Annotated in this window: 52 protein-coding genes (2 of these 52 cut by a window edge); 26 read left to right on the forward strand and 26 right to left on the reverse strand. The window is 60.7% G+C overall.

What is annotated here, in order from left to right:
* Nucleotides 1-644: the 3' end of a DUF4118 domain-containing protein gene (locus ACVWSC_RS09450; RefSeq protein WP_442113382.1), read on the forward strand. It extends 2017 nt beyond the left edge of the window; 644 of the gene's 2661 nt are visible here — the last part of the coding sequence; its start codon lies off the left edge, out of view; its stop codon occupies nt 642-644.
* On the forward strand, nt 641-1330 hold the full coding sequence (locus ACVWSC_RS09455) for a response regulator (RefSeq protein ID WP_442113383.1): 690 nt from the start codon (nt 641-643) through the stop codon (nt 1328-1330). Before ACVWSC_RS09450 ends, ACVWSC_RS09455 begins: the two co-directional genes overlap by 4 nt.
* Before the next feature lie 74 nt (nt 1331-1404).
* On the opposite strand, the gene ACVWSC_RS09460 is transcribed toward ACVWSC_RS09455, so the two are convergent.
* The 3 genes from ACVWSC_RS09460 to ACVWSC_RS09470 all read right to left on the reverse strand — a co-directional run bounded on the left by ACVWSC_RS09460 (nt 1405) and on the right by ACVWSC_RS09470 (nt 3720).
* Nucleotides 1405-2241, reverse strand: a complete 837-nt coding sequence (locus tag ACVWSC_RS09460) for an IS3 family transposase (RefSeq protein WP_442107850.1) — start codon at nt 2239-2241, stop codon at nt 1405-1407.
* Nucleotides 2238-2540, reverse strand: a complete 303-nt coding sequence (locus ACVWSC_RS09465) for a transposase (protein ID WP_442107852.1) — start codon at nt 2538-2540, stop codon at nt 2238-2240. Before ACVWSC_RS09465 ends, ACVWSC_RS09460 begins: the two co-directional genes overlap by 4 nt.
* Before the next feature lie 139 nt (nt 2541-2679).
* Complete coding sequence (locus tag ACVWSC_RS09470) at nt 2680-3720, reverse strand: patatin-like phospholipase family protein (protein WP_442113384.1); 1041 nt, start codon at nt 3718-3720, stop codon at nt 2680-2682.
* A gap of 157 nt (nt 3721-3877) precedes the next feature.
* On the opposite strand from ACVWSC_RS09470, the gene ACVWSC_RS09475 reads away from it, so the two are divergent.
* The 3 genes from ACVWSC_RS09475 to ACVWSC_RS09485 all read left to right on the forward strand — a co-directional run bounded on the left by ACVWSC_RS09475 (nt 3878) and on the right by ACVWSC_RS09485 (nt 5820).
* A complete protein-coding gene (locus ACVWSC_RS09475) occupies nt 3878-4156 on the forward strand; it encodes a hypothetical protein (RefSeq protein WP_442113385.1) in 279 nt (92 codons plus the stop codon).
* A gap of 14 nt (nt 4157-4170) precedes the next feature.
* Nucleotides 4171-4938 (forward strand): CHAD domain-containing protein, encoded by a 768-nt coding sequence (locus ACVWSC_RS09480; protein WP_442113386.1) that lies wholly within the window; start codon nt 4171-4173, stop codon nt 4936-4938.
* 81 nt (nt 4939-5019) lie between these two features.
* Nucleotides 5020-5820, forward strand: a complete 801-nt coding sequence (locus ACVWSC_RS09485; RefSeq protein ID WP_442113387.1) for an acyl-CoA thioesterase — start codon at nt 5020-5022, stop codon at nt 5818-5820.
* Between the two features lie 153 nt (nt 5821-5973).
* On the opposite strand, the gene ACVWSC_RS09490 is transcribed toward ACVWSC_RS09485, so the two are convergent.
* The 3 genes from ACVWSC_RS09490 to ACVWSC_RS09500 all read right to left on the reverse strand — a co-directional run bounded on the left by ACVWSC_RS09490 (nt 5974) and on the right by ACVWSC_RS09500 (nt 8783).
* On the reverse strand, nt 5974-6336 hold the full coding sequence (locus tag ACVWSC_RS09490) for an Mpo1-like protein (RefSeq protein ID WP_442113388.1): 363 nt from the start codon (nt 6334-6336) through the stop codon (nt 5974-5976).
* A 75-nt stretch (nt 6337-6411) separates the two neighbouring features.
* Entirely contained in the window at nt 6412-7890 is a 1479-nt protein-coding gene (locus ACVWSC_RS09495) for a methyl-accepting chemotaxis protein (RefSeq protein WP_442113389.1), read from the reverse strand.
* A gap of 86 nt (nt 7891-7976) precedes the next feature.
* Nucleotides 7977-8783, reverse strand: a complete 807-nt coding sequence (locus ACVWSC_RS09500; protein WP_442113390.1) for a TatD family hydrolase — start codon at nt 8781-8783, stop codon at nt 7977-7979.
* A gap of 158 nt (nt 8784-8941) precedes the next feature.
* Between ACVWSC_RS09500 and ACVWSC_RS09505 the strand changes: the two genes are divergently transcribed.
* A complete protein-coding gene (locus ACVWSC_RS09505) occupies nt 8942-10354 on the forward strand; it encodes an MltF family protein (protein ID WP_442114282.1) in 1413 nt (470 codons plus the stop codon).
* A gap of 196 nt (nt 10355-10550) precedes the next feature.
* The gene (locus ACVWSC_RS09510) at nt 10551-10859 is read left to right on the forward strand and encodes a hypothetical protein (RefSeq protein WP_442113391.1); all 309 of its coding nucleotides are present in this window, start codon (nt 10551-10553) and stop codon (nt 10857-10859) included.
* Between the two features lie 12 nt (nt 10860-10871).
* Here the strand turns inward: ACVWSC_RS09510 and ACVWSC_RS09515 are convergent, their stop codons facing one another.
* The 4 genes from ACVWSC_RS09515 to ACVWSC_RS09530 form a co-directional block, all read right to left on the reverse strand.
* The gene (locus ACVWSC_RS09515; RefSeq protein ID WP_442113392.1) at nt 10872-12089 is read right to left on the reverse strand and encodes a DUF3422 domain-containing protein; all 1218 of its coding nucleotides are present in this window, start codon (nt 12087-12089) and stop codon (nt 10872-10874) included.
* 145 nt (nt 12090-12234) lie between these two features.
* Entirely contained in the window at nt 12235-12729 is a 495-nt protein-coding gene (gene greB / locus ACVWSC_RS09520; RefSeq protein ID WP_442113393.1) for a transcription elongation factor GreB, read from the reverse strand.
* A gap of 79 nt (nt 12730-12808) precedes the next feature.
* Entirely contained in the window at nt 12809-15319 is a 2511-nt protein-coding gene (locus tag ACVWSC_RS09525; protein ID WP_442113394.1) for an ABC transporter permease, read from the reverse strand.
* Nucleotides 15319-16002: an ABC transporter ATP-binding protein gene (locus ACVWSC_RS09530; protein ID WP_442113395.1), complete on the reverse strand. Its 684-nt coding sequence runs from the start codon at nt 16000-16002 to the stop codon at nt 15319-15321. Before ACVWSC_RS09530 ends, ACVWSC_RS09525 begins: the two co-directional genes overlap by 1 nt.
* A gap of 10 nt (nt 16003-16012) precedes the next feature.
* On the opposite strand from ACVWSC_RS09530, the gene ACVWSC_RS09535 reads away from it, so the two are divergent.
* From ACVWSC_RS09535 to ACVWSC_RS09545, 3 genes are all read left to right on the forward strand, one after another.
* The gene (locus ACVWSC_RS09535) at nt 16013-16618 is read left to right on the forward strand and encodes an arylesterase (RefSeq protein ID WP_442113396.1); all 606 of its coding nucleotides are present in this window, start codon (nt 16013-16015) and stop codon (nt 16616-16618) included.
* Between the two features lie 56 nt (nt 16619-16674).
* On the forward strand, nt 16675-16956 hold the full coding sequence (locus ACVWSC_RS09540) for a hypothetical protein (RefSeq protein WP_442113397.1): 282 nt from the start codon (nt 16675-16677) through the stop codon (nt 16954-16956).
* A 121-nt stretch (nt 16957-17077) separates the two neighbouring features.
* On the forward strand, nt 17078-18049 hold the full coding sequence (locus tag ACVWSC_RS09545) for a L,D-transpeptidase family protein (protein WP_442113398.1): 972 nt from the start codon (nt 17078-17080) through the stop codon (nt 18047-18049).
* 266 nt (nt 18050-18315) lie between these two features.
* On the opposite strand, the gene oprI is transcribed toward ACVWSC_RS09545, so the two are convergent.
* Nucleotides 18316-18567, reverse strand: coding sequence for an outer membrane lipoprotei OprI (gene oprI, locus ACVWSC_RS09550; RefSeq protein WP_003259780.1), 252 nt, complete (start codon nt 18565-18567; stop codon nt 18316-18318).
* 508 nt (nt 18568-19075) lie between these two features.
* On the opposite strand from oprI, the gene ACVWSC_RS09555 reads away from it, so the two are divergent.
* Nucleotides 19076-19357 carry a GNAT family N-acetyltransferase gene (locus ACVWSC_RS09555; protein WP_028941432.1) on the forward strand — a complete coding sequence of 94 codons (282 nt, stop codon included), beginning with the start codon at nt 19076-19078 and terminating at the stop codon, nt 19355-19357.
* Between the two features lie 117 nt (nt 19358-19474).
* On the opposite strand, the gene ACVWSC_RS09560 is transcribed toward ACVWSC_RS09555, so the two are convergent.
* Nucleotides 19475-20551: a 3-deoxy-7-phosphoheptulonate synthase gene (locus ACVWSC_RS09560; RefSeq protein ID WP_442113399.1), complete on the reverse strand. Its 1077-nt coding sequence runs from the start codon at nt 20549-20551 to the stop codon at nt 19475-19477.
* A 169-nt stretch (nt 20552-20720) separates the two neighbouring features.
* Nucleotides 20721-21167, reverse strand: a complete 447-nt coding sequence (locus ACVWSC_RS09565) for a PilZ domain-containing protein (protein WP_442113400.1) — start codon at nt 21165-21167, stop codon at nt 20721-20723.
* A gap of 117 nt (nt 21168-21284) precedes the next feature.
* Here ACVWSC_RS09565 and ACVWSC_RS09570 point away from each other — a divergent pair, with 117 nt between their 5' ends.
* From ACVWSC_RS09570 to cysB, 4 genes are all read left to right on the forward strand, one after another.
* Complete coding sequence (locus ACVWSC_RS09570) at nt 21285-22241, forward strand: putative 2-dehydropantoate 2-reductase (protein ID WP_442113401.1); 957 nt, start codon at nt 21285-21287, stop codon at nt 22239-22241.
* The gene (locus ACVWSC_RS09575; RefSeq protein WP_442113402.1) at nt 22241-23149 is read left to right on the forward strand and encodes a 5'-nucleotidase; all 909 of its coding nucleotides are present in this window, start codon (nt 22241-22243) and stop codon (nt 23147-23149) included. The genes ACVWSC_RS09570 and ACVWSC_RS09575 overlap by 1 nt, the downstream gene beginning before the upstream one ends.
* Nucleotides 23150-23242: 93 nt before the next feature.
* Entirely contained in the window at nt 23243-23740 is a 498-nt protein-coding gene (locus ACVWSC_RS09580; RefSeq protein ID WP_442113403.1) for a universal stress protein, read from the forward strand.
* 124 nt (nt 23741-23864) lie between these two features.
* Nucleotides 23865-24839, forward strand: coding sequence for an HTH-type transcriptional regulator CysB (gene cysB, locus ACVWSC_RS09585; protein ID WP_442113404.1), 975 nt, complete (start codon nt 23865-23867; stop codon nt 24837-24839).
* 57 nt (nt 24840-24896) lie between these two features.
* Here the strand turns inward: cysB and ACVWSC_RS09590 are convergent, their stop codons facing one another.
* Nucleotides 24897-25631: a phosphoadenylyl-sulfate reductase gene (locus ACVWSC_RS09590; protein ID WP_128324564.1), complete on the reverse strand. Its 735-nt coding sequence runs from the start codon at nt 25629-25631 to the stop codon at nt 24897-24899.
* A gap of 127 nt (nt 25632-25758) precedes the next feature.
* Between ACVWSC_RS09590 and thrH the strand changes: the two genes are divergently transcribed.
* Entirely contained in the window at nt 25759-26376 is a 618-nt protein-coding gene (thrH, locus tag ACVWSC_RS09595; RefSeq protein WP_274113395.1) for a bifunctional phosphoserine phosphatase/homoserine phosphotransferase ThrH, read from the forward strand.
* 66 nt (nt 26377-26442) lie between these two features.
* Here thrH and pabB read toward each other — a convergent pair whose 3' ends face one another.
* The 4 genes from pabB to rloA all read right to left on the reverse strand — a co-directional run bounded on the left by pabB (nt 26443) and on the right by rloA (nt 30972).
* A complete protein-coding gene (pabB, locus tag ACVWSC_RS09600; protein ID WP_442113405.1) occupies nt 26443-27786 on the reverse strand; it encodes an aminodeoxychorismate synthase component I in 1344 nt (447 codons plus the stop codon).
* A 128-nt stretch (nt 27787-27914) separates the two neighbouring features.
* Nucleotides 27915-28898, reverse strand: coding sequence for an alpha-L-glutamate ligase-like protein (locus ACVWSC_RS09605; RefSeq protein ID WP_442113406.1), 984 nt, complete (start codon nt 28896-28898; stop codon nt 27915-27917).
* Complete coding sequence (rloB, locus tag ACVWSC_RS09610) at nt 28898-30430, reverse strand: osmotic stress tolerance membrane protein RloB (RefSeq protein ID WP_442113407.1); 1533 nt, start codon at nt 30428-30430, stop codon at nt 28898-28900. The genes ACVWSC_RS09605 and rloB overlap by 1 nt, the downstream gene beginning before the upstream one ends.
* Nucleotides 30431-30435: 5 nt before the next feature.
* The gene (gene rloA, locus ACVWSC_RS09615) at nt 30436-30972 is read right to left on the reverse strand and encodes a retropepsin-like aspartic peptidase RloA (protein ID WP_442113408.1); all 537 of its coding nucleotides are present in this window, start codon (nt 30970-30972) and stop codon (nt 30436-30438) included.
* 292 nt (nt 30973-31264) lie between these two features.
* Between rloA and ACVWSC_RS09620 the strand changes: the two genes are divergently transcribed.
* The 5 genes from ACVWSC_RS09620 to prpF all read left to right on the forward strand — a co-directional run bounded on the left by ACVWSC_RS09620 (nt 31265) and on the right by prpF (nt 38088).
* Nucleotides 31265-31975 (forward strand): GntR family transcriptional regulator, encoded by a 711-nt coding sequence (locus ACVWSC_RS09620; RefSeq protein WP_133211770.1) that lies wholly within the window; start codon nt 31265-31267, stop codon nt 31973-31975.
* A complete protein-coding gene (prpB, locus tag ACVWSC_RS09625; RefSeq protein WP_442113409.1) occupies nt 31972-32862 on the forward strand; it encodes a methylisocitrate lyase in 891 nt (296 codons plus the stop codon). Before ACVWSC_RS09620 ends, prpB begins: the two co-directional genes overlap by 4 nt.
* A gap of 81 nt (nt 32863-32943) precedes the next feature.
* Entirely contained in the window at nt 32944-34071 is a 1128-nt protein-coding gene (prpC, locus tag ACVWSC_RS09630) for a bifunctional 2-methylcitrate synthase/citrate synthase (protein WP_442113410.1), read from the forward strand.
* A gap of 142 nt (nt 34072-34213) precedes the next feature.
* Entirely contained in the window at nt 34214-36802 is a 2589-nt protein-coding gene (gene acnD, locus ACVWSC_RS09635) for a Fe/S-dependent 2-methylisocitrate dehydratase AcnD (RefSeq protein WP_442113411.1), read from the forward strand.
* Nucleotides 36803-36897: 95 nt separating this feature from the next.
* On the forward strand, nt 36898-38088 hold the full coding sequence (gene prpF, locus ACVWSC_RS09640; protein WP_442113412.1) for a 2-methylaconitate cis-trans isomerase PrpF: 1191 nt from the start codon (nt 36898-36900) through the stop codon (nt 38086-38088).
* 153 nt (nt 38089-38241) lie between these two features.
* Here the strand turns inward: prpF and acnB are convergent, their stop codons facing one another.
* Entirely contained in the window at nt 38242-40851 is a 2610-nt protein-coding gene (acnB, locus tag ACVWSC_RS09645; protein WP_442114283.1) for a bifunctional aconitate hydratase 2/2-methylisocitrate dehydratase, read from the reverse strand.
* Between the two features lie 406 nt (nt 40852-41257).
* Here acnB and ACVWSC_RS09650 point away from each other — a divergent pair, with 406 nt between their 5' ends.
* Entirely contained in the window at nt 41258-41725 is a 468-nt protein-coding gene (locus ACVWSC_RS09650; RefSeq protein WP_442113413.1) for a DUF1289 domain-containing protein, read from the forward strand.
* A 67-nt stretch (nt 41726-41792) separates the two neighbouring features.
* On the opposite strand, the gene ACVWSC_RS09655 is transcribed toward ACVWSC_RS09650, so the two are convergent.
* Nucleotides 41793-42656, reverse strand: coding sequence for a universal stress protein (locus ACVWSC_RS09655; RefSeq protein WP_442113414.1), 864 nt, complete (start codon nt 42654-42656; stop codon nt 41793-41795).
* 158 nt (nt 42657-42814) lie between these two features.
* Between ACVWSC_RS09655 and ACVWSC_RS09660 the strand changes: the two genes are divergently transcribed.
* Nucleotides 42815-43420 carry a MiaE family protein gene (locus ACVWSC_RS09660; RefSeq protein WP_442113415.1) on the forward strand — a complete coding sequence of 202 codons (606 nt, stop codon included), beginning with the start codon at nt 42815-42817 and terminating at the stop codon, nt 43418-43420.
* A gap of 124 nt (nt 43421-43544) precedes the next feature.
* Here the strand turns inward: ACVWSC_RS09660 and ACVWSC_RS09665 are convergent, their stop codons facing one another.
* From ACVWSC_RS09665 to ACVWSC_RS09685, 5 genes are read right to left on the reverse strand one after another with little or no spacing between them, the layout of a single operon-like run.
* Nucleotides 43545-44735 carry a hypothetical protein gene (locus ACVWSC_RS09665; RefSeq protein WP_442113416.1) on the reverse strand — a complete coding sequence of 397 codons (1191 nt, stop codon included), beginning with the start codon at nt 44733-44735 and terminating at the stop codon, nt 43545-43547.
* Nucleotides 44728-45930 carry a hypothetical protein gene (locus ACVWSC_RS09670; protein WP_442113417.1) on the reverse strand — a complete coding sequence of 401 codons (1203 nt, stop codon included), beginning with the start codon at nt 45928-45930 and terminating at the stop codon, nt 44728-44730. The genes ACVWSC_RS09665 and ACVWSC_RS09670 overlap by 8 nt, the downstream gene beginning before the upstream one ends.
* Complete coding sequence (locus ACVWSC_RS09675; protein ID WP_442113418.1) at nt 45923-49375, reverse strand: toxin VasX; 3453 nt, start codon at nt 49373-49375, stop codon at nt 45923-45925. Before ACVWSC_RS09675 ends, ACVWSC_RS09670 begins: the two co-directional genes overlap by 8 nt.
* Nucleotides 49372-50238 (reverse strand): DUF4123 domain-containing protein, encoded by an 867-nt coding sequence (locus tag ACVWSC_RS09680; RefSeq protein ID WP_442113419.1) that lies wholly within the window; start codon nt 50236-50238, stop codon nt 49372-49374. Before ACVWSC_RS09680 ends, ACVWSC_RS09675 begins: the two co-directional genes overlap by 4 nt.
* Nucleotides 50231-52249, reverse strand: coding sequence for a type VI secretion system Vgr family protein (locus ACVWSC_RS09685; RefSeq protein ID WP_442113420.1), 2019 nt, complete (start codon nt 52247-52249; stop codon nt 50231-50233). The genes ACVWSC_RS09680 and ACVWSC_RS09685 overlap by 8 nt, the downstream gene beginning before the upstream one ends.
* A gap of 281 nt (nt 52250-52530) precedes the next feature.
* Here ACVWSC_RS09685 and ACVWSC_RS09690 point away from each other — a divergent pair, with 281 nt between their 5' ends.
* The 3 genes from ACVWSC_RS09690 to ACVWSC_RS09700 are packed head-to-tail and all read left to right on the forward strand — an operon-like array spanning nt 52531 to nt 55723.
* On the forward strand, nt 52531-53004 hold the full coding sequence (locus ACVWSC_RS09690; RefSeq protein WP_442113421.1) for a MarR family winged helix-turn-helix transcriptional regulator: 474 nt from the start codon (nt 52531-52533) through the stop codon (nt 53002-53004).
* Complete coding sequence (locus ACVWSC_RS09695; protein ID WP_442113422.1) at nt 53001-54197, forward strand: HlyD family secretion protein; 1197 nt, start codon at nt 53001-53003, stop codon at nt 54195-54197. Before ACVWSC_RS09690 ends, ACVWSC_RS09695 begins: the two co-directional genes overlap by 4 nt.
* Nucleotides 54194-55723, forward strand: a complete 1530-nt coding sequence (locus ACVWSC_RS09700; RefSeq protein ID WP_442113423.1) for a DHA2 family efflux MFS transporter permease subunit — start codon at nt 54194-54196, stop codon at nt 55721-55723. Before ACVWSC_RS09695 ends, ACVWSC_RS09700 begins: the two co-directional genes overlap by 4 nt.
* An 84-nt stretch (nt 55724-55807) precedes the next feature.
* Here ACVWSC_RS09700 and ACVWSC_RS09705 read toward each other — a convergent pair whose 3' ends face one another.
* A protein-coding gene (locus ACVWSC_RS09705; protein ID WP_442113424.1) for a UDP-2,3-diacylglucosamine diphosphatase crosses the window boundary here: on the reverse strand, nt 55808-55828 show its end. 702 nt of this gene lie beyond the right edge of the window; 21 of the gene's 723 nt are visible here — the last part of the coding sequence; the start codon falls outside the window, past its right edge; the stop codon is at nt 55808-55810.

A 55828-nucleotide genomic window follows, 5' to 3' on the forward strand; every position in this document is an offset into this window, starting at 1 on the left:
GCGGCAGTATCGACAGCCTGCTGGCGTTGGGTGAGGCGATCCCTCAGGCCGATCGCCAGGAGTTGCTCGAAGGCACACGCAACGAGGCCGAGCGCCTGGATCGCTATATTCAGAACCTGCTCGACATGACCCGTCTGGGGCATGGCGGCTTGAAGCTGGCACGTGACTGGGTAGCGCCCACCGACATCGTCGGCAGCGCGCTCAACCGCCTGCGGGTGCTTCTGGCCCCGCTGCAGGTCACCACCCAGGTGCCGGACGACTTGCCGTTGCTGTTTGTGCATGCCGCCTTGATCGAACAGGCGCTGGTCAATGTGTTGGAGAACGCTGCGCGTTTTTCACCGGCCAACGGGCGCTTGCAGTTGCAGGTCACGGCAGACGCTGAATACTTGCGCTTCGCCGTCAGTGATGAAGGCCCGGGTATTCCCCCGGCCGACCGCGAGAAGATCTTCGACATGTTCTACACCGCCGCGCGCGGTGATCGCGGCGGGCAGGGCACAGGCCTTGGCCTGGCGATCTGCCAGGGCATGATCGGTGCCCACGGCGGGCATATTCAGGTGGGCGAGGGTATCGATGGTCACGGCACCTGCATCACACTATGCTTGCCGCTCCCGACCCAACCCGAGCCCGAAAGCGAAGCCCCATGAGCCAGATCGCAACCCTGCTGGTTATCGATGATGAACCACAGATCCGCAAGTTCCTGCGCATCAGCCTGAGCTCCCAGGGTTACAAGGTGCTGGAGGCGGCCACCGGTGGCGAAGGCCTGACTCAGGCGGCACTGGCCAAACCTGACCTGGTGGTGCTCGATCTGGGTTTACCCGACATGGACGGGCAGCAGGTGCTGCGCGAACTGCGCGAGTGGAGCACGGTGCCGGTGCTGGTGTTGTCGGTGCGTGCCAGCGAAATCCAGAAAGTCGAAGCGCTGGATAACGGTGCCAATGACTACGTGACCAAACCCTTCGGAATTCAGGAATTCCTCGCCCGGGTGCGGGCGTTGTTGCGTCAGGCGCCGCAGGCCACGGCAGAGGAAGTTGCGCCGAGCTTCGGGCCGTTGACGGTTGACCTGGCGTTTCGCAAAGTCACGCTAGACGGTGTCGAAGTGGCGCTGACCCGTAAGGAGTACGCACTGTTGGCCCAGTTGGCCAGTCATCCTGGGCGGGTGATTACCCAGCAGCAACTGCTCAAGGACATCTGGGGGCCGACCCATGTCGATGACACCCACTACTTGCGCATTGTTGTCGCCCATGTCCGACAGAAGTTGGGTGATGACCCGACGGCGCCGCGTTTTATCGTGACCGAACCAGGGGTGGGGTATCGCCTGGTAGGCCCATGATCACGGGACGGTGGGAACGGCCTCGGTGGGAGCGGGCTTGAACTGGTCAAGTAATCCTGGACACCCGTTAAGGTTTACGCCGCCAGCTTCTCTGCCTCGACCGGCGACCGGTATCCGTTGTAGCTGTGAGGCCTAGTGGTGTTGTAGCGGGTGATAAAGCGCTGCACATCCATTCGGGCCTCATGCTCCGAGTCGTAGCCATCTTCGGGTACCCACTCAGATTTCAGGCTTCCAAAAAACCGCTCCATCGGGGCGTTGTCCCAGCACTCGCCTTTACGGCTCATGCTCTGCCGGTGCCCATGCTCGCGCAGCTCATTTCTGAACTTGTGGCTGGTGTACTGACAGCCTTGGTCAGAGTGAAATAGCACACCCTTGGGGCGTCCGCGCAGCTCGGTTGCCATGCGTAAGGCCGCGCAGGTCAGTTCAGCATCCGAGATCATCGAGAACGACCAGCCGACAATCCGCCGTGCAAACAAGTCCAAGACAGCCGCGAAGTACAGCCAGCGCTTACCAGCCTTGATGTACGTTACATCTCCGCACCAGACCTCATTTGTCGCCCGCACATCGAATTGCCGTTTGAGCTCGTGCGGTGCGGTCAGGGCTTCAACGCCTGAAGATTTGTATTTGTGGCGTCTGCGTTGACGGCTGCTGATCCCAGCTTCTTGCATCAGGCGGCGCGCCTTGAAGCGGCCGACTGGGTGTCCACTGGCTTGCAGCATCTTGGCCAAGGTGCGCGAACCTGCCGCCCCTCTCGACTCACGATGATGTCTGATCAACTGGGCCTTGAGTTTTTCCCGTCCGGGGTAACGCCGGTCCTTACGCTGGCGCCAGCAGTAGAAACTGCTGCGGCTGACCCCAAGCACCCGACAACACTCATTAACGCCGTATTGCTCACCCAGCTCATCGATCAACGCGAGTGATCTTTGGCGTCCAAAAGCAGGAGAGCGCTGGCCTTTTTTAGGATTTCGATATCCCGGTCTTTCTGCTTGAGCAGGGCTTTGAGCCGTTGGATTTCCTGCTGGTCTGCCGTTATTGCCTTGGCACCCACAGGGGTTAAGCCTTGACGCTCCTGGCGCAGTTGATCGACCCAACGACGCAACGCTGTAGGGCCAATGCCTAAACTGGCACAGACCTGTGGAACTGATTGGCCTTCGTCCAGCACCATGCTGGCCGCCTGTAGCTTGAAGTCACTCGAGTAAGAATTACGCATATCCAAACACCTCAGGTTTGGGCGCCATCATAGCGCCCGATTGAGGTGTCCAGGATCATTAGGCCAGTTCAGCTTGCCCCGCGATGCGATATGGCTGGCAAACCGCAATCGCGGGGCAAGCCCGCTCCTACCGGTGCGTTTACCGCCGCTCCGCCTCATAGTTCTCCAGGGTATCGCGCGCAATCTCCCGCCCCAGGGCGATCAGTTCCGGCGCTTTGTAGAACTCGAAAAACCGGCACACCCGCTTGGGTACGTTGATCAGAATATCCGGCGGGTAACCGGCAATCTTGTACTGCGCCAGCGAGGTCTGCATGACCTCGAAACTCTGGTTGATCAAGTCCAGCAGTGATGCCGGCCCGACGTTGTCGATAATGAACGAGCCCGCCGCCGACTTGGGCGCACCATCGGTTTCCGGGGCGGCTGCCGGTTGCTGGGCCTCGGGGTCGGCGGCATCGCTGAGCCAGGGGTTGGGAATGTGCGCGGCCTGAGGTTGCAGGTCCTGCTCGATGCGCAACAGCTGTTCAGCCTGTTTACGCCGGAACGGCAAGTGCGATCCCAAGGAACTGATCAGGTTGTCAAAGCGCAGCTTGAAGGCGGCCGGACGTTCGATCACCGGCAGTTGGTACTGCTTCTGGTTGGTCGAGTTGAGGTTCACGGCAATGATCAGGTCGCAATGGCTGGAAACCACCGGAATGATCGGCAACGGATTGAGAATGCCGCCATCGACTAGCATGCGGTTGCCTTGCACTACCGGGGTGAACAGGCTGGGAATGGCGGCCGAGGCGCGCATGGCCTGGTGCAGGCAACCCTCCTGAAACCAGATCTCCTGTTGGTTGGTCAGGTCGGCCGCCACGGCCGTGTAGGGGATGCGCAGTTCTTCGATGTTCACGTCACCAACGATCTTGCGGATCTGCCCGAAGACTTTTTCGCCGCGGATCGCGCCCAATCGGAAACTCACATCCACCAGGCGCAACACATCCAGGTAGTCGAGGCTCTCGATCCAGTTGCGGTACTCCTCAAGCTTGCCCGCGGCATAGATGCCGCCAATGACTGCGCCCATGGAGCACCCGGCAATGCAGGAAATCTCATAGCCACGTCGCTCCAGTTCTTCGATCACACCAATGTGCGCATACCCACGGGCTCCGCCCGAGCCCAGTACCAATGCCACGCGTTTACTCATAATGGCTCCCGCTTGCCGTGCGTCGATGGTCTAACAATGCGCCTATTCGTGTCTGTGCTTCAATCGTCATACGCGCTGCGCTACGCTTTGCAGGGCACTTTTCTTCTTTGTAGTCGTCGAACACGCCACGTTGAATATTTCTTTTGAGGGAACACCGATGAAAGCCTGGATTTGCCTGCCTCTGATTGCTCTGGTACTGACCGGTTGTGCTGGCAAGACAGCCTATCGCGACAGCTGCGCCAACCAGCTAGACGCGGCCTGGAAGGAGCTTGATCTGGCCAAGGCCGAAGGCTTTGCCGGTACAGTCAGTTACTCTAAGGCGCTGTCGTTGTTGACCGGGGCCAAGACCCAGCAACAATTCGAAGCCTTTGAAGGATGCAGCAGCAAAGCTGAGAAAGCGCGTTTCTACATTCGTGAGTCGCGCGCTGGCCGCTGACACAGGAGAACACCATGGCGGTAATGCTTGATCATGTGATTGCCCAGGTGCTGGCTGTGCAGGTGCGCCTGCTTGCCTGCCAGGCGCGGCTGGCAGCCGATACCGACAGCGAGGCGTTGCATGATCTGCGAATTGCCACGCGGCGCCTGCGCAGTTTGCTGCGGCCGCTGCATGAGCTGCCCGGGGTCGACCAGCTTGACGGTGCGGCGCAAGCCTTGGGCAACCTGACCACACCGCTGCGCGACCGCGAGGTACTCGCCGCGCAGTTGCTTGAGCGTGAGCAATTTGCCGCCGCGCAGGTGCGCCTGGCGCATCGTGCGCAGACCTTTGCCAGTGTCGCCCAGAGTGCTGAACTGGGGCGCCTGTTGGCGATTGCCGATGCATTCCCGATGTTTTTACGCGCGGCCCAGCGCGAAGGCTTGATCCAGGGTTTGCACCAGCGCCTCGACAAGCGCCTGGAAAAACAATGGAAAAAGCTGCGCCAGGCCCTACAGGATCCCGCCCATGACCGTCATCGCCTACGCCTGCTGATCAAGCGTGTGCGCTACGCCGCCGAAGCCTATCCGCAGCTGGAGCATGCCGGGCGGCGAATGCAGCGGGTGCTCAAACGCGCCCAGGGCGATCTGGGCGACTGGCATGACCGCCTACAGTGGCTGCTGGCGGCCGAGCAGCAGCCTGATTTGCAGCCGTGTGTAGCGGTTTGGCAAACCCAACTGCAGGCAGCTGAACAGCACGCCGACGCAACCCTGGAGCGCTTGCAGGCGCTGTTGGCGCAGCGATAGGCCGCAGATATGGCCGAAATGCGGGCTGTGGCTGCAGCCTGTGCTGGTTAAGATCGGTTTTTTCCCATGGATGAGACCGGCATGAATTTCTCGCAATTGCTCAAGACCGCGCGCCTGCATCCCCAGGCGGTGTCGATTCCTGCCACTTGGGTGCAGGGGCGGGCCTGTTTCGGTGGCCTGATGGCGGCCTTGCTGTATGAAGCGATGCTCGCCAAAACCTCGCCCGGTCGCCCGGTGCGTTCCCTGTCGATCACCTTCGTCGGCCCGGCCGAGCCAGAGGTGCCGATCAGCTTCGAAGTGGAACTGTTGCGCGAAGGTAAAGCGGTCACCTCGCTGTTGGGCCGCGCAGTACAAAATGGCCAGGTCGTCACCCTGATGCAGGGCAGCTTTGGGGGTGGGCGCAGCTCGATGGTCGAGGTGCCAGCCTTGCCCACCGTGGAAATGAAAGATCTGCAGGCATCTGCCCCTGAGCTGCCTCACATCAAAGGGATGACCCCGGAGTTCATGCAGCACTTCGCCTTGCGTTGGGCGATCGGTGGCTTGCCGTTCAGCAACAACCAGTCGCGCAGCATGGGCGGCTGGGTTCGCCTGCGCGACGAGGGGGGTGACGAAACCTTGAGTGAAGCGCACCTGCTGGCCTTGGTTGATGCCTGGCCGCCGTCGCTGATGCCGTTCCTCAACAAGCCCGCTGCAGGCAGCACCCTGACCTGGACCATCGAGTTCCCGCAGCCGGTGCCTAGCCTGACCACGCTGGACTGGTGCAAATACTGTGTGCACACCGAGCATGCCCGCGATGGTTACGGCCATGCGTCAGCGGCGTTGTGGACTGCTCAGGGTGAGTTGCTGGCCATCAGTCGTCAGACGGTGACCGTTTTCGCTTAGGCTCTGTTTGGAAAGCCTTGATACTCGGTGATGCTGCGTTGAAAACAGCCTCGGAATGCTCATTTACAACCCGTAAAGTCGAGCGCGACTCCGACCGTTCCTCGGCTGTTTTCGCCTTGCCTGACCTTCGTCTCAAAGCTTTTCATACAGACCCTAATGACGATGGCGGTCGCGCCAGGCACGCCACCAGGCACCGCTCAACACAAAGCGCGGAAAGGTAACGAACTGCTCGACCAGCAAGCGCCCGACGGCATCTTTGCGGTCGCTGAAGGGCTCGGGCTGTTCAGTCTCAAGACGGTGGCCCTGGCGTTGCAGGCCAAGGCCGGCAATCAGGGCGATGACGCCCACAGCCAGTTGGCCAAGGTCCAGTGAGAACAGCCCGGACAGCACCAGCAGCACGCCGAGGATGAACAGCGGTACGGCAATCAGGTGCAACACCAGGTTGGTCGGGTTGCGGTGATTGTGGTGGTAGCTACGCCATTGCCAGGCGTGCAAGTTGGGCAGGCGTTTGTTCATGGGCTATTCCTCAGGGCTCTGTCTGAAGAATAGTGCGGCCCCCGTTCGGGGGCCAATCAGCGCCGCCTATCGGGCTTATAGCTTGAGTTGGCCGATGGCCTTGCTCAATTCACCGGCCAGGGTGGCCAGCTCGTTGCTGGTGGTGGCCGAGTCAACGGTCTGCTGCACCGTCTCTTCGGTAACGTCGCGAATACTTACCACCGCGCGGTTCATTTCTTCCGCCACCTGGCTCTGCTGCTCGGCAGCAACAGCAATCTGTGTGTTGCTCTCACGCATCTGCGCCACCGCACTGGTGATCTCGGCCAGCGCCGCGCCGGCTTCCTGCGCCTGCTGGACGCAGTCGTCCGCCTTGAACGAGCTTTCCTGCATAAAGTCCACAGCATCGCGGGTGCCAGCCTGCAGCGCTGAAACCATGGTGGTGATTTCATCGGTGGAGGCTTGTACGCGCTTGGCCAGGTTGCGTACTTCATCGGCAACCACGGCAAATCCGCGCCCCAGGTCACCGGCACGCGCCGCTTCGATTGCAGCATTGAGCGCCAGCAGGTTGGTTTGTTCGGCGATGCTGTGGATCACGCCGACCACACCGTTGATTTTCTGGCTGTCTTCGGCCAGTTGGCGAATCATCTCGGCAGTCTGTTGCACGCCGCTGGACAGCCCGGAGATCGAGGTTTGCACGCGGCTGACCACTTCCTGCCCGCTGCCTGCCAGGGTATCGGCGGTTTGCGACAGGTCACGCGTGGCACCGGCATGCTGGGCAATGTGATAGACGGTGGCCGACATCTCGTTGATGGCGGTGGCGGCCTGGTCGGTTTCGCTTTGCTGACCGAGCATGCCGTGGCGCACGTCGTTCATGCTGGCGGCCAGGCGTGCGGCCCCGGAGTCGAGCTGGGCCGCGGTGCGCGCCACGGTGTTGACCACGCGGTGATAGGTGGTTTGCATGGCGTTGAAGGCGCTGGCCATCTGCCCGACTTCATCGCCGCACGACAACGGTACCCGCGCTGACAGATCGCCGGTCTTTTCCACATGCAGCATCACATCCTTGAGGGTGTTGAGCTGGCTGAGCAGGAAGCGGATCAGCAGCTGTGAGGCGCAGAGCATCGCCAGCATCAGAATCAGCACGCAGACAGCGTAGTTGGTGAAGCGATCGGTGAACACCTGCAGCAGGCTGGGGGAGGGGGCGAGCACGGCAATCTGTTGACCATCGCGGCTGATCACCTGGGCGCCACTGATCGGCTGGCTACCGGTCAGGGCCAGGCCATGCAATTCGACCCAGCCCTGGGCATTGGCCAGGGCCTGGAACTCTTCATCGGCATAGGCGGGCACTTGCCCAGGGGCGTAGTGCAGCCACAACGGGTTTTCCGGCACGACCTGGCCGCTGGGCCAGGCTTGCAGGAGCTGCGCTTCAGCCTGGGCCTTGACCTGGGCTTGCTCAGCCCGGGCCTGTTGCTCCAGGTGCACGGCATACAGCACCAGAAACAGCGTTGTGACAAAGGCCACCGCGTTGACGGCCCAGAATTTGTACTTCAGGGAGATATTGCTAAGCCAGGCACCCATGGAAGGTCTTCTCTGATTGAGCGGAAACATTGTTGGCAAGGTGCCATCATTGTGCCGGGCTGAGCATAGAGGTGCGTTGATATGCGTCAAATAATCGCGGGCAGGTCGAAGAACGCCCGCGCGCAGGCGGTGGTGTGCGCCGCCAACTGCTCGGGGCTTTCGCCACGGTGCAGGGCGACTTCACGCAGCACTTCGGTAAGGAACGCCGGTTCGTTGCGGCCACTCTTGGGTTTAGGCCGCAGGCTGCGCGGCAGCAGGTAGGGGGCATCGCTTTCCAGCATCAGACGGCCTTGGGGGATACTGCTCACCAGCGGGTGCAGGTGGGTGCCTCGACGCTCGTCGCAGATCCAGCCGGTGATGCCGATGTGCAGGTCCAGGTCCAGGTAACTGAACAGTGCCGCGCGCTCGCCGGTAAAACAGTGCACCACGGCGGCGGGCAGGCGGTCACGGAAGTCCTTGAGGATCGCCAGCAGCCGCTCGCTGGCATCACGTTCATGGAGAAACACCGGCATCTGCAGTTCCACGGCCAGCGCCAGTTGTTCCTCCAGGGCTTTTTCCTGTTGCGGGCGCGGCGAGAAGTCGCGGTTGAAGTCCAGTCCGCATTCGCCCACCGCACGCACCCGCGGCTGCTCCAGCAAGGCCCGTAGTTGGCGGGTGCTGGCGCTGCTCCAGTGGCTGGCGTCGTGGGGGTGAACACCGGCTGTGCTGAACAGTTTCTGGCCGCTTTCATCCAGTGCCAGGCACAGTTCCAGCGCCTGTTCGCTGCCCTCGAGGCTGGTGCCAGTGACCATCATTTGCCGTACGCCAGCCGCCTCGGCGCGCTCCAGAATCGCGTGGTGTTTATCGGCAAAACTTGGATTGGTCAGATTGACGCCGATGTCGATGAGTTGCATGGTGCTACCTCAGGCCGGTGGCCGGCCAGCATAGCAAAGCTCGCGGAATTTCGATAAATCGAAGAACTTCAATGAGTTGTCGTGGTCTTTTGCGGTCAATTGTCACGGAACGACCGCACACTATGGCGCCACCCACACACGCACGGACCTTTGAACGGATGACCCGAGCGCTGTTTTTGTTGATTGTGCTGAGCCTGGGGCTGCTTCACGCAGGCGCGGCCAGCGCGCGCCTGCCCGGGCCACAGCAAACGGTGTCGAAGACCCAGGTTCGCGACCTGGCGCAGATCCGTAGCAGTCGGGTGCTCAAGGTGCTGGTCAATCAGAGCCGCAACAGCTCCGGCGAGGTCAAGGGTGTGCCGGTGGGGGTCGAATACCATCGTTTGCGGGCGTTCGAACACTACCTCAATGGCCGCGCCCGAGACGGCCAGGAGATAAAGCTGAAAATAATTCCACGGGCCAAGGAGCAACTACTGGCCGCGTTGCAGCGCGGTGAAGCCGATCTGGTGGCACCGGGCGAATTGCTGGATCCCACCTCCACCCGTGGCCTGGTGGCCAGCGATCCGGTGGTCGATAACGTGCCGATGGTGCTGGTGGGGCGCAAAGGCGAACGTAGCTTGCAGCGCGTCGAGCAACTGGCCGGACGCACGCTGACCCTGACCAGCGCCAGTGCCGCGGGTGATTCGATCCATGAAATCAATCAGAAACTGGCGTTGCGCAAACTACCGCCAATTAAGGTCGAGTGGGTTGATCCGACCCTCGCCGTAGAGGATGTGCTGGAAATGGTTCAGGCCGGCATTTTTCACCTGACCGTTGTCGAGCAGCCCATTGCCCAGCGCTGGGCGCGGGTGATGCCCAAGCTGCGTATCGATAAAAACGTCCAGGTCGCCGCCCCCGACGCCATGCGTTGGTATGTGCGCCGCGATGCGGTGATGTTGCACGCCAGTGTTGACCGTTTCTTGCAGGGCTACCGGCCCCCGGAGAACCAGGACGCGGCCTTCGAGCGTATCTACCGGCGCTTGTACCGGGTGCACAATCCGTTGGCGCGTACTGATCGCAAGCGCCTGGAAGCCTTGCGCCCGGTGTTGCAGCGCCATGGCAGTGAACAGAATATCGATTGGCTGAACCTGGCGGCGGTAGCCTTCAAAGAGTCATCGCTCAATCCTGCGGCCCGAGGTGCCGGGGGAACCCATGGGTTGATGCAGATCACCCCCAGCGCCGCCCAGCGGGTAGGGGTGAGCAATATCAGCAATGTTGATGGCAATGTCCGCGCCAGTGCGCGTTACATGGCGATGATCCGTCGCAAGTTCTTCTCCAGCAACCAGCTCAATGAGCGTGAGCGCATGGCCTTTACCCTGGCCGCCTACAACCTCGGCCCGGAGCGGGTCCAAGCCATGCGCGCCGAAGCCCGACGACGAGGCCTGAACGGCAACCAGTGGTTCTTCCAGACCGAACGCATCGCCATGGAGCAGGTCGGCATGGGACCGGTCAGTTACGTCAACAGCGTCAACAAGTACTTCCTCGCCTTCGACCGCGCCCGCGCATCGCTTGAACCCCGCGATCAAAAACGATAAACCCCGTTGCCCCTACACATTCCTACAGTTGACAGCCCGCCCGCCGCTTCTCTAGGATGCTGACTTGCGCCGATTTAAACAGCTACTTGCGGGGCGCAGGAGAACCCGATGGGGTTCACCGAATACCGCTAAAACGCTGGTTCGGTGACGCCTCCCACCGCAGCCCAGCGGGATCTGCGAGGCGGAGAAATACTCCATGAGTTGTCCACGTACCAGTGTCTGCTTGACCCCTCTGCCTGCCAGCCAGGCCACTCGCGTGCCGCGTATTCTGCTGGGCGGCAGCCACCAGCCAACCCTCCTGCGTTACCTCGACGGCTGGCCGCGGCGCAAAGGCAGTGCGACTGCCTTTCTGATTCAGTTCGCCGACACCTGCGCCTCCCTCGACCAGTTCGCCAGCGACCGTTTTGACCTCGCCGTGATCCAGGCGCCCAGCGCCGCCGACGCCGCCGAAGTGATCGGGCACCTGACCCGCGTTGCGCGCCAGGGCTTGATCACCCGCGGTTGATCAGGGTTGGGCTCAATGTTCCTTGGCTTTTCTGATTCGTAGCAAAATCACCAACAGGATGAGCATCGCTACCGGCGCCATTGCCAGTAGCGCATCGCGCGCTGAAATCGGTGCGCCCAAGGTATGCAAACCGGCGTAGATCAGCTTGAACAGGCTCAGCAGGTAATAGGTGATGGCGATGATCGACAGGCCTTCCACCGCCCGCTGGATCTTGATCTGCGACTCGGCGCGGGCATTGAGGCTGCGCATGATCTCGGCGTTTTGCTCTTCCATCTCCACCTGCACCCGCGCTTGCAACAGGTCGCCGAGGTTGGCGACGCTTTCGGCCACTTGCTCAAGACGCTGCTCGGTGGCGGCGCAGAAGCGCACGGTGGGCTTGAAGCGGCGCTCAATGAAAATGCCCAGGCGCTGGTAATCGTCGACATGACTTTCGCGCAATTCGCCCAAGCGCTCGAACACCAGTTGTGCATAGGCCTGGGTTGCGCTGAAGCGATGACGACTCTTCACCGTGCTGCCTACCACTTGCCGTGACAGCTGGGCGATGTCTGCCAGCAAGGCCTTGGCATTGCCACCGTCACTGGCCACGTTGCGTTCCGACAGGCTGACCAGGCTGTGCTCGTAGTCATCCAGTTGACTGCTCAAGGCTTTGGCGGTGTCCAGACTCAACGAGGCCATCATCCGATAGGTCTCGATTTCCAAAAGGCGGCGGATCATGCGGCCCTGGCGATAGGCGTTGAGCCGGCGGTTAACGAACAGAAATCGGTTGGTACCGTCTTCGGTCAGACGAAAGTCGCTCCAGACCACCGCGTCGCCACCGCCAACGCAGGAACCGCTGGGGTCTTTGAAGGCGTAGCGGCTGAGGTCGAGCCCGGCTTCGTCACGCACGATCACCTGCACGGCATTGATGATCAGCGCCTGATAGGGCTCGATCGCCTGTGCCAGTGCCGGGGGCAGTGTGCCCCAGTTCAGGTCGCTGTGTTCGGCAGGCACCACCAGGGTCACGGTGAAGAATTCGGCGTGGCGCTCCCACTTGAACGGGTGGCCCTGTAGTTGAGTGACGCCCTGCGCCGCTTCGGATTCGACCGAGTCGGGGCTGCAGCGCTGCAGCAGGGCATTGCACTGCGCGGCAGTGCCGAGAAATGCCAGGTGATACACATGGGCGGGCTCGTCGAAGTACAGGGACGGGCGAGCATGCAGTTCGTTGTGCAGTGCTTTTCGTTGGGCATGCATGTAGGGTCAGGCCGTATTGTTGTGTTTGTCTGCTGTTCCAAGTGCCGGAGCACATAGTTGGGACGGGGCAGCGGCCAGGGCGAGTCACGCCTGCGGCGATTCGCCGCTGGGTGAGCGTACTGGCTGCAGCAAGCACATCAGCCGTTCAGGGGCTGTCAGGTGAACCGGGTGGGGTATAGCGGACACTGTTGATGTACCAGGTGGCCTCGCCGTTGGGCGTCTGCACCACCACCTCGTCATCTTTGCCTTTTTTCAGCAGGGCGCGGGCCATCGGCGAGTCGATGGAAATGTAGTCATTGCGCCCGTAGATCTCGTCGTAGCCGACAATCCTGAAGGTCTTCACTTCACCGTCGTCGTTCTCGACTTCAACCCAGGCGCCAAAGAACACCTTGCCTTCCTGTTCCGGCGAGTAGTCGACGACTTTTGCGTCTTCCAGGCGTTTACGCAGATAGCGCACGCGCCTGTCGATTTCGCGCAGCAGCTTTTTGTTGTACTGGTAATCGGCGTTTTCACTGCGATCACCCAGCGATGCCGCCCAGGCGACCTTGGCGGTGATTTCCGGGCGGTAGGTGCGCCAGAGATGATCCAGCTCGCTTTTCAGCGCGTCGTAACCTTCTCGGGTGATGATGTTTGTAGCCAAGCGTCGTCCTTCATCGGTCAGGTAGGGCGAGTGGTGTTCAGGCGCCTAACGATACCTCATATCCACCACACGCTTGTCATCAACCTTCACGCAGCACTTTCAGCGGGCTGGCATTCAGCGCCCGACGCGTGCCGTAGACGCCAGCGCCACCCACCAGCAAAGCGCCTATTACCGGCAGCAACAGCAACGAGGGATGCGGGCTCCAGCTCAGGTCGAAGGCGTAGCGGTACAACAGCAGGGTGATCAGTTCGCAGCCGATCGCTGCCAGCAAGCCGCTGGCGGCCCCGAGCAAGCCAAACTCGATGCGTCGGGCCTTGACCAGCAAGCCGCGTCCGGCACCCAGAGCCCTGAGCAGGGCGCCCTGGCGAATGCGTTCGTCGAGCGTGGCCTGCAGACCGGCAAACAGCACCGCCAGGCCCGCAGCCAGCACGAACAACAGCACATACTCCACCGCCAGCGTCACCTGGGCGAGAATGCTGCGCAGCTGCTCCAGTAGGGCATCGACCTGCAGGATGGTCACTGCCGGGAAAGCTCGCGACAGCGCCACCACTTGCTGGTCGTGGCCGGGGGCGAGGAAAAAACTGGTCAGGTAGGTGGTGGGCAGGTCTTGCAGGGTACCCGGCTGGAAAATCATGTAGAAGTTGGGTTGGAAGCTGTCCCAGTTGACCGTGCGCAGGCTGGTAACCACAGCCTGGCGTTGCTGGCCGCCGATATTGAACGTGAGCTGGTCGCCGAGCTTAAGCTTGAGGCTCTGCGCCAGTTCGGTCTCTACTGACACGCCGGGCAGGGTGTTGCCGGTCTCAGGGCTGGCTTGCCACCAGCGGCCTTCACTCAGGGCGTTACCCTGAGGCAGGTCGGCGGCCCAGGTCAGGCTCAGGTCGCGCTGCACGGCGCGGTCGCCAGTGGACTCCTTGCTGACGATTTGTTGCACGGGCTGATCGTTGATGGCCGTCAGGCGCCCTGGAATAACCGGGTAAAGCGGCGCTGCCTCGGCGGAGAACTCGCTCAGGCGCTCGGCGAAGGTGTTCTTGTCGTCGGGCAGGATGTTCAGGGCGAAGTAGTTCGGCGCATCCTTGGGCAACTGGTTCTGCCAGGTGTCGAGCAGTTCGGCGCGTAGCAGGGCAATCAGGGCCATCGCCAGCAGGATCAGGCCAAAGGCCAGGGATTGCCCGGCAGCCGCCAACGGATGACGCAACAGTTGGCCCAGGCCCAGGCGCCAGGCCAGGGGCGAGCCGGCCAGCAACTGCCGCAGGCTGCGCAGGCCGAGCAATAGCAGGCCGCCGAGCAGCACGGCTGCGACCAGGCCACCGCCGAGCAATGCGAAGGTCAGAAGCAGGTCCAGGCTCAAGCGCCACATGATCAGGCCGAGGGCGAGCAATGCTGCGCCGTACACCAGCCAACTGCTGGGCGGCACGGGCAGCAGGTCACGGCGCAGCACCCGCAGCGGCGGCACGCGACCCAGGGCTGCCAGGGGCGGCAGGGCAAAACCGGCCAGGGCCACCAGTCCGGTGGCGACGCCAGCCAATGCAGGGGCCAGGCCACCCGGGGGAATCTGTGCAGGCATCAGGCCTTGCAGTAGTTTGAACAGGCCCAGTTGCGCCAACCAGCCGAGCAGGGCGCCACTGACAGCGGCCAGGCTGCCGAGTATTGCCAGTTGCAGGCAGAACAGGCTCAGCGCCTGACGGCGCGACAGGCCCAGGCAACGTAACAGGGCGCTGGCATCGAAACGGCGGGTGGCAAAGCGGCTGGCCGACAACGCCACCGCGACGCCGGCCAGCAGTACCGCCACCAGGCTGGCCATGTTCAGGTAGCGCTCAGCCTTGCCCAAGGCGCCGCCAATCTGCCGGTTGCCATCGCGTGAGTCTTGCAGGCGCTGGTTGGGGGCCAGGCTTTTGCTGACGCTATCGCGGTAGCTGGCCAGCGCCTCGGGCTCGCCTCGCCACAGCTCGCGGTAGGTGACCCGGCTGCCGGGTTGCACTACGCCGGTGGCGTCGAGGTCGGCCAGGTTGATCAGTACCCGTGGTGTCAGGCTGTAGAAATTGCCCGCACGGTCGGGCTCATAGGTCAGTACCCGGCTCATGCGCAGGGTTTTCATACCGACATCGATGCTGTCGCCAATCTTCAGATTCAGCGCCGCCAGCAGGCGCGGTTCGACCCAGGCTTCACCCGCTGCCGGTCCGCCGCCAGGCGTCTCACTGGCATAGGGCTCGGCGGCGCTGCGCAGCTCGCCGCGCAACGGGTAAGCACTGTCGGCAGCCTTGATGCTGGAGAGCTGGATACCGTTGTCGGTGGCGATCACGCTGGAGAACTCGACCACCTGCGCGTGTAGCAGCCCGGCGGATTTGCCCCTGGCAATCTGTTCCGGTTGGGCAGGGGAGCTGCCTTGCAGCACCAGGTCGGCGCCGAGGAACTCGGTCGCGCGCAACAGCATGGCACCATTGAGGCGGGCGCCGAAATAACCGATGGCAGTGCTGGCGGCCACCGCTACCAACAGGGCGAAGAACAATACGCGCAGTTCACCGGCACGGGCGTCACGCAGTAACTGGCGCAGGGCCAGGGCGAACAGGCGGAAAAACGGCAGGCGGGCCATCAGGGCTCCAGTGGCGCGACCAGATGGCCGGCGTCCAGGCGGATCAGACGGCGGCAGCGCTGGGCCAGGCGTTCGTCATGGGTGACCAGCACCAGGGTGGTACCGCGTTCCTGGTTCAGTTCGAACAGCAGGTCGCTGATGCGTTCGCCGGTATGGCTGTCGAGGTTGCCGGTCGGTTCGTCGGCAAACAGCACTGCCGGTTCGGCGGCAAACGCCCGGGCAATGGCGACACGCTGCTGTTCACCACCGGACAATTGCCGGGGTGAATGGCTCAAGCGCTGGCCCAGGCCCACCCGCTCCAGCAAGCTGCGGGCGTGTTCGCGGGCGTCGCGGCGACCGTCTAGCTCCAGTGGCAGCATGACGTTTTCCAGGGCATTGAGGCTGTCGAGCAACTGGAACGACTGGAACACGAACCCAACGTGCTCGGCGCGCACCCGGGCGCGTTGGTCTTCGTCCAGCGGCCCCAGGTCGTGCCCGGCCAAAGTCACACTGCCGGCACTGGGCAAGTCGAGGCCGGCCAGCAGGCCGAGCAGTGTCGATTTTCCTGAGCCTGAAGCACCGACAATCGCCAGGCTGTCACCCTGTTTCAGTTCCAGTGAGAGTTCGTGCAGGATGGTCAGGTCGCCTTCCGCGCTGGGAACCACTTTGCTAAGGTTGCACGCAGTGAGAATGCTGGGGCCCATGGAGAATCCGATGCGAGTAGGGTTATTGAGTGTTGGCCTGGCCTTGATGGCGCTGGCCCAGAGTGCGGCAGCGGGTACCGTGTTGGTTGTCGGCGATAGTATCAGTGCCGGTTTCGGCATGGATAGCCAGGTGGGCTGGGTTGCCTTGCTCGAACAACGCCTTGAAACCGAGGGCATAGACGCCAAAGTGGTCAACGCCTCGATCAACGGCGACACCAGCGCAGGAGGCCAGGCGCGGCTGCCAGCGCTGCTTGCAGCGCACAAGCCAGCCCTGGTGGTGCTCGAATTGGGTGGCAATGATGGCCTGCGCGGGCAGGAACCCAAGCAATTGCAACAAAATCTTGCTTCGATGATCGACGACGCTCAGGCTGCCGGCGCCAAGGTGCTGTTGCTGGGCATGCGTTTGCCACCTAACTATGGCAAGCGCTACACCGATGCCTTTGCCCAGGTCTATGCCAATCTGCACAGTGAAAAGCAGGTACCACTGGTGCCGTTTTTCCTTGAAGGCGTGGGCGGGGTGCCCGAGCTGATGCAGGCCGATGGCATCCATCCAAGGCCGAGCGCCCAGCCGCGCTTGCTGGAAAATGCCTGGCCGCAGCTAAAACCGCTGCTTTGACGCTTTTATACTGACCGGCTTTCGGCTAATGTGGCGCCCCCGATTTGGAGCCCCCGATGCCGCGTCCCGCCTGGTCCCTGTTTGCCTATCAATTGATCGAGCCTGACGAACAGCTTGACCTGTTCGCCTGCCAGGAGATCCGCGTCCATCTTGTGGCCCGCCAGCTTGAGCTGGGAGGCTCGGCCGACCGCACCTTGTGTGGCACGCTGCTGCCTGCGCAGCCGCGCTGGTCGGCCGTCGAACGCGGCATTTACCGTGACCGGCGGCTGTGCTCGCTGTGCCGGGCGATTCTCGATGCTCAGCGCCGTGGCACCCGGCCGGTCTGGCCTGAGCTGTAACAGCTGGTAATAGCCTTTCATCCCTTAACCCGCCTTCAAACGCCCGGTTCACTCCCGATTGTGCTGGGGGCGGTGTACAATCGTCGTCTTGACCTCACTGAATTAGCGAAGGATTTCCCGGATGTTGCCGCGCTTTCCCGCCGTCACCCGTTGCCTGTCCCTGGCCGCCCTGCTGGCGGCAGGCCCTGCTGCTGCGCTGGAGTTTCCCCTGCCACCGCCTGGCGAAGACGTCATTGGCCAGGTCCAGGTGATCAAGGCCAAGTACGAAGATACCTTCGCCGATATCGGCACGGCCAACGACCTGGGCTACCTGGAAATGATCGCCGCCAACCCGGGTGTCGATCCCTGGTTGCCGGGAGCGGGTACCGAGATCATCCTTCCGACCCGTTTCATCCTGCCGCCGGGCCCGCGTGAAGGTATCGTCATCAACCTGGCCGAGTACCGCATGTACTACTACCCGAAAGGGCAGAACGTGGTGCACACCTACCCGCTGGGTATCGGCCGTGAAGGCTGGGGCTCGCCGATTGCCAACACCAAGGTAACGGCCAAGACGCCAAACCCGACCTGGACGCCACCGGCCTCGATCCGTAAGGAGCACGCCGCAGACGGTGACATCCTGCCTACCGTGGTGCCGGCAGGGCCGGATAACCCGCTTGGGCCGTTCAAGTTCACCCTGGGTGTGCCGGGTTACCTGATCCATGGTTCGAACAAGAAGTTCGGTATCGGTATGCGTACCAGCCACGGTTGCTTCCGCATGTTCAACAACAACGTACTGGAGCTGGCGAAAATGGCACCGGTCGGTGTTTCGGTGCGGATCATCAACGAGCCTTACAAGTTCGGCCTGAGTGCTGGCAAAGTCTACCTCGAGGCGCATACGCCGCTGGATGACAAAGGCGATCCGTCGGTGGTCGACAAGCACACGGCAGTGATCAACGCCTTGCTCAAGCGCGAAGACCTGGCGAACAACCTGCGCATGAACTGGGACATGGTGCGTGACGTGGTGGCCGCTGAAGACGGTATGCCGGTGGAAATCGCCGTGCCGACCAGCGGGCAGCAGCAACCGATGGTTTCAAGCGTACCGCTGGACCTGTAATAGCTCGTTGCTGGATTGCTGTAGTCGAGGCCTGCCATTGTGCAGGCCTTGTCGTTTCTGGCGATCACTTTCTTGCGGGCAATAAAAAAGATTCTTCGCGGGTTGTCGGCATGTATGGGCATATCCCGGTAGGAGCGGGCTTGCCCCGCGATTGCGGTTTATCAGGCACATCGCATCGCGGGGCAAGCCCGCTCCTACCCGTCAAACGCGCATAAAAAAGCCGACCCACAAGTGGGTCGGCTCCAAATAAAAATCCCGAGGGATAATTACTTACGGCTGGCTTTGTCCAGCATACGCAGAGCGCGCTCGTTAGCTTCGTCAGCGGTCTGTTGTGCTTTTTGAGCAGCAGCCAGAGCGTCGTCAGCTTTGCGGTAGGCTTCGTCAGCGCGAGCTTGTGCACGAGCAGCTGCGTCTTCAGTAGCGGTCAGACGAGCTTCGGTTTCTTTGGATACGCTGCTGCAACCGGTAGCCAGAACTGCGGCCAGAGCCAGAGCAGAAAATTTCAGAACGTTGTTCATCGTGTTCCCCTTCAAGGACTTTCTATTAAATAGCCATCTCTCAGCAAAGAGAAACTAGCCGGTGTACATAGTACCCATTACTTGTAGTAAGTAAACTGACAGAGCGCAAGAACTGCAAAAAAATACGCCTGTCCCGGGACCTACACAGCCTTTGTAAAAAAACTGTGAAGGCGCCGCCGCGGCGGCTGTATTCAAGTGTAGCAAGTGTGTTTTTTTGTTGAACTAACGGTGACTTAAAGTGTCATCGAACGTCATAGCACTACAACATCCGGCAACTGTTCTGGCCGCTGCGCGCGACCTGGATCGCTGACTGCAAGTGCACAAAAATTGCGACCAGACACCTTGAGCATCCGGGCGCTGGGCGCCTACTATTTGTACGTGCTGTTTAGCCATAGAACGACCAGGCTGTTCTTGCTGTCCAAACGGGCACGGGGTGGCGTAGAGGTTCCTTCGCCGGACAAACATCGGTAAGGTAAGGGTCTGATCAAAAGACCCGCGAGGAGTAGTGATGAGCGAGGCGTTGTCCATCCACCATGACCAGGCTGGTCATCAATTCGAGACCAGTGTGGACGGTCATCGTGCTTACCTGACCTACATGGACCTGGGTAAGCAAACCCTGGATATTTACCGCACTTTTGTTCCCAATGCATTGCGCGGGCGGGGTATTGCCGCAGCATTGACCGAGAAGGCGTTGCAGTACGCAGAAGACATGGGTTACACCGTGATTCCGTCATGCTCGTACGTGGAGCGCTACATGGAGCGCCAGCAGCGCCACTCCACCAAGGCCTGAGCATCACGATTTCTGGTAGGAGCGGGCTTGCCCCGCGAGATGATGTAACTGAAGTAGATCAGATCGCGGGGCAAGCCCGCTCCTACATCAAGCAAGCCTGCCCCGTGAATCTGCCCGTTAGCCGCGGTTGCGCTTGGGCAGTACGTCCTTGAGCTTGGCATGCATGCTGCGCAAGGTTTTTTCGGTGGCGTCCCAGTCGATGCAGGCGTCGGTGATCGAAACACCGTACTGCAGGTCGTTGAGGTCTTTCGGAATCGCCTGGCAGCCCCAGTTCAAGTGGCTTTCAACCATCAAGCCGATGATCGACTGGTTGCCTTCGAGGATCTGGTTGGCAACGTTCTCCATGACCAGTGGCTGCAGGGCCGGGTCCTTGTTGGAGTTGGCGTGGCTGCAGTCGACCATGATGTTCGGCTTGATCTTGGCCTTGGTCAGTGCCTGCTCGCACAGGGCGACGCTGACGGAGTCGTAGTTCGGTTTGCCGTTGCCACCGCGCAGCACAACGTGGCCGTAGGCGTTGCCTTTGGTGGTAACGATGGACACGCCGCCTTCCTGGTTGATACCGAGGAAGCGATGCGGGCTGGAAACCGACTGCAAGGCATTGATCGCAACCGTCAGGCCACCATCGGTACCGTTCTTGAAGCCGACCGCCGAAGACAGGCCCGACGCCATTTCACGGTGGGTCTGCGATTCAGTGGTACGTGCGCCAATGGCCGACCAGCTGATCAGATCTTGCAGGTACTGCGGAGAAATCGGGTCGAGCGCTTCGGTGGCCGTAGGCAGGCCCATTTCTGCCAGATCCAGCAGCAGTTGGCGGCCGATGTGCAGGCCGTCCTGAATCTTGAACGAGTCGTCCAGGTATGGGTCGTTGATCAGGCCTTTCCAGCCGACCGTGGTGCGTGGCTTCTCGAAGTACACGCGCATGACCAGGTACAGGGTGTCGGACACTTCGGCGGCGAGGGCTTTGAGGCGCTCGGCGTATTCATGGGCGGCTTTGATGTCATGGATCGAGCACGGACCAATCACCACGAACAGGCGGTGATCCTTGCCATCGAGGATATTGCGCACCACTTCGCGGCCCGCAGTCACGGTCTTGAGCGCAGTGGCGCTCAGGGGAATTTCCTTCTTGAGCTGATCGGGGGTGATCAAGGTCTCGTTGGAGGCAACGTTTAGGTCATCGATCGGTAAATCAGCCATCGTGTTACTCGTCAGGTCACGGGTGCCGGCCGCCAGCGATCCCCGTGCGGCGGAGCAGCAAGATTGAACGCAGCGGGGAGCGGAACCTTAGCGCGTTACACCGTTGTTCGACAATGGGTAGCACCTGCTTTCCTGCGGCTCAAAGCCCGTTGGCGCAGGGTTTTTGCCCCTAAATGAGAATCTGTCGGGTATGGCTGGCTTCAAGGTTGGCTTCGGAGAACTCTCCGGCGTGCAGGCTGACCCATTGCCGGGCGAGGGCATCGAGGTCGGGTGGGGAGGCTTCAGCCAGGGCTAGTTGCTGGTAAAGGTGCTGGATCTGGCAGATCTGCTCGCTCATTCTGGCGCCAAACAGCGCCTGTTCATCGATGAAGGCAATGCCGACCCGATAACCGTCTCGCTGTTTTTGGCACCAGGCGACATAGCCCGGGTAACGCGCCGATTCGCCAAGGGAGGGGATGATCATTTCGATGGCCATGCCGCGACGGTAGGCGCGAGGGTGGTTGCAGGCGATTCCGCCCAGGCTGATAGTGTGCAAACGCTGGCGGAACAAGCTGGGCGACGGACGAAGGGTCAGTTCGACCGGGATGTCGTCCGGGTGAGGCAGGTATCCGCGCATGATCGACTCCGTGTCGATTTTTTGACCTTGTTCGCCTCAGTATAGTGAGGCTGCGCAAAACGATTGTTTTATGTGTAAAAAAATTGAAGAAAAAACGTTAAGGGTTGAGGAAAGCAGATGAACACCAGCAGTCCGCGTATTGGCATCATCGGAACCGGCGCCATTGGCGGCTTCTACGGTCTGATGCTGGCCAGGGCAGGGTTCGACGTGCATTTCCTCTTGCGCAGCGAGTTCGAGGCAGTGAGCCGTCACGGTGTGCGGGTCGAGAGTGCGCTGCACGGCACGCTGCAGATGGCAGTCAATGCCTATGCTGATGTCGCCGATATGCCGCGCTGTGACTGGCTGCTGGTAGGCGCCAAGACCACCAGCAATGCGGAGCTGGCGCCGATTATCAATCAGGCGGCCGCCAGTCATTGCAAAGTGGTGTTGCTGCAAAATGGTCTGGGCGTCGAACAGCAATTGCGCCCGCAACTGGCCGACCATCTGCACCTGCTGGGCGGTTTATGCTTTATCTGCGTCAACCGCCAGGCGCCCGGTGTGATCCGGCATCAGGCGCTGGGCACCGTGAACCTGGGGTATGACAGTGGCCCGGCGCTGAACGCCGCCGAGCGTCAGCGCATCACAGAGGAGGGTGCGGCGTTGTTTCACGCCGCAGGTATCGACTCTCAGGCCATGGACAACCTTGAGCAAGCGCGCTGGCAAAAGCTGGTGTGGAATGTGCCGTATAACGGCTTGTCGGTGCTGCTCAAGGCCAGCACCACGCCATTGATGGCCGATCCGCACAGTCGGGCGTTGATTCAGGCGTTGATGGCGGAAGTGGTTGAGGGCGCGCGCAGCTGTGGCCATCAGTTGCCCCAGGGCTATGCTGAGCATCTGTTCGCAGTGACGGAAAAGATGCCGGACTACTGGCCGAGCATGTACCACGATTTTGCCTTGAAGCGGCCGCTTGAATTGGCGGCGATCTATGCCGAGCCGCTGGAGCAAGCGCGGCGGGCGGGGTGCAGCTTGCCGCGGATGGAGGCGCTGTATCAGGCGTTGGCGTTTGTTGATCGGCATAATGACAGGAACCGGTGATGAGCAAGAGTCTTGGCGATAAGTTGGTGGTTGCGATTTCTTCGCGAGCGCTGTTCGATCTGAGTGAAAGCCATCGTCTGTATCTGGCGCAGGGGGTCGAGGCTTACCGGCAGTGTCAGATCGAGCATGAGGATGAGGTGCTGGAGCCCGGCGATGCCTTTCCGTTGGTGGAGAAACTGTTGGGGCTCAATGCGCGTCTTGGCCAGCCTCGGGTCGAGGTGGTGCTGGTGTCGCGCAACAGTGCCGATACCGGCCTGCGGGTGTTCAACTCGATTGAGCATCACGGCCTGGGCATTTATCGCGCAGCCTTTGTCGGTGGGCGTAGCCCGTACCCTTATCTGGCAGCCTTTGGCTGTCATCTGTTCCTGTCTACCGATGCCGATGATGTGCGCAGTGCGCTTGATGCGGGCTTCGCGGCGGCAACCATCCTTTCCGGTGGGGCGCAACGCGCCGCCAGTGATGAACTGCGAATCGCCTTCGACGGTGATGCGGTGCTGTTCTCTGACGAGTCGGAGCGGGTTTATCAATTGGGTGGGCTGGAGGCGTTTCAGGCCAATGAGCGGCAGTCGGCCCGCGAGCCGTTGCGCGGCGGGCCGTTCAAGCCCTTCCTGGCCGCCCTGAACCAGTTGCAGAAGGAATTTCCGGAAGGCGCCTGCCCGATTCGCACGGCGCTGGTCACCGCACGTTCGGCACCCGCGCATGAGCGGGTGATTCGTACCCTGCGTGAATGGGACGTCCGCCTGGATGAGTCGCTGTTTCTGGGTGGCCTGGATAAGTCGGCCTTTCTTGAAGCCTTCGCGGCCGATGTGTTTTTCGATGACCAGGCCGGCCACTGTGAGCGGGCGCGCAGTGTGGTGGCAACCGGTCATGTGCCGCACGGCATCAGCAACGAACCGACCCTGGGCTAGGCCGCAGCTGCAGGGCGCCAGACGGAACTGCAGCTCATTGGCGCGCTGCTAAGCTGAAACTTGCTCTGCCCACGCGGCAGTCAAGGAGGTCGAATGATCCGTTCCATGCTGTATGCCACTGACCTCGGTGTATACGCGCCTTTTGTCATGCAACACGCGCTGGCATTGGCGCGAACCTTCAATGCAGAGCTGTATGTGATTCACGCCGTCGAACCCATGGGGCAATTCGCGGAGTCGCTGCTGCAAAGCTATCTGGACGAACGCACGCTGGACCAACTGCACAGTCAGGGGGTCAACAACGTCATGGCCAACATCGAGCAGCGGGTGCTCGACAACTTTCGTGATGAGTTGGGTGAGGAGGCGGACCTGGCGTTGATCAAAGCGGTACGAGTGCGTCAGGGCGATCCGGCGCAAGTGATTCTCGACCAGGCGCAGCGCCTGAGCGTCGATTTGTTGATCTTCGGTAGCCACAGCCAGGGGGCGGGCGTTGATATTCCTATCGGGCGCACGGCGGTGCGTCTGCTGCAGTTGTCGCCGGTGCCGGTGTACATGGTGCCGCTGGCTCAGCACCTGGGGCGGCGCAAGGCCTGACAAGGCGTTCTCGGTAGATTGCCACTAGACTGCTAAAATAGTTCTAGATTTATTCTTCAAACCACTAATATAGTTATAAATCGTCGCTGCTGCCGGTGACGCCCAGCTGATTTGAGGGATACCTATGAAGCTTCAACAATTGCGCTACATCTGGGAAGTGGCGCACCACGACCTCAACGTCTCCGCGACAGCGCAGAGTCTGTATACGTCCCAGCCGGGTATCAGTAAGCAGATCCGCTTGCTTGAGGACGAACTGGGCGTTGAAGTGTTCGCCCGCAGCGGCAAGCACCTGACCCGCGTGACGCCCGCCGGTGAGCGCATCATTACCACGGCCGGCGAAATTCTGCGCAAGGTCGAAAGCATCAAGCAGATTGCCCAGGAATTCTCCAACGAGAAAAAAGGCACGCTGTCGATTGCCACCACGCACACCCAGGCGCGCTATGCGCTGCCGCCAGTGATCAGCAACTTCATCAAGCAATACCCGGAAGTCGCGCTGCACATGCATCAGGGCTCGCCGATGCAAATCGCCGAAATGGCCGCCGACGGCACCGTGGATTTCGCCATTGCCACTGAGGCGCTGGAGCTGTTCGGTGACCTGGTGATGATGCCGTGCTATCGCTGGAACCGTTGTGTGGTGGTGCCGCAGGGTCACCCGCTGACCAAGCTGCCAAAGCTCACCCTGGAGGCCCTGGCTGAATACCCGATCGTAACCTACGTGTTTGGTTTCACCGGCCGCTCCAAGCTCGACGAGGCCTTCAATCATCGCGGCCTGACGCCGAAAGTGGTGTTCACCGCCGCCGACGCCGACGTGATCAAGACCTATGTGCGCCTTGGCCTGGGCGTCGGCATCGTCGCCAAGATGGCGGTTGATACCAAGCTCGACAATGACCTGGTGGTGCTCGATGCCAGCGAACTGTTCGAATCCAGCGTGACCAAGATCGGCTTCCGTCGTGGCACGTTCCTGCGTGGCTTCATGTGCGACTTCATCGAGAAGTTTGCACCGCACCTGACCCGTGAAGTGATGGCCAAGGCCATCCAGTGCCATAACAAGCAAGAGCTCGAAGAGCTGTTCGAAGGTGTCGAGTTACCGGTGCATTGATAGCGCTGACAGGCACAAAAAACCGGCCATCGAGCCGGTTTTTTTGTGCCTGGGCAATCAGCCCTTGGTGATCAGGTTGCCGGCGTGCAGGCCGCACTCCTTCTGGGTGGACTCTTCCCACCACCAGCGCCCCTCGCGCTCGTGCTGGTTCGGCAGCACAGGGCGGGTGCAGGGCTCGCAGCCGATGCTGATGAAGCCGCGTTCGTGCAGGCTGTTGTACGGCAGCTCGAGCATGCGGATATAGCCCCAGACTTCCTCGCTGCTCATCTGTGCCAGCGGGTTGAACTTGTACAGGGTGCGTTCCGGGGTCGAGAAGGCGCTGTCAATTTCCAGCGCGGCCACCTGGCTGCGGGTGCCCGGGCTCTGGTCGCGGCGCTGGCCGGTGGCCCAGGCGCTGACAGTGCTCAGCTTGCGGCGCAGGGGTTCGATCTTGCGGATGCCACAGCATTCGCCGTGGCCATCCTTGTAGAAGCTGAACAGGCCTTTCTCTTTGACGAAGGGGTCGAGTTTGCTGCGATCTGGGGAGAGGATTTCGATGGGCAGGTTGTACTGCTCGCGCACCTGATCGATGAAGCGATAGGTTTCCGGGTGCAGGCGACCGGTGTCGAGGCTGAACACCTTGACGTTCTTGTTCAGCTTCCAGGCCATGTCCACCAGCACCACGTCTTCGGCGCCGCTGAAGGAGATCCACAGGTCGTCGCCGAAGTGTTCGAAGGCGAGCTTGAGAATGTCTTGCGGGGACTTGTTGGCGTAGGTCGCAGCCAGGGCGGCGACGTCGAAGGGTTGGCTCATCAGGCGGCTTCCGGTCATTGAATGGCGCTTGGCGCTCGTAATACCGCGATCTTAACAAAAATTGCCGGCCTGGATGCCGCGCATGTAGAGTGCGGCTTCCCATTTTTTGTTGTTCGAGGAGTGTGCTGTGGAAATTGCCTGTCTCGACCTGGAAGGCGTACTGGTTCCGGAAATCTGGATCGCCTTTGCGGAAAAAACCGGAATCGAATCGCTGCGGGCCACCACGCGCGATATTCCTGATTACGATGTGCTGATGAAACAGCGCCTGCGCATTCTCGATGAGCATGGGCTGAAGCTTTCCGATATCCAGGCGGTGATCGCCACACTCAAGCCGCTGGACGGCGCCATTGAGTTCGTTGACTGGCTGCGTGAGCGTTTTCAGGTGGTGATTCTGTCTGACACCTTCTACGAATTCTCGCAGCCGCTGATGCGCCAGCTGGGCTTCCCGACCCTGCTGTGCCACCGCTTGATTACTGACGACACAGACCGGGTGACGGGCTACCAGTTGCGTCAGAAAGACCCCAAGCGTCAGTCGGTGCTGGCGTTCAAGAGCCTGTACTACCGGGTGATTGCCGCAGGTGACTCGTACAACGACACCACCATGCTTGGTGAAGCCGATGCCGGCATTTTGTTCCATGCGCCGGAGAACGTGATCCGCGAGTTTCCGCAGTTCCCGGCGGTGCATGACTTCGAGGCGTTGAAGAAAGAATTCATCAAGGCTTCGAATCGTTCGCTGAGCCTGTAAGGGCCTTGTCGCGGGGCAAGCCCGCTCCTACCTGGCGGTGGGAGCGGGCTTGCCCCGCGATGCAGTTCAAAGCCCTTGCAGCGTATCGAGCAGCACCTTGACCTTGGTAATCGATTCCTCGTACTCCGCCTGCCAGTCCGAGTCGGCCACCACCGCGCCGCCACCCCAGCAGCACACCTGACCGTCCTTCACCAGCAAACTGCGGATGGCGATGGAGCTGTCCATCTCACCGCGCACATCGATATACAACAATGAACCGCAATACAGCGCCCGGCGGCTGGGCTCCAGCTCGTCGATGATCTGCATGGCGCGAATCTTCGGTGCGCCGGTGATCGAGCCGCCGGGGAAGCTACCGGCGATCAGGTCGAGGGCGTCTTTATCGGCAGCCAGCTGCCCGGTGACGCTGCTCACCAAGTGGTGCACGTTGGGGTAGCTTTCCAGGCTGAACAGTTCAGGCACCTTGACCGAACCTATCTCGCAAGTGCGGCCCAGATCGTTGCGCAGCAAATCGACGATCATCAGGTTTTCCGCGCGATCCTTGCGGCTGGCCAGCAGTTCGGCACCGTTGCGCGCGTCTTGTTCGGCGTCGGCACTGCGAGGGCGTGTGCCCTTGATCGGGCGGGTTTCAACCCGGCCGTTGCTGACCTGAATAAAACGTTCCGGCGAAAAGCTCAGCAAGCAACTGCCGTCGGCCAGCGCCTGAAAGCCGGAGAAGGGTGTAGGGCAAGCCTGGCGCACCGCCTGGTAGGCATGCCACGGGTCACCCTCGCACGGGGCACGGAAGCGTTGGGTGAGGTTGATCTGATAGCAATCGCCAGCGTGAATATAGGCCTGCACTTTGTCGAAGGCCTGCCGGTATTCCTCGCGGCTGATATCACCCTGCATCGGCGCCAACAGCGAGAAGTGCGTGTTGCTGGCTGTCGCAGGGCTGTCGAATAGGTTGATCAGGCGCTGGCGCTCAGCATCGGCCAGGCTTGGGTGAAACAGCAGCTGACTGCGCTTTAGCTGGTGATCGCTGATCAGTGCCCAGGCATACAGCCCCAGGCTGGCGTCGGCCAGGCCCAGATCGTTAGCGGCCAGCGTCGGCAGTTGCTCAAGGCGGCGCCCGAAGTCGTAGCTCAGGTAGCCGATCAGGCCGCCGGCAAAGGGCAGTTCGATGCCGTCTGGCAGTTGCGCCGGCCCTAACTGCGCCAGGCTGCTGCGCAAGCGCTGAAGAAAGGCCGTGCCCGCTTCGCTGGCCTGTGGTGTCAGGGTGTGCAGCGGCCAGGCGCTGAGCAGGTCGAAACGTCCGCGCTCGGCGCTGGGGCGCGCACTGTCGAGCAACACGGCGCCGGGCGCCTGGCGAATGCGTTCAAAGTAGGCCGCAGGGTCGGCCAGGTAGGGCAGGGCGTGAAGCGTACAGGTCGGCATGCAAGTAACAGCTATGAATGCGGGGGAGGCGATTGTAGTCCCGTGTAGGACGTGCGCCTAGCGCTGACTGCGACCTGGGTGACCTTGCCGCCATCAGCCCGTGCAGGCTGAAGGCGGCAAGGCTGCAGTCAGGCGTTGGAAGGGACGTGCCCGAACAGTTCCTGAGCGAAGCGAACACGTTGTTCGGCAGTTTCCTGAATGCCGTCTTTGGCCAGCTGTTCCAGGTGCGCTTCGACGGCGTGGGTGCGTTTGGTCAGGCCGCAGTCGTTGGCGATCTGGATGTTCAGGCCGGGGCGGGCGTTGAGTTCGAGGATCAACGGGCCCTTGTCCTGGTCCAGGACCATGTCGACACCGATGTAGCCCAGGCCGCACAGCTCATAGCAGCCGGCCGCAAGCTTCATGAAACCATCCCAGTTCGGCAGTTGCACGCCGTCTACCGCGTTGGTGGTGTCGGGGTGTTTGCTGATGATGTTGTTCAGCCAGGTGCCGCGCAGGGTCACCCCGGTGGCCAGGTCGACACCGACACCGATGGCGCCTTGGTGCAGGTTGGCCTTGCCGCCGGACTGGCGGGTCGGCAGACGCAGCATGGCCATCACCGGGTAGCCCATCAGCACGATGATGCGGATGTCCGGCACGCCTTCATAGCTGATGCTTTTGAAGATCTGGTCGGGGGTTACCCGGTACTCGATCAGGGCGCGGTCGCGGTGACCGCCCAGGGAGTACAGGCCAGTAAGGATGCTGGAGATCTGGTGCTCGATTTCCTCGTGGCTGATGATCTTGCCCGAGACCGTGCGATAACGGTCTTCGAAGCGATCGGCAACCACCAGGATGCCGTCGCCGCCGGCACCCTGAGCGGGCTTGACGACGAAGTCGTTGCGCCCGCCGATGATCTCGGAAAGTTTGTCGATCTCTTTCTCGGTGGAGATGATCCCGTACATTTCCGGCACATGGATGCCGGCCTGGATCGCACGCTCCTTGGTGATGATCTTGTCATCGACAATCGGGTACAGGTGGCGCTTGTTGTACTTGAGGACGTAGTCCGCATTGCGCCGGTTGATACCCATGATGCCCCGGGCCTCCAGGGCTTTCCAGGTTTTCCAGAGACCAAACATCAAGCGTCAGCCTTCACGAAAGCTTTGAAACGCACCAGCTCCGTCAGGCGGTAGCCGCGGTAGCGACCCATCGCCAGCATGAAGCCCACCAGAATCAGCAGCACCGCCGGGAAGGTGAAGACGAAGTACACCAACTCCGGCACGCTCATCAGCAGGTGTGCCAGGGAGGCGGCGAACAGGGTGCCGATGGCGACTTTCATCGCATGGCCACCGCCGCGTTCTTCCCAGGTGATCGACAGGCGCTCGATGGTCATGGTCAGAATCACCATCGGGAACAGTGCCACCGACAGGCCGCGTTCCAGGCCCAGTTTATGGCTGAACAGGCTGATGGCGGCGATCAATACCACCACGAAGGTCAGGACCACCGACAGGCGCGGCAGCATCTGCAGCTTCAGGTGCTCAAGGTAGGAGCGTAGCGACAGCCCCAGCGCAGTGATCACCGTGAACAGGATGATGCCGAAGCCCAGTTGGGTTTCGCGGAAGGCCAGGGCGATCAGTACCGGGGTGAAGGTACCCAGGGTCTGCAGGCCGATCAGGTTGCGCAGCACCAGGATCACCAGTACGCCGATCGGGATCATTACCATGATCATGAAGGTCTGCTGGGTTTGCAGCGGCAGGCCGTACAGCGAATACTCGAGGAAGTCGGCATCGGTGTTTTCGTCGGTCAGCTTGGCCAGGCGGATGGCGTTCATCTCGCTGTTGTTCAGGCTGAAGCTGACGTTGGCTTTTTTGCCGCCATCGACGGTGATCAGGTTGTCATCACCGGTCCACCACAGCAGGCGGTCGGTCGGCAGGCCTTGTTCGCCGGTATCCGGGTTGAAGTACAGCCAGTCGGTGCCGTTGAAGCTGCGCAGCCACAGTTCAGGGGTTTGTGGCTGGTCGGCCACCAGGCGGATGGTGTGGACCTTTTCCACCGGCACGTGGGCGATCGACAGCAGCAGGTCGATGACCTTGGCCTTGTTCAGCGACGAGGTGTCACCGGCCAGCAATAGCTTGACGTTGTCGTCGTTGAGGTTGTTGACCCGCTTGATGGTTTCGCTGACGAACGTCTCGACGTCAGCCGAGTGTTGGCGGATCGGCGCCATCAGGGCTTCGGCGGCGATTTTCTCCGGGCCTTCCACAGCCAGGCTGTCACGGAAGGTCGGGCCCTTGATCTTGGCTTTTTCAGTGCTGTAGCGCTTGGTCAGGACCAGGCGGTAGTACAGGGTCTGGTTGCCGCTGGCGCGACGAGCCGACCAGGTCACCTTGCGGTTGCCGTCGACGCGGTTGACGCTGACCCCGTAGTTGTTGGAGATGAAGCTCTCATTGAGGCTGACATAGTCGCGGCTCAATGGCGGGACGAACATCTGGACCTTGACCGGGTCTTTGGGGTTGGCGACGAACTCGACCTTGGCGTCAATGTTCCACAGGTCGTCGGTCTCGTCTTCGGTCACCGGGATGCCGAGAAAGAAAATCTGGTACGCCGTGACAATGATGCCCAGAAGCACCAGTACGGTGATCAAGACTTTCAGGTGAAGGGTAAGAGAGCGCATCGGGATTACTCTGCGGTGGGAGCGTCAGGGGCGCAGGCAGGTTTGCCGGCCGCGTATTTAAGGCTTGGGTCGACCAGCGCATCAAAATGCTTGAGCGCTTCGGAGCCGATCAGCAGTGGGAACTGGAAGGCGCTACGGTCGGTCAGGTTTACTTCGATCACGCGGCGGGCCGTCCCCATGCAGATGTTCAGTTCAATCACCGGGCGGGCGGTATAGGCTTTGCCTTCGTCCGGGTTGTAATCGCCGGCGCGTCGTTTGATCTTGCTGACGCGGGCCAGAGGTCGTTCTATCGGATGCGCATGGGCGGCGTCAATTGCCAGGTAGAAGCGCACCCAGGATTCGCCATTGCGCTTGAAGCGCTTGATATCGCGAGCACTGAGCGAGGCGGTTTTAGCCCCGGTATCGAGCTTGGCGGCAACCTCCAGGTCGATATCGGCAAGGCGGGCGTATTCGTTAAGGCCGTACACGGTCTTTTCCGAAGCCTGGCCCAGGCCAGGTAACAGAAACAGGCTGAGCAACAATAGAAGGGGCGTAAGTCTCATAAATCCTGGCGCGGTGCTGTGCGATGTTCGGGTCAAGGCCACTGGCAATGCTGCGCAAGCTTCCTCGTTTATCTGTCGTCAGCACAAAGTGATGACAATCACACTGTTCATGCCCTGTGTGAGGCGCGGCATTCTATCACGCTGGTGTGATGGCGCCAGCGGCTGCACTCAGACAACAGCAACAGTGGTGAAGTTCGTTCTTAGACGATTGTCGACAATATTCATTTTGTCTTTGACTCTGCTTGTCAATTTGGCTAGTTTTGGCTTCATTGATTTGTGAGGTGTCGACAATATGCTGGACACAGCCCAAGCGCCTGGCGCAATTGCCGAAGATTCCGAAACCCTTTCGGAAAACGTCTTCCGGCGCATCCAGGCGGCCATCGTCAAAGGTGAAATCGCACCGGGCAGCAAGATCTCCGAGCCTGAGCTGGCGCGCACCTATGGCATCAGCCGCGGGCCGCTGCGCGAGGCTATCCACCGCCTGGAAGGCCAGCGCCTGCTGGTACGCGTGCCACATGTCGGCGCACGCGTGGTGTCGCTGAGCCATGCCGAGCTGATTGAACTGTACGAAATTCGTGAGTCCCTGGAAGGCATGGCCTGCCGCCTGGCTGCCGAGCGTATGAGCGTAGCCGAGATCGATGAGCTGCGCCGGGTGCTCGACACCCATGAGCGCGACGCCACGTTCCAGGCGGGGCTGGGCTACTACCAGCAGGAAGGCGACTACGATTTCCATTACCGCATTATTCAGGGCAGCGGCAACCGCACCCTGGTGCAAATGCTGTGCGGCGAGCTGTATCAACTGGTGCGCATGTACCGCATTCAGTTTTCCGCCACGCCCAACCGGCCGCACCAGGCGTTCGCTGAACACCACCGGATTCTCGATGCCATCGCCGACCGTGACGGTGAACTGGCCGAGCTCTTGATGCGTCGTCACATCGGCGCTTCCAAACGCAACATCGAGCGTCACTACCTGGACGCTAACAGCCCACGAGGTGAGTCATGAGTCAGAAAAGCAGTCCCGGCCAGCGTTTTCGTGATGCCGTCGCCGCCGAACACCCGCTGCAGGTCGTCGGTGCGATCAACGCCAACCATGCGTTGCTGGCCAAGCGTGCCGGTTTCAAGGCCATCTACCTGTCCGGTGGCGGTGTAGCGGCCGGCTCCCTCGGTCTGCCAGACCTGGGCATCAGCGGCCTGGATGACGTGCTCACCGATGTACGGCGCATCACCGACGTTTGCGACCTGCCACTGCTGGTAGACGTAGACACCGGTTTTGGCTCCTCGGCCTTCAACGTTGCGCGTACCGTCAAGTCGATGATCAAGTTCGGCGCGGCCGCGATTCACATCGAAGACCAGGTCGGTGCCAAGCGTTGCGGCCATCGTCCGAACAAGGAAATCGTGTCGCAGCAGGAGATGGTTGACCGTATCAAGGCCGCCGTCGATGCCCGTACCGACGACAGCTTCGTGATCATGGCGCGTACCGATGCGCTGGCGGTTGAAGGCCTGAACGCCGCGCTGGACCGCGCTGCAGCGTGCATCGAAGCCGGTGCCGACATGATCTTCCCGGAAGCGATCACCGAACTGTCGATGTACAAAACCTTCGCCGATCGCGTCAAAGCGCCGATCCTGGCCAACATCACTGAATTCGGTGCTACCCCGCTGTACACCACCGAAGAGCTGGCCTCGGTTGATGTGTCGCTGGTGCTGTACCCGCTGTCGGCATTCCGCGCCATGAACAAGGCCGCCGAAAACGTCTACACCGCGCTGCGCCGCGATGGCACGCAAAAGAATGTTGTCGACACCATGCAAACCCGCATGGAGCTGTACGACGCCATCAACTACCACGCCTTCGAGCAAAGCCTCGACGCGTTGTTCGCCCAGAAAAAAGGCTGAACACCTGCTTAATCCTGTAGCGGCGGGCTTGTCCCGCGATTAGCCAAAGCATCCATAACAAATTCAAGAGTGGAGATAGACATGGCCGAAGCAAAAGTACTCAGTGGTGCCGGCCTGCGTGGTCAAGTGGCCGGGCAAACTGCACTGTCGACTGTGGGCCAGGAAGGTGCCGGTCTGACCTACCGTGGTTACGACGTTCGTGATCTGGCCGCTGGCGCCGAGTTCGAAGAAGTTGCCTACCTGCTGCTGTACGGCGAGCTGCCGAGCGAAGCCCAGCTGGCTGAATACAAAGGCAAGCTCAAGACCCTGCGCGATCTGCCGCAGGCGCTCAAAGAAGTGCTTGAGCGCATTCCAGCCGACGCCCACCCGATGGATGTGATGCGTACCGGTTGCTCGGTGCTCGGTACCCTGGAGCCAGAGCTGACCTTCGAACAGCAGCGCGACAAGACTGATCGCCTGCTGGCACTGTTCCCGGCGGTGATGTGCTACTGGTACCGCTTCACCCATCAGGGTGTACGTATCGATTGCACCAGCGACGAAGACACCATCGGCGGCCACTTCCTGCACCTGCTGCACGGCAAAAAGCCGAGCGAGCTGCATGTCAAAGTGATGAACGTCTCGCTGATTCTCTACGCCGAGCACGAATTCAACGCCTCGACCTTCACCGCCCGTGTCTGCGCTTCGACCCTGTCGGACCTGTATTCCTGCATCACCGCCGCCATCGGCTCGCTGCGCGGCCCACTGCACGGCGGCGCCAACGAAGCGGCCATGGAACTGATCGAACGCTTCCAGAGCCCGCAAGATGCGGTGACCGAGCTGCTGCAGATGCTGCAGCGCAAGGACAAGATCATGGGCTTCGGTCACGCGATCTACAAAGAGTCCGACCCACGTAACGAAGTGATCAAGGGCTGGTCCAAGCAGTTGGCCGAGGAAGTCGGTGACACCGTGCTGTACCCGGTGTCCGAAGCAATCGACAAGACCATGTGGGAGCAGAAGAAACTGTTCCCGAACGCCGACTTCTACCATGCCTCGGCGTACCACTTCATGGGCATTCCAACCAAGCTGTTCACCCCGATCTTCGTCTGCTCGCGCCTGACCGGCTGGGCAGCTCACGTGTTCGAGCAGCGTGCCAACAACCGCATCATCCGTCCAAGTGCCGAATACACCGGCGTTGAGCAGCGTAAGTTCGTGCCAATCGAACAGCGCTGAGGCCTGCCTTCTGCTCCTGTGTAGGAGCGGGCTTGCCCCGCGATAGCGATTTACCTGCTACATCGCAATCGCGGGGCAAGCCCGCTCCTACCGGGAGGAGGGGTTACCAGCCACCGACCTTACCGTGATTGAGTCCTGTGCCATGAATACTGAATTTCGCAAGAACCTGCCGGGCACTGGCCTGGATTATTTCGACGCCCGCGCGGCCGTTGATGCGATCAAGCCCGGCGCTTATGACCAGCTTCCCTACACCTCGCGCGTACTGGCCGAAAACCTGGTGCGTCGCTGCGATCCGGCCAGCCTGAATGCCTCGCTGAGCCAGTTGATCGAGCGCAAGCGCGACCTCGATTTCCCCTGGTTCCCTGCCCGTGTGGTGTGCCACGACATCCTCGGCCAGACCGCGCTGGTCGACCTTGCCGGTCTGCGTGACGCCATCGCTGAAGGCGGCGGTGACCCGGCCCAGGTCAACCCGGTGGTACCGGTGCAATTGATCGTCGACCACTCGCTGGCAGTGGAGTGCGGTGGTTTCGATCCGCAGGCGTTCGAGAAGAACCGCGCCATCGAAGACCGTCGTAACGAAGACCGTTTCCATTTCATCAACTGGACCAAAAAGGCGTTCAAGAACGTCGATGTGATCCAGCCCGGCAACGGCATCATGCACCAGATCAACCTGGAGAAGATGTCGCCGGTCATCCATGCCGAACGTGGCGTGGCGTACCCTGATACCTGTGTTGGCACCGACAGCCACACGCCGCACGTCGATGCCCTGGGCGTCATCGCCATTGGCGTGGGCGGCCTGGAAGCCGAGAACGTCATGCTCGGCCGTGCATCGTGGATGCGCCTGCCGGAAATCGTCGGTGTCGAGCTGTCTGGCAAGCCGCAACCCGGTATTACCGCCACCGACGTGGTGCTGGCCCTGACCGAGTTCCTGCGCAAGGAAAAAGTCGTCGGTGCCTACCTTGAGTTCTACGGCGAAGGTGCCCGCGCGCTGACACTTGGCGACCGCGCCACCATCTCCAACATGGCCCCGGAATACGGCGCTACGGCGGCGATGTTCTCCATCGATCAGCAGACCATCGATTACCTGCGCCTCACCGGCCGTGATGATGAGCAAGTCAAACTGGTAGAAACCTACGCCAAGGTTGCCGGCCTGTGGTCCGACAGCCTGGCCAACGCACAGTACGAGCGGGTGCTGCGATTCGACCTGTCCAGCGTCGTGCGCAACATGGCCGGCCCGTCCAACCCGCACGCCCGTGTGGCCACCAGCGACTTGTCGAGCAAGGGCATTGCCGGTCAGTGGGAAGAAGTGCCGGGGCAAATGCCGGATGGCGCGGTGATCATTGCCGCCATCACCAGTTGCACCAACACCAGTAACCCACGCAACGTAATCGCTGCAGGTCTGTTGGCGCGCAATGCCAACAAGCTCGGCCTGACTCGCAAGTCTTGGGTCAAATCGTCGCTGGCACCAGGCTCCAAGACCGTGGCGTTGTACCTCAAGGAGGCTGGCCTTGATGATGAGCTGGAAAAGCTCGGCTTCGGCATCGTCGCCTTCGCCTGCACCACGTGCAACGGCATGTCCGGCGCGCTGGACCCGGTGATCCAGCAGGAAATCATCGACCGCGACCTGTACGCCACTGCTGTGCTGTCGGGTAACCGTAACTTCGACGGGCGTATTCACCCGTATGCCAAGCAGGCGTTCTTGGCTTCGCCACCGTTGGTAGTGGCTTATGCGATTGCCGGTACCATCCGTTTCGACATCGAGAAAGATGTACTGGCGGTGGTCGACGGCAAGGAAATCCGCCTCAAGGACATCTGGCCGAGCGACGAAGAGATCGACGCAGTGGTCAAGTCGTCGGTCAAGCCAGAGCAGTTCCGTCAGGTCTACATCCCGATGTTCGCCATCGAAGAAGACACCGGTCCCAAGGTCGACCCGCTGTACGACTGGCGCCCGATGAGCACCTACATCCGCCGTCCGCCGTACTGGGAAGGCGCGCTGGCCGGGGAGCGTACCCTCAAGGGCATGCGCCCGCTGGCGGTGCTGCCCGACAACATCACCACTGACCACCTGTCGCCGTCGAACGCCATCATGCTCGACAGCGCTGCTGGCGAATACCTGGCGAAAATGGGCCTGCCGGAGGAAGACTTCAACTCCTACGCCACCCACCGTGGTGATCACCTGACCGCCCAGCGCGCCACCTTCGCCAACCCGAAACTGTTCAACGAAATGGTTCAGGAAGGCGGCAAGGTCAAACAGGGTTCGTTGGCGCGGATCGAGCCGGAAGGCAAGGTCACACGGATGTGGGAAGCGATCGAGACCTACATGGATCGCAAGCAGCCGCTGATCATCGTTGCCGGTGCCGACTACGGTCAGGGCTCGTCGCGTGACTGGGCGGCCAAGGGTGTGCGTCTGGCTGGCGTCGAAGCCATCGTGGCTGAAGGTTTCGAGCGTATTCACCGCACCAACCTGGTGGGTATGGGCGTACTGCCGCTGGAGTTCAAGCCGGGCGTGAACCGCAAGACGCTGGACATCGACGGCACCGAAACCTTCGACGTGCTCGGCGAGCGTACCCCGCGGGCCACCCTGACCCTGGTGATCACCCGTCACAACGGTGAGCGCGTCGAGGTGCCGGTGACCTGCCGTCTGGATACCGCTGAAGAAGTGTCGATCTACGAAGCGGGTGGGGTGCTGCAACGCTTTGCCCAGGACTTCCTGGAGTCGGCGGCGGTTTGAGGTAGGGCTCATCGCGGGGCAAGCCCGCTCCCACCGACCTGGTAGGAGCGGGCTTGCCCCGCGATTCCCTAAAAAGAACGATCAGGAACCCAACCATGGCACATGTACCGCAAGTAAAGATTCCCGCCACCTACATTCGTGGTGGCACCAGCAAGGGTGTGTTCTTTCGCCTGCAAGACCTGCCCGAACGCGCCCAGGTGCCCGGCCCGGCCCGTGATGCCCTGTTGCTGCGAGTGATCGGTAGCCCCGACCCGTATGGCAAGCAGATCGACGGCATGGGTGGTGCTACCTCCAGCACCAGCAAAACCGTGATCCTCTCGCGCAGCACCAAAGCCGAACACGACGTCGATTACCTGTTTGGTCAGGTGTCGATCGACAAGGCATTCGTCGACTGGAGCGGCAACTGCGGCAACCTTTCGGCGGCGGTCGGCTCGTTTGCCATCAGCGCAGGCCTGGTAGACGCCAGCCGAGTACCGCATAACGGCATCTGCACCGTGCGCATCTGGCAGGCCAATATCAGCAAGACCATCATTGCCCATGTACCGATCACCAACGGTGAAGTGCAGGAAACCGGCGATTTCGAACTGGATGGCGTGACCTTCCCGGCTGCCGAAGTGCAGCTCGAATTCATGGACCCGGCGGCCGATGAAGACGGCGACGGCGGTTCGATGTTCCCTACCGGCAACCTGATTGACGACCTTGAAGTGCCCGGTGTCGGCACCCTCAAGGCAACCCTGATCAACGCGGGTATTCCAACCATCTTCATTCAAGCCGAAGCCATCGGCTACACCGGCACCGAGCTGCAGGACGCCATCAACGGCGACCCTGAGGCTCTGGCCCGGTTCGAGACCATCCGTGCCTACGGGGCCGTGCGCATGGGGCTGATCGGGCATATCGATGAAGCCGCCAAGCGTCAACACACCCCGAAAGTTGCGTTTGTTGCACCGCCGACCACTTATCAGTCGTCCAGCGGTAAAACCGTTGCGGCGGGTGATGTAGACCTGTTGGTGCGGGCGTTGTCGATGGGCAAGCTGCACCACGCGATGATGGGTACGGCTGCTGTGGCCATCGGTACTGCTGCAGCCGTGCCTGGCACGCTGGTGAACCTGGCGGCCGGTGGTGGTGAGCGCAGCGCAGTGCGCTTCGGTCACCCGTCAGGCACCCTGCGTGTGGGGGCTGAGGCGCGTCAGGTGAACGGTGAGTGGACGGTGACCAAGGCGATCATGAGCCGCAGTGCTCGCGTGCTGATGGAAGGGTGGGTGCGGGTGCCTGGTGATGCGTTCTGACCGGTAGGAGCGGGCTTGCCCCGCGATTGCGGTGTGTCAGTCGCATTGCTTCGCGGGGCAAGCCCGCTCCCACAGGTAGTGCAAAACAGTTGCTCCCACAAGAGCTAAAAAAAACCCCGCCAATTGGCGGGGTTTTTTTTACGCTAGGTCAGCTTAGGCTTGAACAACCGGGATCTTGGCGTTCGCAGCAGCTTCACGGAACTCGGCGATCTGGTCGAAGCTCAGGTAGCGGTAAACGTCGGCAGCCATGCTGTCGATGTTCTTCGCGTATTCCATGTACTCTTCGACGGTTGGCAGTTTGCCCAGGATCGAGGCAACAGCCGCCAGCTCGGCAGAGGCCAGGTAGACGTTGGTGGCGTCACCCAGGCGGTTCGGGAAGTTACGGGTCGAGGTGGAAACCACGGTCGAACCGGTCTGCACACGTGCCTGGTTACCCATGCACAGCGAGCAGCCTGGCATTTCCATGCGGGCGCCAGCTTTGCCGTAGATGCCGTAGTAGCCTTCTTCGGTCAGCTGGTGAGCGTCCATCTTGGTTGGCGGAGCCAGCCACAGACGGGTAGGGATGCCACCTTTGACCTTGTCCAGCAGCTTACCGGCAGCGCGGAAGTGACCGATGTTGGTCATGCACGAACCGATGAACACTTCGTCGATCTTCTCGCCCTGTACGGTCGACAGCAGACGCGCGTCGTCCGGGTCGTTCGGCGCGCAGAGCACAGGCTCTTTGACGTCGGCCAGGTCGATTTCGATGATCTCGGCGTATTCGGCATCCTTGTCGGCTTCCAGCAGCACTGGGTTGGCCAGCCAGGCTTCCATCGCCTGAGCGCGACGCTCCAGGGTACGTGGGTCGCCGTAGCCTTCGCTGATCATCCAGCGCAGCAGGGTGATGTTCGACTGCAGGTACTCGGCAATAGCCTTCTCAGGCAGCTTGATCGAGCAACCGGCGGCGGAACGTTCAGCCGAGGCGTCGGACAGTTCGAAGGCTTGTTCGACGGTCAGTTCGTCGAGGCCTTCGATTTCCAGGATGCGGCCGGAGAAGGCGTTGATCTTGCCTTTCTTCTCGACGGTCAGCAGGCCTTTCTGGATGGCGTAGTAAGGGATGGCGTGTACCAGGTCACGCAGGGTGATGCCTGGTTGCAGTTTGCCCTTGAAGCGCACCAGTACCGACTCCGGCATGTCCAGTGGCATCACGCCAGTGGCTGCGGCGAAGGCGACCAGGCCGGAACCGGCCGGGAAGGAGATGCCGATCGGGAAGCGGGTGTGCGAGTCACCACCGGTACCGACGGTGTCCGGCAGCAGCATGCGGTTCAGCCAGCTGTGGATGATACCGTCGCCTGGGCGCAGGGAAACACCGCCACGGGTGCGGATGAAGTCTGGCAGGGTGTGGTGGGTGTTGACGTCGATTGGCTTCGGATAGGCTGCAGTGTGGCAGAACGACTGCATCACCAGGTCAGCAGAGAAGCCCAGGCACGCCAGGTCTTTCAGTTCGTCACGGGTCATCGGACCGGTGGTGTCCTGCGAGCCGACGGTGGTCATCTTCGGTTCGCAGTAGGTGCCAGGACGTACGCCTTTGCCTTCTGGCAGACCGCAAGCCTTGCCGACCATTTTCTGCGCCAGGCTGTAGCCCTTGCCGGTGTCGACCGGGGCTTCAGGCAGCTTGAACAGATCGGTTGGGCCCAGGCCCAGCTCGGCACGGGCTTTTTCGGTCAGGCCACGGCCGACGATCAGCGGGATACGGCCGCCAGCGCGGACTTCGTCGAGCAGTACTTCGGTTTTCAGCGCGAAGCTGGTGACCAGCTCATCGCTGCCGTGACGACGGACTTCACCTTTGTACGGGTAGACGTCGATGACATCGCCCATGGCCAGGTCGGTGCAGTCGAATTCGATCGGCAGGGCGCCGGCGTCTTCCATGGTGTTGTAGAAGATCGGAGCGATCTTGGTGCCGAAGCAGAAACCGCCGCCGCGCTTGTTCGGCACGTACGGGATGTCGTCGCCGAAGAACCACAGTACCGAGTTGGTCGCGGATTTACGCGAAGAACCGGTACCGACCACGTCACCAACATAGGCAACTGGGAAGCCTTTGGCTTTGACTTCTTCGATCTGCTTGAGCGGGCCAACCGAGCCAGGTTGCTCAGGGTTGATGCCGTCACGGGCCATTTTCAGCATGGCCAGGGCGTGCAGCGGGATGTCAGGGCGCGACCAGGCGTCCGGGGCAGGGGACAGGTCGTCGGTGTTGGTTTCGCCTGGCACCTTGAAAACGGTCAGGGTGTACTTCTGCTCGATGGCCGGGCGGGCGGTGAACCACTCGCCAGCAGCCCAGGATTCCAGCACGGCCTTGGCGTGAACGTTGCCGGCCTTGGCTTTTTCAGCCACGTCGTGGAACGCATCGAACATCAGCAGGGTGTGCTTCAGTTGCTCGGCAGCGACGGCGCCCAGTTCGGCATCGTCCAGCAGCTCGACCAGGGTGGCAATGTTGTAGCCGCCCTGCATGGTGCCCAGCAATTCGGTGGCGCGTTTGCGGTCGATCAGTGGCGATTTGGTTTCGCCCTTGGCGACGGCAGAGAGGAAGCCGGCCTTGACGTAGGCAGCTTCGTCCACTCCTGGTGGAACGCGGTTGGTGATCAGGTCGACGAGGAAGGCTTCTTCGCCAGCAGGCGGGTTCTTCAGCAGCTCGACCAGGCCTGCGGTTTGTTCGGCGTTAAGCGGCTGGGGCACGATGCCCAGGGCGGCACGCTCTTCGATGTGTTTGCGGTAGGCTTCAAGCACAGTTATTACCCTCATCAGTGGTCCCAAATGGGTGTCCGGGACGCTCATCCAGAATTTTCGGCACCCCTGCGCAATACGGCTTTTTGGGCCGCGTAGCCAGGGTTGCAGGAAATCCTTACAGAAGCTGCTTTCAAAGTTTTACGCCTGTAGAACGGAGGCTGATGAGGGCTGGCGCGGGACATGCGACGGGCGAATATCCCGGGCCAACGCCGTTCTACCGGATGAACTGTGCTCGTGACGCTTTGAAAACAGCTTCTAACGGACATTGGCGCCTTAAAAAGGCCGGATGATTCTACGGTAAAAACTCGATAAAGGTAAGGCGGGGCAGATGACTTTAGCGGGTGACCCCCGTTAGACAAAGGGCTAACATGACAGCCTGTTCCATCGTCCAGTTGTTGATTTTTTCATGTCCAATCAGTCAATTAAAACGCCTTGTGTCGGCCTCTGCTCCACGGTTTACGGGGACTTGGTGTGCCGTGGCTGCAAGCGTTTTCACCATGAAGTGATCAACTGGAACGGCTATAACGAAGACGAAAAGCGAGCCGTGTGGCTGCGCCTTGAGCAATTGCTGGTGCAGGTCATGGTGGCCAAACTTGAGGTCTTTGATGCCGCGCGCCTGCGTCATCAACTTGAACAGCGCACCATCCGCTTTGTGCCGCACCAGTCCGAGTATTGCTGGGCTTATCAGCTGATCGCCCGTGGCGCACGGGTTATCCGTGATCTGGAAGCCTACGGCATGGTGTTGCTGCCGGAATTTCGTGACTGGGAGTTACCGCAGTTGCGAGATGCCATTGATCGGGAATTTTTCTTGCTGTCCGAGGCTCACTACCAGCGTTATATCGCGCCGGGGTTTCTCAAGGATGCTTTGGGTTGAAAGCATCGCGGGGCAAGCCCGCTCCTACAGGCGCTTGTAGGAGCGGGCTTGCCCCGCGAGCAAATCTTCAACCTTGCGCCAGTTCCGTCAGGTGCACTTTCGCCTCTTCCGACTTAAGCACCAGCACATCGCATTCAAGCGAATCAAGCACCACCTCGGCGGTATTGCCAATCAGCGCCCCGGAGATCCCGGTGCGGGCCACCGTGCCGATCACTGTCACCACCGCGTCGTACTTGCTGGCGGTGTAGGGGATCAGCACATCCGCCGGGCCTTCGGCGACATGCAGGCGTTCATCGTTGATATCGAACTCGGCCTGGAACGCCGCGCATTCTTCGCGGTAGCGCTGTTCGATGGTTTCCTTCAATTGATAGACCGGATCGGCTGCCGACAGCATCGGTGAAGGGTGGGCGCTGATCACGTGGAGATTGCCCTTGGCCAGGTTGGCGATTTCATAGCCGTGGTCGATGATGTTTTTGTGCAGCAGGCGGTGCGCTTCGTCATGGTTGCCGACATCCACCGCCGCCAGGATCACCCCGCCAGTCCAGGGACGTTCAGTCTTGACCATCAACACCGCGCAAGGGCATTGACGCAGTAATTTCCAGTCCGACGGGGTGAGCAGGGCCTTTTTCAACGGGTTGTCCGGGCGGTGCTCCTTGATCACCAGCTCGCAGCCTTCGGCTTGCTGCACGTCGACGATCGATTCGTGCAAGGTATCGTGCCAGGCCTGCTCGTAGGTCACGTTGTCGAAGCCGTCATCATGCAGCTGACTGCAGAGCAGGCTTAGCAGGGCGCTGTGGTCGTGCTTTCTGTCGCACATCAGCAGGTGCAGGCGTGCGCCGGTGGCGCCGGCGATCAGTTTGGCCCGGGTTAGCGCACGGCTGTGAGCGTGTTCGGGGTCGAGTACCACCAGGATGCTGCGGACGGCTTGCATGAGCGTGAACTCCCTTCAGAAATGACGACCGATGTCTGACTATAGTCGGCGCCAAGTGCAATGGGCGTTGATATGTATCAAGCATAGATCACTGGTGATCGCCGCTGCTGCCGGTATAATCGCCGGCCTTGCCGTTTGCCCTGCCTGTTTGTGAGCCTATGCACCTTATTCCCGAAATCGATGCGTTCCTTGCTTGCCGTACTCCCGATGCCTGGGTCCAGGCGGCGCTTGCCGATCAGGAAACCCTGCTGATTGACCACAAAAACTGTGAGTTCAAGGCTGCCAGCACGGCACTGAGCCTGATGGCCAAGTACAACACGCACCTGGACCTGATCAACATGATGTCGCGCCTGGCCCGTGAAGAGCTGGTGCACCATGAGCAGGTGTTGCGCCTGATGAAACGGCGCAAAATCGCCCTGCGCCCGCTTTCGGCCGGGCGCTATGCCTCTGGCTTGCGCCGGGTGGTACGTACTCACGAGCCGGTGAAACTGGTGGATACCTTGGTGGTTGGTGCCTTCATCGAAGCGCGCAGCTGTGAGCGCTTTGCTGCCCTGGTGCCGCATCTGGACGAAGAACTCGGCAAGTTCTACCACGGCCTGCTCAACAGCGAGGCGCGGCATTATCAGGGGTACCTGAAGCTGGCTCATCAATACGGTGATGCGGCTGATATCGAGCGGGTGGTGGAGAAGGTCAGGGCGGTCGAGGCTGAGCTGATTACTACCCCGGACGAAGAGTTCCGCTTCCACAGTGGTGTTCCTGCTTGAGTTGATCGGGGGGCAAGCCCGCTCCTACAGGTTGGCACCACAGCAGGTCGGAGCAACTGCCTTGCACCACCTGTGGGAGCGGGCTTGCCCCGCGATCCTGTTCCAATTTCCTCAGACAAACCAGTCAGTGCAACCCCGCCGCCTTGCACGCCTCGACAAAAGTCGCGCCGTTTTTGTCCATGGCGTCCTTGACGATCTGGTTGGCTTTTACCAAAGCCGGGCTTGGCTTGGCCCACTGCTCTGGCGGCAGTGGCTGTGACCAGGCCTGCACCTGTTCCGGCAAGGTTGGGCGGCCTACGCGATGGCCCCATTCGGCGAACATGTAAGGCATTTTCCAGAACACCACGACCCGACGTATGTACCAGAAGCGTAAGGGCCATGGGCTGCGTTTGGGGTAGCCATACCGTTCCCGTTCTTTGGCAGACAGGTCGGCGCCGACGTCGTTCATATGGCACCTTCTGCGTGCATCCTTACGTTCGAGCTCGAAGGTATGCAGTCCTTCGTAGGGCTTGAGCCGGTCGCCAGTCGCGATGAGTCCCATGGCGACAAGCAGCGGGCTGGGTGTATCCACCAACTGCCCGTCTTCCATGTAGTTGCGGATCGCCGCCCACATCCCGAGGGAATGGGCATCACTGGGTTGCCCCATCAGCAGGAACTGCACTTTGTCCTGTTCCTCGTCCTCCAGGCCCATGCCAAAGGTGTACTGGCGGGTGGCGCCGTAGCTGGTGACGCCCTGGGTGGTGGCGACCCAGGCGACCACGCTTTCCCAGGGGACGATCAGCACGCGATGGGTTTTGCCATCGACGTAACAGACTTCGCGACGTTGGCGGTTGAAGCGGACGGGGTAGGTTTTGGCGGCTTCGTGGACGCTGGAAATCATTCCGTATAAATAAGCACCGAATGGGAGAATGCCGAGAAGGGCTGTTGTGGTGAAAGTCAGTAAAGCATCACCGATAATGTCGAAGAACTTTCGGTCGATTTCAGGAGGGCTTAAAGCGACGAGCAAGATGCAAATAAGGACCGGTGCGATAAACGCCGTGAACAAGAGCATCCAGATTCCTGTGGCGAATATTTTTCCTTGCTCAACCATCCCCCAATTACTGCCGCCCAGCTCTAGATAAGTGTCGTTCATCTCTGAAAAGTTACGGCGCGATGACTGCACTTGCCCGGTGTAAACCGGCAGGGGCGACAGGAACAGGGTTTCATTCAATCCCCTGACCCGGATCTCACCGGCGCAGGGCCGCTGACTGCGAATGTCCTGTTCAGGTTCAGTGCTGGTGAGTTTGTTCTGGCGTTTGAACAGTTTCCTAAGCATTGTCTTTGACCAACCCCGCCGCCTTGCAGGCCTCGACAAAGGTCGCGCCGTTTTTGTCCATGGCGTCCTTGACGATCTGGTTGGCTTTTACCAAAGCCGGGCTTGGCTTGGCCCACCGCTCCGGTGGTAGCGGCTGTGACCAGGCCTGCACTTGTTCTGGCAAAGTTGGGCGGCCTACACGATGACCCCATTCGGCGAGCATGTAGGGCATCTTCCAGAACACCACGACCCGGCGCATGTACCAGAAGCGCAAGGGCCAGTGCGACCGCTTGGAATAGCCGTAGCGCTCCCGCTCCTCGTCGGTTAAATGGTCGCCGCCATCATCCAGGGCGCCCAGCCCGCGAGCGTCCTCGCGTTCGACATAGAACGTATGCAGCCCCTCGTAAGGTTTGAGTCGATCTTCACTTGGAGTCAGCCCTGCCAAGGCAAGTATTGGGTTAGGCGCATCCACCAGTTGCCCGTCTTCCATGTAATTGCGGATCGCCGCCCACATCCCGAGGGAATGGGCATCGCTGGGTTGCCCCATCAACAGGAACTGCAATTTGTCTTGTTCCTCGTCCTCCAGGCCCATGCCAAAGGTGTATTGGCGGGTGGCGCCGTAGCTGGTGACACCCTGGGTGGTGGCGACCCAGGCGACCACGCTTTCCCAGGGGACGATCAGCACGCGATGGGTTTTGCCATCGACGTAACAGACTTCGCGGCGTTGGCGGTTGAAGCGGACGGGGTAGGTTTTGGCGGCTTCGTGGACGCTGGAAATCATTCCGTATAAATAAGCACCGACCGGGAGCAGGCCGAGTAGGGCTGTTGTAGAGAAAACCAGTAAAGCATCACCGATGATGTCAAAGAACTTTCGGTCGATTCCCGGAGGGCTAAAAGCGACGAGCCAGAGGCAAGCAACAACAGGAACTACAAATGCAATAAATAAAAGTAGCCAAATCCCTGTGGCGAATATTTTTCCTTGCTCAACCATCCCCCAATTACTACCGCCCAGCTCCAGATAAGTATCGTTCATCTCTGAAAAGTTACGGCGCGATGACTGCACCTGCCCGGTGTAAACCGGCAGGGGCGACAGGAACAGGGTTTCATTCAATCCCCTGACCCGGATCTCACCGGCGCAGGGCCGCTGACTGCGAATGTCCTGTTCAGGTTCAGTGCTGGTGAGTTTGTTCTGGCGTTTGAATAGCTTCTTAATCATCGATCGCCACCAACTCTTCTTGTTTGAAAAGCCAGAAAGGCGCTTTGCCCGTCCCAGGAGGCATGTGCTCTACCGATTCGAGTCGATAGGTGCCTTTGGTTTTGATCTCCACGGCATAGGCGCGGGTGATGTACAAGTTACGCAAGACAAAAGTGGTGTAATGGAGCAGGTCGCGTTCAGCTTCCAGCTGGTAGGCGATGGTGAAGGCCAGGGCAAAATCGGAAGTTTGCTGGGAGTCGTAGATCGGAAGGTGCAGGGTGAGTGCCTCTGCTCCTTTACTGGCAACGATACAGCGCGTGCCCCATATGGCGGAGCTTTCTTTCCAGCGCAGTGGCGGCAGGCCGGGATTGTAGGGCTGGTATATGTATTTCTCACGGCCCTGTTCGTAAGCCTGCAACTGCAACTGGCGTCGATCCATCTCATTGGTGCTGATACCGGGTAGCACCAGCTTCAGATAAGTCTGCTTGTCATCGCGGATCAGTTCACAGCTCGGTTTCTGTACGACCTTGGCCAGTTCGCTCCATTCGTCTTGCAGAGTGCGCTGCCTGGATTTATTACCCCAGTTACTGGCTTCGACCCACGCTTGCAGGTCATCCAGGTTGAAGTAGTTGTATAAACCCTCACCCAGCAGTTGCAGGGCGGTGGCAATCAGGCCTATCAGATTGGCGCGTGCGCTGATGGCCAGCAGCCGTGGGCTAGCCTCGGCCCATGCAAGAGCGCGCAGCTCCGCCGGCGTTTGCAGAACGTTCTTGACAATGGAGCCGGTGTGTTTAGCTGCCCAGGCATTGGTGCCAACCAATATCCCATCGCCGGTTATTTGCAGTGTGGAGGCACTTAGTGCCTTGTAATTGCCTGTGGCCAAGGCTTTACCCCATTGCTGCGAGTGTTTGCCCAAGTCGAACAGGGCGGCGACCCCGCCAGTTGTAAATGCAAAGTAGCCTGCAATACCGCTCCAGCGACCTAATCGGCTCATGGAATGTAATTTGCCGGCAGCACTTTCCATTTGTTTGATATGAGCTAGAAAAATCGTAAGGGAAAGTCCTTGCACCGCAGCAAATCCAGCGGCCGAAAGGCCCACGAAAGACTCAGCAAAAGTCCACCAGTCAGATCGCGAAGCAGTTGTTTTACTAGCAATTGTGCTGACCGCCTCAATAAACTTCAGCCCCTGAATCACAAACAACGTCAACGCGATCCCGTCACCCTTCGACGTCACGACCCCTATCATTGGTTTGTTAAAGGTCCCAGTTGCCCGAAAATCCCGCGCCGTCTTGCTCATCTCTGCACGCAATTGCGGATCCAGGCCATCAATCACTGTGCCAATTTGCGCCGGACTGACGCCTCCGACGGTCAAGGCACCTGCCAGTCTGTCTTCCAGGGGTAGCAATGCGGACTTCAGCAGGTTGATACGCTGGTTATAAGGTGCTTCGCTGCCCGGCAGAGAGATGCCTGAGGATTGCTGCCGCAGCTCACGATTACGCAGTCGGTAGGTTTCGTTGAGCTGACTGCGCAGCTTCATCGACTGGTCACGGACCTCATTGAATGCCGTCAATTCTGCTACCGAGGCCGCGCGCAAGGTCAGGCCTTTGCGGGAAAACTCACGCAGCAGCTGCAACCGCGCTGGGGCTTCGGCATGGCGAATGTAGTCGTTTGGGTCAATGTTCTGCGCTTGTTTGAAGGTGTTGTGAGCTCTTTCCAGTCGATCAGCAATCTTCAATTGATACGCCGGGATATAGGCCCCTTCCAGCATGCTCTGCAATCCCACGAACTGGGTATTGAGCCGGGTGTAATTGGGCAGGCGCTTGGCCATCAAACTGTGGAACTGATTGCTCAGGACATTGATGCCACCCAGGCTGTCCGGGGCTGACAGCACGTTGATGGTGAACTGGCTCAGTTCGGCCAGTTTTTTCGCCACGTCGGTTTGTTCGGCCACGGTCAGGGTGTCGAGCCCCGGGACCACTGTCAGCAGGTTGCTCTTCAGGTAGGTCGCCAGTTTTTCCGTGGCGGGTTGGTCGGCGCACATCGCTGCCACGCACACGAACTCGGTTTCCAGGCGGTGCTGGATCTGTTCGTCGAGGGTGAAGTCGTAATACCAGGCGGCGCGGTGAAATAGCCCGGCGGTGAACAGTGTGAGGCGGTCTTCGCGGATGTTCTGCAGGCGCGTATGCCAGTGGCTGAGCAGGTTTTGCTCGGTCAGGACAAAGGCTTCCATCGCGGGGCGGTCGACCAGGTCGTCGATACCGCGCTGGCCGATTTCGCTGCCGTGCAACGCGTGCCAGCTCTGCATGCTGAGGGCGTTGAGGGTGCTCCGGTGTTTTTCATACAGCGCCTGCCCGAGGGCATCCTTCATTTCGATGAAGGCCAAGGCGTAGGGGTTGACGAGCGCCGCGCGGCGCCAATGTTCATCGGGGCCGAAGATGCCTGGATCCTTGTGGTCGCGACGGGCCTGCAGAAAGATGTAGATGCTCGTTTGTTGCCGCTCGTTGGTGTCGTCGCGCAGCGCCCGCACCGCAGGATCGGTTTTACTCAAGGCATTCAGGCGCGAGGCGTTGACGTCGTACAAGGACTGGATGTATGTGCCACTGAGGTACTTGGCCTGACGGCGGTCATCGGCACTCCACTGTTCGATCCAGTCCGCCACTTTCAACTGCGCGGCGGCCAGGTCGCGCATCACGCCAATGTCATCGCGCAGCACCAGGAACAGGTAATCATCCTGGTAGGCGCCGAGCACTGTGCTGGTCAGCGTTTCAATCGCGGTGTCGGCAAACAGGGGTTGGTCTTCCCAGTGGTAGGCCTGTTTTTCCTCGGGATGAACGCCGTCGGGGAAGGCTTTGGACGGTGGCAACTGGGTGACGCCAGCGGCGTCAGGTACCTGGGCGTTTTCTGCCACCTCGGCCAGCCATTTTTCGGCCTGCACTTGGCTCAGCAAGTTGGCGCCGCCACGGCGCGGGCAGGCGGCCTGCAGGTCGATGCGCTGCATCAGCTGTTGGCGATCGGCCTTGGACTTGAGCACTTGCGCGCATTTGAAGGCCGTCCACTGAATTTCCGAATAACAGGCGTACAGGGTGTGGCTGCGGGGGAACACCAGGTGTGGCTCACCCACCGCGGTGGTGCGGGTGTCGGCGCCGACCTCGCTGCTGTGCCAGAGCAGCTTGCTGATCTGGCCGTTCTCGACGCTGTACTCATGCAGGTAACCGCTGCTGCCGTCGACGATGTACAGGTAACCATCGCGCAGCAGGCGGATGCCCAGCGGCTGGCTGTTGATGTTCAGCGGCATGCTCAGCTCGCTGGCCGGGTCGAGGTGTTCGACCAGCCCGTAGCGCAGCGGCAACAATTGCAGCTTGCTGTTCATCAACGGGCAGGCGCCGAGGGGCGAGCGTACGTCCTTGGCGCTTTTGGCCATGGCGGCGGTGTTGGCGTTTACTTTGAGGGGTTGTTGTGCAGTCATGACAGGCTTCCTTGGCGCTCAGTGGCCCGGCGTTCGGCCAGTTCGGCAGCACGCTTGACCCGGGTCAGTGGGGTGTCTGGCGTCGATTGGGTCAGCAGTTGGACGATGTCTTCGCTGATGGGTTGACCGGCCAGATAGCCGTGAACATTTGCGTAGAGGGTCAGCTCCTGGTCCGAGCAAAAGCCGAGTTGATAGGCTTCCTCCATCATGCTGTGCACAGACTGACGACGCTCAGCCGCTGTCTGCGTTGCCAGGAAAGCCGGGAAGTGCAGGTGCAAGTGCTCACTCACGGCAGAAACAGCAGTGCGAAACTCGACGTTGCCGAGCGCGGTAAGCTCCTCGTCGGTCAGGCGATAGCGCTTGGGTTCGGCGTTGGCCTGAGCGGCTTGGGTGTATTGCCACCAGCAGCCCTGCACGCCATCCGGCAGGCAGACGTGGCTGACAGGGCCGAACCAGCGGGCGCTGTGCGCCTGTTCGGCCATGGCGAACAGTGGCTGCATGACCGCAGGGTCAGCAATGCGCGGCATCACTTCGACGCCCTCAGCCTGTTCCACGCTGAGCAAATGACGCCAATGCTTGCACAGCGTGAACGCCTCGACGTCACTGAACAGCAGATAGCCCCATTCGCGGGCAGCGTGTTGTTGAAAGTGCGCCAGCAGCGGGTCGTCGCGGCCGTTAAGGACGACCAGGCAAGGGGAGATTTCACACAGCTCATGCCAGCGTGTGTGTCGGTACAGGCAATAAACTGAGTTGCTCCAAGGGTGCAGATGTTGCTGCAGGCCCGGCAGGCTGACACCGTCCAGAAGCAGGTAGGCGGGCGTTGCCCAGGGCAGATCGTGCGGCAGGGGCGGCATCTCATGCATGGCTTTGCTCCTGTTGTGCTTGCACAGCCTGGCACACGACACAGAGCGACTTTTTGTTCAGCAGGGCCACGTACTGCGTTTGCGCCAGCACGGGTGCCCGCAGTTCTGCCAGTTCTGCAGGCAGTGCTTGCCTTACGGCGAGACCGGCCAGCGCAGCCCCGCCGATCTGGATTTCGGTGCTGCTGAAAATCCCGCCGGGGCCGATGACGATATGCTGGCCACCGCCGTGCAAACTGATGCTGCCCTCGGCGCTCAGAACCACATGGGCTCCGGCCTTGATATGCACTTGCTGACCGGCATCGATCACCAGCGTTTGCCCGACCTGGGTATGACTGCTGTCGGCGACGTGCAGGTAGTCGTTGGCTTGCAGCTCGGCTTTACGGTCGCCGGTCACTGTGTGCTGTTCTTCAGCTTCGAGCATTACGATGCTGTTGCCCTTGATGGTTGCCCGCCGCTCGTTACCAACTTCCAGACGGCTGTCGTTCTCGATTTTTTGCTCCATATCGCGCTGGGCACGCAGGTAGATCAGCTCCTGACCGCAGCGGTCTTCGATCGACAGTTCGTTGTAGCCGCTGCTGTCCGGCGTGCTGCGGCTGCGCAACACGCTCTTGGTCTTGTTGGCGGGCAAAGGGTAGGGCGTTGGTGTGAGCTTGTTGGCAATGCAACCGCTGATCAGCGGCTGGTCGGGGTCGCCCTCCAGATAGGTCACCAGCACTTCCATGCCGATGCGTGGCACCGTCACTGCGCCAAACCCCGGACCCGCCCAGCTGGAGGCCACCCGCAACCAGCAACTGCTCTTTTCGCTGTTCAGTTCGGCGCGGTCCCAGTGGAACTCGACTTTGACCCGGCCGTATTCATCACAATAGATTTCTTCACCTTCCGGGCCGGTGACCCGGGCGGTCTGGCAGGTCAACTGCGCAGGACGTTTGACCAGCGGCGGGCGGTAGAACACGTCCCACGGTGTGGCGCTGAAGCGGTTGCGGTAGCCCTGGCTGAAACCGTCTTCGGGCAAGTTTTCGATGTTGGCCGACTCTTCCAGCACCTGCGGCTGTTTACCTTCGTGGCTGACACTGAGCAACAGCCACAGGTCGTTGTAGGCTTTGCGCGGGTGCTCGCTCAGTTCGAAAAAGTGGCCGCTGCGCAGCAAGGGCTGGTCGCTGCTGCCTTCGGCCAATTGATAGTCGGTGCGGTGCCGTTCCAACGCCTGACGAGCAAGCTGTTTGCTGCGTTCTTCGCTTTCGTTGGGGACCGGGTAGTGGTAGTCCTCAAGGGCCGGGCTGAAGTCGGCGCTGGCCTGTTTCTCCAGCAAACGGCTGGGACGCTGAAAATCATAGGTGCGTTGGGTCACCTTGTTGGTACGGGTGCTGAAGCGCTGGCTGAACTGGCTGACCACTGGGTGCTCGGCGACCATACCGGCCCCTTGCCGAAAAGGCGTTGCACTGAGCTTGGGGAAAAACGTCTGGTGGTCGCTGAACTCCAGGTGGTGGCCCTGGGGGCTGTGCTGGTGAAACCAGGCAATGCCCTCTTCGCTGCAGAGCCTTGATACAAAGCTGAAATCCGACTCCGCATACTGCGTGCAGTATTCACGTTCGCTGCAGTTGCTGACATGAAACGTGAAGGCATCGGCCTGAATGCCGTGCCCTTGCAGCACCTCGGTGATGATCTGCGGCACCGTCTTCTGCTGGAAGATCCGCTGCTGACGACTGAACTGCAGGTAGTGCAGCGCGGGTACCAGGGTCAGTTGATAGTGGGTCAGGCGGGTACCGGGTTCGCCGATCAAAACATCTTCGATGTGGCCGTGAATGCCTTCGCCATTGTCGCCAAAGCGCAGGAATGCCGGCTGGCCAATCAGGCTGTCGAGGTCGAAGTCTGGGTGCTCGCTGACCAGATCAACGGTAATCGCATACAGCTGGCTGATGGCTTCGGTACCGTGAAAGGCCAGGACTTTGAAGTCGTTGCGGACGGAGGGAATCAGTAGATCGAACTGCGCGCTGCTGGCTGAAGTGGGCATAGGTTTTTCCTTAAACGGGTGAGAAAAACAACCCGGAAAGCTACCCAGTTTTCGTTTGGAAATATGTCAGACGCTTCTGAAAATGTGGGGGCGGCGGTGCGGCGATCTGGCTTGCCCCGCGATAGCGAGGTGGATGACAAATCGCTATCGCGAGGCAAGCCCGCTCCTGCCGGTGGTGGGGTAGTTTGGTGAAAATACAAAGCAAGCTAATTAATGCTTTGCCGTTGGCTGCCTAAGCAGTAACATAATGTTACTTACTGCCTAAGCAGGTATCTCCGCTCATGCCCCATTTCACCCCCGAAAACTTCCAGACCTGCACCATCGGCATGCTCCTTGGCCGTGCTGCGCTGGTCAAAGACCGCATTCTCGACAGCCACCTGCAGGCCTTCGGTGTGACTGCCGCGCAGTTCAAGGTGTTGATCATCGTCGCTCAGTACGGGGTCGATACCCCCGCTGAACTGTGCCGCTATCTGGCGCTGGACAGCGGTTCGATGACGCGAATGCTCGATCGCCTCGAGCAGAAAGACCTGATCGTGCGGCGGCGCTGCCCTGATGATCGGCGCCAAGTGCGCCTGGGCCTGAGCGAGGAGGGGCAGAAGCTCGCCGACCAGCTGCCACAGATAGGTGCGTCGGCCATGAACGAGTTGGTTGGCGTACTCGCCGCCGACGAACTGGCGACTCTGGAGCAGCTGTTGGGCAAGGTGCTGCTCGCCGCCGGTGACACCCTGACAGCCATGCGCATAGGTGCAAAATGAGCGCCACAGACGAAAACGCCAACACGGCGCAAGACCTCAACAACAGCCGCAAACGCAAAACCTGGCTGCTCGGCCTGGCGCTGCTGGTCGCGCTGGGCGGTGCTGGGGTGTGGGCCTGGCACGAGCTGTACGGGCGCTGGAGTGAAGAAACCGACGACGCCTACGTTAACGGTAACGTGGTGGAAATCACCCCGTTGGTGACCGGTACCGTGGTCAGCATCGGCGCTGACGATGGTGACCTGGTGCATGCCGGTCAGGTGCTGATCGCCTTCGACCCCAGCGATGCCGAAGTCGGCCTGCAGGCCGCTCAGGCCCAGTTGGCCCGTGCCGTGCGTCAGGTGCGCGGGCTGTACAGCAATGTCGATGGCATGAAGGCCCAGGTCGCGGCGCGTCAGGCCGAGCAGACCAAAGCCCTGGAAAACTACAACCGGCGCAAAACCCTGGCCGCGAGCGGTGCGATTTCGCTGGAGGAGTTGTCCCACGCCCGTGACGATCTGTCTTCAGCGCAGAATGCGTTGCTCAGCGCCAGGCAGCAGCTCAATACCACCACGGCGCTGGTCGATGACACGGTGGTGTCTTCCCATCCGCAGGTGATGGCCGCCGCCGCCGAGTTGCGTCAGGCCTATCTGGCCGCGTCGCGCACCACCCTGGTGGCGCCGGTGACTGGCTATGTGGCCAAGCGTACCGTGCAGCTGGGGCAGCGTCTTGAGCCGGGTACGGCGACCATGGCAGTGATTCCGCTTGATCAGCTGTGGATCGACGCCAATTTCAAGGAAACGCAGTTGCGCAATATGCGTATTGGCCAGCCGGTGGATATCGTTGCCGACCTGTACGGCAATGAGGTCAAGTACAACGGCACCATCGACAGCCTGGGCGCAGGCACCGGCAGTGCGTTCGCGCTGTTGCCGGCACAGAACGCCACCGGCAACTGGATCAAGATCGTTCAGCGTGTGCCGGTGCGTATTCATATCAATGCGCAGCAACTGGCCGCTCATCCGTTGCGTATTGGTCTTTCGACCCAGGTGACGGTGGATCTGCACGATCAGAGTGGTCCGGTATTGGCTCAGGTGCCACCACAGCAAGCGTCGTTCGCCACGCAAGTCTATGACCGTCAATTGGTCGAGGCCGATGCCATGATTGCGCGGCTGATCCACGACAACAGCGAAGGCCCCAGCAAGACGGCGCAGCGATGAGCAGCAACGCCTCATTCAGCCCGCCGAGCCTGCTGCTGACCACCATCGGGCTGTCGTTGGCGACTTTCATGCAGGTGCTCGACACCACCATTGCCAACGTCGCCTTGCCGACCATTGCCGGCAACTTGGGGGTGAGTGTCGAGCAGGGCACCTGGGTCATCACCTCGTTCGCGGTCAGCAATGCCATTGCCTTGCCGCTCACTGGCTGGCTGAGTCGACGCTTTGGCGAGGTGAAGCTGTTTATCTGGGCGACACTGCTGTTCGTGCTGGCGTCGTTCCTGTGCGGCATCGCGCGTTCGATGCCCGAGTTGGTGGGCTTTCGCGTGCTGCAAGGCATTGTTGCCGGGCCGTTGTACCCGATGACCCAGACTTTGCTGATCGCCGTATACCCACCAGCCAAGCGCGGCATGGCCCTGGCATTGCTGGCCATGGTAACGGTGGTGGCGCCGATTGCCGGGCCGATTCTGGGCGGCTGGATCACTGACAGTTACAGCTGGCCGTGGATTTTCTTCATCAACGTACCGATCGGCCTGTTCGCGGCAGCAGTGGTGCGCCAACAGATGCGCGCGCGGCCGGTGAGTACGGCGCGCCAGCCCATGGACTATATCGGCTTGCTGACCTTGATCATCGGCGTTGGTGCCCTGCAGATTGTGCTCGATAAAGGCAACGATCTGGACTGGTTCGAGTCGAGTTTCATCGTGATCGGCAGCCTGATCTCGGTGGTGTTCCTGGCCGTCTTCATCATCTGGGAGCTGACTGACAAGCACCCGGTGGTCAACCTGCGCCTGTTTGTGCACCGCAATTTTCGCATTGGCACCATTGTGCTGGTGTTCGGTTACGCCGGATTTTTCGGGATTAACCTGATCCTGCCGCAATGGCTGCAGACGCAGATGGGCTACACCGCTACCTGGGCCGGGCTGGCAGTGGCGCCGATAGGGCTGTTGCCGGTGCTGATGTCGCCGTTTGTCGGTAAGTATGCCCACAGGTTCGACCTGCGTTTATTGGCCGGGTTGGCGTTTCTGGCGATCGGCACCAGTTGCTTCATGCGCGCAGGCTTCACCCATGAAGTGGACTTCCAGCATGTTGCTCTGGTGCAGTTGTTCATGGGGATTGGTGTGGCGCTGTTCTTCATGCCGACTTTGAGCATCTTGCTGTCGGACCTGCCGCCCCATCAGATTGCTGACGGTTCAGGACTGGCAACTTTTTTGCGTACGCTGGGCGGTAGCTTCGCGGCGTCGCTGACCACCTGGATCTGGATTCGCCGGGCTGATCAGCATCATGCCTACCTGAGTGAAAGTATCAGCACCTATGAGACTGCCACCCGTGAAGCGCTCAATCATCTGGGCGGTGCCAGCGCACAGTCTTATGCGCAGTTGGAGCAGATGCTCAACAGTCAGGCCTACATGATGTCGACGGTGGACTATTTCACCCTGATGGGCTGGGTGTTTGCCGGTTTGATTTTGCTGGTGTGGCTGGCCAAGCCGCCGTTTGCGGCCAAGGCGGGTCCGGCGTCAGCAGGGCATTGAGCAGTGGGAGCGGGCTTGCCCCGCGATTGCGGTCTGTCAGGCACACCGCATCGCGGGGCAAGTCGGGTCGCCGCACCGCCGCTCCTACAGAAAGGCAAAAGGCTG

Source organism: Pseudomonas sp. NUPR-002 (genome assembly GCF_056322725.1).

Bases quoted from the DNA above. Each gene is read 5' to 3' on its own strand.
- ACVWSC_RS09455 (WP_442113383.1), top strand. From the start codon at position 641: ATGAGCCAGATCGCAACCCTGCTGGTTATCGATGATGAACCACAGATC.
- ACVWSC_RS09465 (WP_442107852.1), bottom strand. From the start codon at position 2,540: ATGCGTAATTCTTACTCGAGTGACTTCAAGCTACAGGCGGCCAGCATG.
- ACVWSC_RS09470 (WP_442113384.1), bottom strand. From the start codon at position 3,720: ATGAGTAAACGCGTGGCATTGGTACTGGGCTCGGGCGGAGCCCGTGGG.
- ACVWSC_RS09475 (WP_442113385.1), top strand. From the start codon at position 3,878: ATGAAAGCCTGGATTTGCCTGCCTCTGATTGCTCTGGTACTGACCGGT.
- ACVWSC_RS09480 (WP_442113386.1), top strand. From the start codon at position 4,171: ATGGCGGTAATGCTTGATCATGTGATTGCCCAGGTGCTGGCTGTGCAG.
- ACVWSC_RS09485 (WP_442113387.1), top strand. From the start codon at position 5,020: ATGAATTTCTCGCAATTGCTCAAGACCGCGCGCCTGCATCCCCAGGCG.
- ACVWSC_RS09490 (WP_442113388.1), bottom strand. From the start codon at position 6,336: ATGAACAAACGCCTGCCCAACTTGCACGCCTGGCAATGGCGTAGCTAC.
- ACVWSC_RS09495 (WP_442113389.1), bottom strand. From the start codon at position 7,890: ATGGGTGCCTGGCTTAGCAATATCTCCCTGAAGTACAAATTCTGGGCC.
- ACVWSC_RS09500 (WP_442113390.1), bottom strand. From the start codon at position 8,783: ATGCAACTCATCGACATCGGCGTCAATCTGACCAATCCAAGTTTTGCC.
- ACVWSC_RS09505 (WP_442114282.1), top strand. From the start codon at position 8,942: ATGACCCGAGCGCTGTTTTTGTTGATTGTGCTGAGCCTGGGGCTGCTT.
- ACVWSC_RS09510 (WP_442113391.1), top strand. From the start codon at position 10,551: ATGAGTTGTCCACGTACCAGTGTCTGCTTGACCCCTCTGCCTGCCAGC.
- ACVWSC_RS09515 (WP_442113392.1), bottom strand. From the start codon at position 12,089: ATGCATGCCCAACGAAAAGCACTGCACAACGAACTGCATGCTCGCCCG.
- ACVWSC_RS09525 (WP_442113394.1), bottom strand. From the start codon at position 15,319: ATGGCCCGCCTGCCGTTTTTCCGCCTGTTCGCCCTGGCCCTGCGCCAG.
- ACVWSC_RS09530 (WP_442113395.1), bottom strand. From the start codon at position 16,002: ATGGGCCCCAGCATTCTCACTGCGTGCAACCTTAGCAAAGTGGTTCCC.
- ACVWSC_RS09535 (WP_442113396.1), top strand. From the start codon at position 16,013: ATGCGAGTAGGGTTATTGAGTGTTGGCCTGGCCTTGATGGCGCTGGCC.
- ACVWSC_RS09540 (WP_442113397.1), top strand. From the start codon at position 16,675: ATGCCGCGTCCCGCCTGGTCCCTGTTTGCCTATCAATTGATCGAGCCT.
- ACVWSC_RS09545 (WP_442113398.1), top strand. From the start codon at position 17,078: ATGTTGCCGCGCTTTCCCGCCGTCACCCGTTGCCTGTCCCTGGCCGCC.
- oprI (WP_003259780.1), bottom strand. From the start codon at position 18,567: ATGAACAACGTTCTGAAATTTTCTGCTCTGGCTCTGGCCGCAGTTCTG.
- ACVWSC_RS09555 (WP_028941432.1), top strand. From the start codon at position 19,076: ATGAGCGAGGCGTTGTCCATCCACCATGACCAGGCTGGTCATCAATTC.
- ACVWSC_RS09560 (WP_442113399.1), bottom strand. From the start codon at position 20,551: ATGGCTGATTTACCGATCGATGACCTAAACGTTGCCTCCAACGAGACC.
- ACVWSC_RS09565 (WP_442113400.1), bottom strand. From the start codon at position 21,167: ATGCGCGGATACCTGCCTCACCCGGACGACATCCCGGTCGAACTGACC.
- ACVWSC_RS09570 (WP_442113401.1), top strand. From the start codon at position 21,285: ATGAACACCAGCAGTCCGCGTATTGGCATCATCGGAACCGGCGCCATT.
- ACVWSC_RS09575 (WP_442113402.1), top strand. From the start codon at position 22,241: ATGAGCAAGAGTCTTGGCGATAAGTTGGTGGTTGCGATTTCTTCGCGA.
- ACVWSC_RS09580 (WP_442113403.1), top strand. From the start codon at position 23,243: ATGATCCGTTCCATGCTGTATGCCACTGACCTCGGTGTATACGCGCCT.
- cysB (WP_442113404.1), top strand. From the start codon at position 23,865: ATGAAGCTTCAACAATTGCGCTACATCTGGGAAGTGGCGCACCACGAC.
- ACVWSC_RS09590 (WP_128324564.1), bottom strand. From the start codon at position 25,631: ATGAGCCAACCCTTCGACGTCGCCGCCCTGGCTGCGACCTACGCCAAC.
- pabB (WP_442113405.1), bottom strand. From the start codon at position 27,786: ATGCCGACCTGTACGCTTCACGCCCTGCCCTACCTGGCCGACCCTGCG.
- ACVWSC_RS09605 (WP_442113406.1), bottom strand. From the start codon at position 28,898: ATGTTTGGTCTCTGGAAAACCTGGAAAGCCCTGGAGGCCCGGGGCATC.
- rloB (WP_442113407.1), bottom strand. From the start codon at position 30,430: ATGCGCTCTCTTACCCTTCACCTGAAAGTCTTGATCACCGTACTGGTG.
- rloA (WP_442113408.1), bottom strand. From the start codon at position 30,972: ATGAGACTTACGCCCCTTCTATTGTTGCTCAGCCTGTTTCTGTTACCT.
- ACVWSC_RS09620 (WP_133211770.1), top strand. From the start codon at position 31,265: ATGCTGGACACAGCCCAAGCGCCTGGCGCAATTGCCGAAGATTCCGAA.
- prpB (WP_442113409.1), top strand. From the start codon at position 31,972: ATGAGTCAGAAAAGCAGTCCCGGCCAGCGTTTTCGTGATGCCGTCGCC.
- prpC (WP_442113410.1), top strand. From the start codon at position 32,944: ATGGCCGAAGCAAAAGTACTCAGTGGTGCCGGCCTGCGTGGTCAAGTG.
- acnD (WP_442113411.1), top strand. From the start codon at position 34,214: ATGAATACTGAATTTCGCAAGAACCTGCCGGGCACTGGCCTGGATTAT.
- prpF (WP_442113412.1), top strand. From the start codon at position 36,898: ATGGCACATGTACCGCAAGTAAAGATTCCCGCCACCTACATTCGTGGT.
- ACVWSC_RS09650 (WP_442113413.1), top strand. From the start codon at position 41,258: ATGTCCAATCAGTCAATTAAAACGCCTTGTGTCGGCCTCTGCTCCACG.
- ACVWSC_RS09655 (WP_442113414.1), bottom strand. From the start codon at position 42,656: ATGCAAGCCGTCCGCAGCATCCTGGTGGTACTCGACCCCGAACACGCT.
- ACVWSC_RS09660 (WP_442113415.1), top strand. From the start codon at position 42,815: ATGCACCTTATTCCCGAAATCGATGCGTTCCTTGCTTGCCGTACTCCC.
- ACVWSC_RS09665 (WP_442113416.1), bottom strand. From the start codon at position 44,735: ATGCTTAGGAAACTGTTCAAACGCCAGAACAAACTCACCAGCACTGAA.
- ACVWSC_RS09670 (WP_442113417.1), bottom strand. From the start codon at position 45,930: ATGATTAAGAAGCTATTCAAACGCCAGAACAAACTCACCAGCACTGAA.
- ACVWSC_RS09675 (WP_442113418.1), bottom strand. From the start codon at position 49,375: ATGACTGCACAACAACCCCTCAAAGTAAACGCCAACACCGCCGCCATG.
- ACVWSC_RS09680 (WP_442113419.1), bottom strand. From the start codon at position 50,238: ATGCATGAGATGCCGCCCCTGCCGCACGATCTGCCCTGGGCAACGCCC.
- ACVWSC_RS09685 (WP_442113420.1), bottom strand. From the start codon at position 52,249: ATGCCCACTTCAGCCAGCAGCGCGCAGTTCGATCTACTGATTCCCTCC.
- ACVWSC_RS09690 (WP_442113421.1), top strand. From the start codon at position 52,531: ATGCCCCATTTCACCCCCGAAAACTTCCAGACCTGCACCATCGGCATG.
- ACVWSC_RS09695 (WP_442113422.1), top strand. From the start codon at position 53,001: ATGAGCGCCACAGACGAAAACGCCAACACGGCGCAAGACCTCAACAAC.
- ACVWSC_RS09700 (WP_442113423.1), top strand. From the start codon at position 54,194: ATGAGCAGCAACGCCTCATTCAGCCCGCCGAGCCTGCTGCTGACCACC.